The sequence below is a fragment of the Cupriavidus sp. GW822-FHT02D05 genome, assembly GCF_058802485.1.
On the sequence record NZ_JBXAOE010000020.1, the window covers coordinates 1 to 54,801 of the forward strand.

The window sequence follows — 54,801 nt, forward strand, 5'->3', positions numbered from 1 at the left end:
CTCGGCGACCCGTTCCGCCGCGACGCGCTGGCCAAGCCCGTGCGCATGCTCGACAAGTACAAGGACTACGTTTGAGCGCTGAGCAGACAAGCACGTGACCATCCCTTGCCCGGACATGCCGGGCAGGGGATGATCCGGACCCGGCGGCAGGCGGCGCATGCGATACGCGCCGCCTGCCGCAACCCGCTCCGGTGTCATCGAGCGCGGCCACGGCCCCCGGCGGCGAGCCATTCGCCAACCTACGAACTACTATATAAGCCGTGGCGCGTGACCCCTGGGCAGAGCAGGAGACAAGCAAAGTGATTCACCATCAGCAGCAGCAATCCAGCGGCCTGAAGCACGGGCTGAAACAGCGCCACATGACCATGATCGCGCTGGGCGGCGTCATTGGCGCAGGCCTTTTCGTCGGCAGTGGCGTCGTCATCAAGTCTGCCGGCCCGGCGGCTGTCATTTCCTTTCTCATCACCGGCTTGCTGGTGGTGCTCGTCATGCGCATGCTGGGCGAAATGGCGTGCGCGCTGCCCACCGTGGGCTCTTTCTACGAATACGCCCGCGAAGCCTGGAGCGACCGCCCGGCCATGGGCGAGCTGGCCGGGTTCCTGACCGGCTGGATGTACTGGTATTTCTGGGTGATCGTGGTCGCGCTGGAGGCCGTGGCCGGGGCCAGCCTGGTGCAGTTCTGGCTCCCGGACGTTCCCGCGTGGAGCATCAGCCTGGTGCTGCTGGTGATGCTCACGCTCACCAACCTGATCTCGGTGAAGTCCTTTGGCGAATTCGAGTTCTGGTTCGCCTCGATCAAGGTGGCTGCCATTGTCGTGTTCCTGTTCCTGGCCGGGCTGTTCGTGCTCGGCATGTGGCCGGGCGCTACCGCCAGCGTGGCGCACCTCACCGTGCATGGCGGCTTTGCGCCTAACGGGATCATGCCGGTGTTGACAGGCGCGGTAGCGGCGACGGGGTTCTACTTCGGCGCCGAGATCGTCACCATCGCCGCGGCGGAAACCGCCGAGCCGCAAAAGGCGGTGGCCAGGGCCACCAGCTCGGTCATCACCCGCGTGCTGGTGTTCTATGTGGGCTCGGTGCTGCTGGTGGTGTGCCTGGTGCCGTGGAACTCCGCCGGCATCGCCACGCCGTATGTCAGCGCGCTCAATGCCATGCGCATCCCGGCAGCTGCGCAGATCATGAACGCGGTCGTGCTCACCGCCGTGCTGTCGGCGCTGAACTCCGGGCTGTACGCCTCGTCGCGCATGCTGTTCGCGCTGACCAAGCGCGGCGATGCGCCCAAGGGGCTGGCCAGGCTGAGCCGCAACGGCGTGCCGGTCAGGGCCATCCTGTTCGCCACGCTGTTCGGCTACGGCGCGGTGGTGATGTCCTATGTATCGCCGGACAAGGTCTTTGCCTTCCTGGTCAACTCCTATGGCACCGTCGCCATCTTTGTCTACATCCTGATTGCCATCTCGCAGTTGCGCCTGCGCGCCCGCCTGGAGCGCGAGGCGCCGCACCGGCTCAAGGTGCGGATGTGGGCCTTCCCCTACCTGACCTGGGTCGCCATCGCTGGCATGGTCGGGATCGTCGTGGCCATGGCCTTTATCCCCGACCAGCGCACCCCGCTGCTACTCGGCGTGGCCAGCCTTGGCATCCTGGTGCTGGCGTACGCCGTGCGCCAGCAGCTCCGAAAGCACGCGGCCGCCGCGCCGCTGGGCGAGGTGCGGCGGGCTGACTGACACGCCCAGCGCCTGAACCGGCTTGCCGCGATGCGTGCCATCGCGGCCTCCCGCTGCCTCCCAACGCCTCCCAACGCCTTGCAGGCCGCCGCGGCCATCCTGCGCGCCGGCCCGCCCGCGCCTGCCCGGCCGTGTACCTGATGCACGGCATTCCGGGAGCGCACTGGCCCAAACGATTCATCGGATCTGGCCCTACAGCATTGCGCTTCACCTCTCTATGCTGCAGTCATAAGCCGCACAGGTCCGGCACCCGGATCACCGGCACCAACAAGGACATCAAGGAGACGCAAATGGCAAACCCCCAGGTAACCGCAGCCACCCTGCAAGCTTTCAGCGACGCGTGGAACCGCCACGATATCGAAGCGCTGATGGGCTTCATGGCCGAGGACTGCGTGTTCCACGCCGTGGCCGGCAGCGAACTGTTCGGCCGCAGCTTCGAAGGCCGCGCCGCCGTGCGCGAGGGCTTCCAGCTGGCCTGGCAGGCGTTTCCCGATGCAGCGTGGCTTGACGGCGAGCATTTCGTCGCTGGCGAGCGCGGCGTCAGCGAATCCACCTTCCGCGGCACCAAGGCGGACGGCACGCGCATCGAGGCGCGCATGGTGGACGTGTTCACCTTCCGCGACGGCAAGATCGCGGTGAAGAACGCGTACCGCAAGGATCGCCCGCCCGTTGCCGCCGCCGGCTCCGTCGCCGCCAACTGATTCCAGCCCCGCCAGAGGGCATTTGAGGATGACAAACATGGACGCCACCGCCGCAAGACTGATCCTGCCCGAAGGCCACGCCACCGCGCCTTCGAAGCCGTACGACCCGGCCTACGACCCGCTGGTCGCGCCCACGCCCGGCCAGGGCCGCGAGTACGCTCCCACCTACTGGATCGGCACGGCCGGCGAGCCGCCGCCCGACGATGGCCCGATCACGCACGATATCGACGTGGACGTGGCCATCATCGGCTCCGGCTTCACCGGGCTGACCTGCGCGATCTTCCTCGCGCAGGAGCACGGCATCAAGGCGACCGTGCTGGAGGCCAACCGCGTGAGCTGGGGCTGCAGCACGCGCAACGGCGGCCAGGCGCAATGCGCCTCGGGCCGGCTCAAGCGCTCGCAGTGGATCCAGCGCTACGGCCTGGACACCGCGCTGCGGCTGCATGAAGAAGTGTGCGACGGCATGGAGACCTTCAAGGGGCTGATCAAGGACATCGACTGCGAACCGCAGCCCGGTGGCCACCTCTACATCGCCCACCGCGCCAAGGTCATGCCCGCGCTGGAAAAGGAAGCCAAGGTGCTGCGCGACGTGTTCAAGTACGACGCGCGCATCCTGGATGCCGACACCGTCAAGCGCGAGTACGTCGACGACAAGGAAGCCGCCGGCGCCATGCATGAGCCCGAAGGCATCGGCATCCATGCCGGCAAGCTGGCCTTCGGCTACCTGCGCCGCGCGCGCGCGCTGGGCGCCAAGGTGCATCCCTCCAGCCCGGTGCTGAGCTGGGAGACGCGCGGTGGCGTGCATTACCTCAAGACGCCTGGCGGCATCGTGCGCGCCCGCGCGGTGGGCGTGGCCACCGGCGGCTATACCTCGCCGAGCCTGCACGCGCAGCTCAAGAACCGGCTGTTCCCGATCCTGTCGAACTCCATCGTCACGCGCGTGTTGACGCCCACGGAGCGCGAGGCGTGCAATTTCCGCACGACGCAGGTCATCACCGATACCCGCATCCTGCGGCACTACTACCGCCTGATGCCGGACGGCCGCCTGCAGATCGGCAGCCGCAGCGCCATCACCGGCAACGATGCGCCGCAGCATAAGTACAAGGACAAGCTCATTGCCGACCTGCACCGCAAGTTCCCTGCGCTCGAAGGCATCCAGATCGACTATTCTTGGTGGGGCTGGGTCGACGTGAGCCATGACATGATGCCGCGCATTTTCCAGCCGGACCCGGCCCAGACCATCTACTACGCAATGGGTTACGGCGGTAACGGCGTGATGTATTCCGCGCAGGCGGGCAAGCGCATGGCGGCGCTGATCGCGGGCAAGAGCGCGGGGCCGGAACTGCCGATCTTCCGCTCGGCGCTGCCGTTCCCGAATGTGCGCGAGATGGTGGAAGCGCAGGCGTTCGCGCCGTTCCGCCGCTTCGGGCAGTGGTTCCTGTATCGCTGGTATCACATGAAGGATGAAGTGATCTGAACCTGGAAGGCTGCAGGTTGAAGGTTGAAGGTTAATAAATGCGGGGTCCCCCAAGAACCGCTATCCCACTCAAGACGAGGAGCCAGGCATGGGCCGAGGCCATCAATCCGTACCCCCGCAGCCAGGCCGCCGCGGCGTGCTGCGCTCGCTCGGCGCACTCGGCGCCGGCGCCGCGCTGACCCACCCGGCGCTGCAAGCGCTGGCGGCCGCCGCCGATGCGCGCATCGAGATGCCGTTCGAGAACGGCGAGCGCGAACTGGTGGCCTTCCCCCAGAAGCGCCCGCTGATCCTGCTGACCAGCCGGCCGCCGCAGCTGGAGACCCCGTTTGGCGTGTTCAACGAGGGCCCGATCACGCCCAACGATGCCTTCTTCGTGCGTTACCACTGGAGCGGCATCCCCACCAGCATCGATCCGCAAACCTACCGGCTGCGCGTGGGCGGCAAGGTCAACGCCCCGCTGGAACTCTCTCTCGACGAGATCAAGCGCCTGGCCACCCCGGTGGACCTGGTGGCGGTCAACCAGTGCTCGGGCAACAGCCGGGGCTTTTTCTCGCCGCGCGCCAACGGCGGGCAACTCGGCAACGGCGCCATGGGCAATGCGCGCTGGACCGGCGTGCCCCTGAAAGCGCTGCTGGACAAGGCCGGCGTGCAAGCCGGCGCCATGCAGGTGAGCTTTGACGGCATGGACCGCCCGCCGCTGGAAGGCAGCCCGGACTTCGTCAAGGCACTGGCCATCGACCACGCGCTCGACGGCGAGGTCATGCTCGCCTGGGCCATGAACGGCGCGGACCTGCCCATGCTCAACGGCTATCCGCTGCGCCTGATCGTGCCGGGCTACTACGGCACCTACTGGGTCAAGCACCTGGCCGATATCCAGGTGCTGGACAAGCCGTTCGACGGGTTCTGGATGAACGCGGCCTATCGCATTCCCGACAATCCCTGCGCCTGCGTGGCGCCCGGCACGGCCCCCGCGCGCACGGTGCCGATCAACCGCTTCAATGTGCGCTCTTTCATCACCAGCGTGGCCGATGGCGCCAGGGTGCAGGCCGGGCGCCAGACCGTGCTGCGCGGCATCGCCTTCGACGGCGGCCATGGCGTTGACGAGGTGGCCCTGTCGACGGACGGCGGGCGCACCTGGCGCGCGGCGCAACTGGGCAAGGATCTGGGCCGCTACTCCTTCCGCGAATGGACGGCGGCGTTCACGCCGCCAAGGAAGGGCGAATACGAACTGAAGGTGCGCGCCAGCAACCGCATCGGCCAGAGCCAGCCGCTCACCGCGCTGTGGAACCCCGCCGGCTATATGCGCAACGTGGTGGAAACCACGCGCGTGGTGGCAGCATGAAGGAGGCCGCCATGCAACTCGCCAAGCCCTTGCGCCGCCACGGCGGGATAGTCGCCTTTGCCCTGTGCGCTGCCGGCATGGCGAGCGCCGCGCTAGCACTGGAAATCACGCTGCCGCCAGAGACCGCGCGCTACACGCCGAGCGACCTGCCCGGCTATCGCCTGGTGCAGCAGAACTGCATGACCTGCCACTCCGCGCAGTACGTGCTGACGCAACCGCCATCGTCGCCGCGCGGCTACTGGGAGGCGACGGTCAAGAAGATGAAGAAGCCTTTCGGCGCGCCGTTCGCGGATGAAGACATCCCCGCCATGGTCGACTACCTGACCAAGACCTATGGCGCGGAACGCACGGCCTACGCTGCCGCGCCCGCGGCGCCAGGCAGCGCGCCAGCGCCGGCTGCCTCAGCTTTGATCGCCGGCAGCCATGATCCCCAGGCCCTGCTCGCGGCCAATGGCTGCACCGCCTGCCACGCCGTCGACAAGAAGGTGGTGGGGCCCGCGTTCAAGGAGGTCGCGGCAAAGTACGCGAACCAGCCGGGCGCTGCGGCGCTGGTGGCGCAGAACATCCGCGCGGGCGGCGCGGGCAAGTGGGGGCAAGTGCCGATGCCGGCCTATGCCGCACTCTCCAAGGAAGACCTGCAAAGCCTGGCGGGGTGGATCCTCGGCCGCTGAGAAGCCGTGGCGCCGGACTGCGGGCAACCCGCATTTCCCCGGCGCGCGGCTTCGCCCATAATCTGCCGCACATGACAACGGCCCGGCGCACCTCCACAACGGCGTCCACGGCAATGGCCACAGCAACGGGAGCGGCATGGCAAGCGTAGGCAAGGCAAACACGTTCTGGAACCGGCTGCTGCAGCTTTCCTCCGATTCCGGCGTCAGCCTGCAGGCGCAGTTGCGCCAGCAGCTGGTGTCGGCCATTCTCGCCCGGCAGTTGCCGGAAGGCAGCGCCCTGCCCTCCAGCCGCGAGCTGGCGGCCACGCTGGGCATCGCCCGCAACACGGTGATCCTGGCTTTCCAGCAACTGGTCGAGGAGCGCTTCCTGGAGACCAAGCCGCGGCGCGGCTACTTCGTGGTGGAACAGTTGCCCAGCGCCGCCAGGCCTGGCTCAGCGCAGGCCCGGGCCATTGGCGCGGCCATCCCCGAGGACACAGGCGAAGGCCGCCCGGACTGGGACGCGCGGCTGCCGGACATGACCGGCAAACGTGCGATCGTCAAGCCCAGCGAGTGGCAAAACTATCCCTACCCCTTCATCTACGGCCAATTCGACCCCGCGCTGTTTCCCACCGCCGACTGGCGCGAATGCTCGCGCATGGCGCTGGCCGTGCTGGAGATCCGCGGCTGGGCGTCGGACCTGATCGACCGCGACGATCCACTGCTGATCGAGCAGTTGCAAAAGCACATCCTGCCGCGCCGGGGCGTGTGGGCCAACCCCGACGAGATCATGGTCACCATGGGCGCGCAAAACGCGCTCTACCTGCTGGCCGACCTGCTGATGCAAGGCGCACGGGTCGGGCTGGAAGAGCCGGGCTATAACGATGCGCGCCACATCTTCGGCATGCGCGCGCGCGAGGTCGTGCCGCTGGCGGTGGACGAGTCCGGCCTGTGCCCCGACGACGCGCTGGCCCAGTGCGACTACGCCTTCATCACGCCCAGCTACCAGTGCCCCACCACGGTCACCATGCCGCTGGAACGGCGCGAGACGCTGCTGCTCGAAGCCCGCCGCCACGACGTGGTGCTGATCGAGGACGACTACGACACCGAGAACCCCGCGCTGACCCAGCCCATCCCCGCGCTGAAAAGCCTGGACCGCGATGGCCGCGTGATCTACGTGGGCAGCCTGTCCAAATCCTTCGTGCCCGGCATCCGGCTCGGCTACATCGTCGCCCCTGCCGCCGTGATCCGCCAGGCGCGCGCGCTGCGCCGCTTCATGCTGCGCCATCCGCCCGCCAACAATCAGCGCGCCACGGCGCTGTTCATCTCGCTGGGCCACCACGACGCGCTGCTGCGGCGCGTGGCGCCCATCTTCCAGCGCCGCGCCGAGATCCTGCGCGACATGCTGGCGCGCCACCTGCCGCAGGCGCGCGCGCGCAACTCGCCCGGCGCGTCATCGTTCTGGGTGGAAGGCCCGCCCGGGCTCGACGCCCGCAAGCTGGCCGCGATCGCGCTCACGCACGGCGTCATCATCGAGCCGGGCGACGTGTTCTTTTCTACCGATGCGCCGTCGCCGCACTTGCGCATGGGCTATACGGCCATTGCGGAAGAGCGGATCGAGGAAGGAGTGAAGCTGCTGGGGCAGTTGATCGGGCAGGCGATGGTGCGGTGACGGCCCGGTGAAGGCGCACGGCGCGGCCGCGCACGCGATGCGTTGGTTTGCTCCGCCCTACCCGCCCTACCCGCCCTACCCGCCCTACCCGCCTTACTCGCCTTACTCGCCTTACTCGCCTTACTCGCCTTACTCGCCTTACTCGAATACCGGCCGGAAGAAACTACGCTCGTAGCTGACGATGCATTGCGTTTCCTGCGCGTAGCGGAACGCCGCCTGGCACGCCGGATCGTCGAAGGACTGGTTGCGATAGACCTCGTACAGCGCAAGGCTGGGGAAGGAGAACAAGGCCAGCGCCACGTTGTTGGCGCCTTCCGACGGCAGGAAGTAGCCATGATGCTGGCCGCCGAATTTCTCGACCAGCGGAATCCACAGCTTGCCGTAGTGCTCGAATTCCTTGACCTTGTTGGGGTCGACGATATAGCGCAGGTAGCAGGTGATCATGGTGGGGTGGTTGTCCTGGGTTGATTTTGCTTTGACGATGCGGCCTTCTCTTGCCTCAGCCGCCCGCCGCGCCGCCGCCAAACCCGATGACTTCCGACGCCAGCGCCCGGATCGGCCGGCCGAAGCTGGTGATGGCCGGCAGCGTGGCGTTGTGGTGGCGCCGGATCAGCTCGGCGCTGGCATGTGGCTTGTCGTGCGTGGTGTGCGCGTCGGCGGCGAGCGTGATCGAATAGCCAAGCCCGGCGGCGCGGCGCACGGTGGTGTCCACGCAGAACTCGGTGGCATAGCCGCAGATGACCAGGTGCTTCGCCCTGAGGCGGTCCAGCAGCGCGGCGAGTTCGGTATGCAGAAAGGAGTCGGGCGTGGTCTTGCGCACGCGGTGGTCGTCGGCCGTTACGACCAGCGTGCGCTCCAACTCCCAGCCTGGCGAGCCGAACGACAGCGCGCCGCCAGCCTGCTCGTGCTGCACGAACACCACCGGCACGCCGGCTGCGCGCGCCCGTGCCGCGAGGCCGTTGATGCGGCCGAGCACGGCATCGGCATCGCCCGGCCGTGGCGCGTCGTCGAACAGGCCACGTTGTACGTCAATCACGATCAGAGCGGTTTGCATCAAACGAAGGGCGGATGGCCGTTGGCAGGACAGCCGCCAGCATAAGCGACCCTCCGCGCGACCGCAACGCAATGCGCCGAAATCAATGCAAAGGCGGCGAGGCCAGCTTGACTCCACCATCCGCCGGCGTCCCGCGATCAAGCCGAATGGCCAGCAGCGCCACGGCCACTGCCGCTACCGGCACCAGTGCCGCCACCCAGGTCACGGCGCCAAGCCCTGGCCCGCGCGTGATGACCACCCCGCCCAGCCACGCCCCAATGGCATTGCCCAGGTTGAAGGCCGCGATATTGAAGCTCGAAGCCAGGCTCTGCCCTGCACCGCGGGCACGCTCCAGCACCCACATCTGCAGCGGCGCCACGGTTGCGAAGGCGGCCACGCCCAGCAGGCCGATGAAGATCACGGACAGCACCTTGCTGTGCAGGACAAAACTCATCAGCCCGAGCACCACGGCCAGCGCCAGCATGCTGCCAAGCACGGTGGCCTGCAGATGGCGGTCCGCCAGCTTGCCGCCAAGCAGGTTGCCGGCCACCAGGCCCACGCCGAAGACCAGCAGGATGGGCGAGACGGCGCTGTCGGCAAAGCCGGTGATCTGCGTCAGAATTGGCGCGATATACGTGAACACCGCAAACACGCCGGCATAGCCCAGCACCGTGGTCAGCAGCCCCAGCAGTACCGGCCGGCGCATCAGCGCGCGCAGGTCGCGGCGCAGGTCCGGGGCTTGCGGTGCTTCGCGTTCGGCCGGCACCGCCAAGGCAATCACCAGCACCGCCACCAAGCCGACGGCGGCCACCGCCCAGAAGCTGGCGCGCCAGCCGTAGGCCTGGCCGAGCCAGGTGCCGAACGGCACCCCGAGCACACTCGCCACCGTCAGCCCGGTGAACATCACGGCAATGGCAGAGGCGCGCTTGTGCGGCGCCACCAGCCCGGTGGCAACCACCGAGCCCACGCCAAAGAACGTGCCGTGCGCCAGCGCGGTGAGCACCCGCGCGGCCATCAACAGCGCATAGTTTGGCGCCAGCGCGCAGGCCGCGTTGCCGATGGTGAAGATCACCATCAGGCCAAGGAGCGCCGTCTTGCGCGGCCAGCGGGCGGTCAGCGCGGTCATGACCGGCGCGCCGGCCACCACGCCGAGCGCGTAGCCGGAAATCAGCAAGCCCGCCGCCGCGATGGAGACGCCGAGGTCGGTCCCGACCTCCAGCAGCAGGCCCATGATGATGAATTCTGTGACGCCGATGCCGAAGGCGCCGGCGGTCAAGGCATAGAGAGCGAGTGGCATAGGGAGTATGTGAAGCGGTATGCGGTATGCGGTATGCGGTATGCGGTATGGGTTACATGCAATCCAGGAAGCCGGAGCAGCATGCTGCGAAGTATGGGGACGGGGAGATTGGTGCGGTAGACTGCCCACACGAACAACATTTATGAATTGAATTCACAATGTCGAGGCTCGAAGTCAACCGCTCCGGCGAGATGGAAGTGTTCGTGCGGGTGGTGGAACAGGGCGGGTTCTCCGCCGCCGCGCGCGCGTTGCGCATGACGCCGTCGGCCGTGAGCAAGCTGGTGGCGCGGCTGGAGGCCCGGCTCGGCGCGCGACTGGTCAACCGCTCCACGCGCCGCATCGAGCTCACGGCGGAAGGCAGTGCCTTCTATGAACGCGCCGTGCGCGTGCTGGCGGACCTGGACGATGCCGAGCGCGGTGCCGCCGCCAGCGCCGTGCCCCACGGCCGCGTGCGCATCAATGCCAACGTGCCCTTTGGCGACCACTTCCTGCTGCCGCTGGTGCCGGAATTTTTGGCGCTGTATCCGGACATCCAGCTCGATATCGTGCTGACCGACCAGGTCATCGACCTGATGGAGGAACGCACCGACGTGGCGATCCGCGCCGGCGAGCTGAAGAGCTCGCAGCTGGTGGCCCGCAAGCTGGGCGAGACCCGCATGGTGGTGGTGGGCGCGCCCGCCTACCTGGCGCGCTGCGGCACGCCCCGCGTGCCCGCCGACCTGGCCGGGCACAACTGCCTGAAGCTAGGCTACGCGCGCGCGATCGAAGGCTGGCCGATGCTCGAAGGCGGGCAAGCCACCATGGTGGCGCCGCTGGGCAATGCCATGACCAGCAATGGCGACGCGCTGCGGCGGATCGTGGTCGGCGGGCTGGGGCTGGCCAGGATGGCCGTGTTCCAGGTCCGCGAGGACATCGCCGCCGGGCGGCTGGTGCCGCTGCTGGAAGCGTTCAACCCCGGCGACCTGGAGGCGGTGCATGCGGTATACCTGGGCCAGGGCCGCCACTTGCCGGCGCGGGTGCGGGCGCTGCTGGATTTCCTGGCGGAGCGGGTGGAGATGGGAACTTAGGGACGCGGATCCGCCGAGACGCCTGGCTTGCTACAAGCGCCGATCGCGCGTCTAATCATTTGGAGGCTGTTTCAAGATGAGGCGGCAGGAGGGCGATATGCGCTGCACGAATTGCGGCTACGCGAACCTCGCAGGCGCCAACTTCTGTGAGGCGTGCGGGGCGCGGCTTGCGCGCATGTGCCCGCAGTGCGGCGCGGAGGCCACCCCCATTGCCAAATTCTGCCGCGCCTGTGGCGTTCCGCTCATGGATTCCCCGTCAGGATCGCCTCTGCCTTCCGGGCCAGCAGTCCCGGCCCCTGTCCACTACACGCCTCCCCATCTGGCCGAGCGCATCCTGGCTGAGCAGGCGGCAATGGAGGCCCGGGGCGAAACGGCCGGTGAGCGCAAGACCATCACGGCCCTGTTCGCCGATATGGCGGGCTCGACGGCCTTGACCCAGGACCTGGACCCCGAGGAAACGCGCCGCCTCATCGACCCCGTGGTGACGCTGATGATGGAGGCCGTGCACCACTACGAAGGCTACGTGGCCAAGTTCCTCGGCGACGGCATCCTGGCGCTGTTCGGCGCCCCCATTGCCCACGAGGACCATGCCCTGCGGGCCCTGTACGCAGCCCTGCGCATGCAGGAAGCGATGCGCCGGCACAGTGACCAGGTCCGTCTGGAGCAAGGCATACCGCTTCAGATCCGGATCGGCATCCACACGGGCGAGGTCGTGGTGCGCTCGATTCGCAAGGATGACTTGCACACGGACTACGATCCGGTCGGGCATACGATCCACATCGCCTCGCGCATGGAAGGTATCGCCACGCCGGCGTCCATCCTCGTCAGCGAATCCACCCATAAGCTGACGGAGGGGTATTTCGAGTTCAAGGCCCTGGGCACCACACATGTCAAAGGCGTCCGGGATGCGCTGGCGGTCTATGAGGTGATGGGCCTCGGGGCAATGCGCACGCGCCTGCAAATCGCGGCGCACCGTGGCCTGGCCAGGTTTGTGGGGCGCCAGGCCGAATTGGAACAGTTGCACAACGCGCTGGCGCTGGCCAAGGCGGGCCGCGGGCAGGTCGTTGCGGTGGTTGGCGAGGCCGGGGTCGGAAAATCCCGGCTGTTCCATGAGTTCAAAGCGAGATCGCAGGCGGACTGCCTGGCGCTGGAGACCTTCTCGGTTTCGCACGGCAAGGCCTTCGCCTATCTACCGTTGATCGAGCTCTTGAAGAACTACTTTCAGATCACCGCACAGGACAGCGACCGAAGCTGCCGCGAGAAGGTGACCGGCAGGCTGCTCACGCTGGAGCGCTCCCTGGAAAGTCATCTGCCCTACTTGCTCTATCTGCTCGGGAGCATCGAACCCGGCTCGGCACTGCCGACCATGGACGCTTCGATCCGACGTCAACGCACCTTCGAAGCGATTGCTTGCCTGCTGGTCCGCGAGAGCCTGAATCAGCCCCTCGAGGTCATTTTCGAGGATCTGCAATGGCTGGACAGCGAAACCGAGGCCTTCCTCAATCTGCTTATCGACCATGTGCCGGGGGCAAGGATCATCCTGCTGGTCAATTACCGCCCGGAGTATTCCCATGACTGGGGCTCCAAAGACAACTACGCCCAGCTGAGCCTGCAGCCATTGGGCCCGACCGAAGCCCAGGGACTGCTCACCGCGCTGCTCGGTGATGATCGCAGCCTGGTGCCGCTGAAGCGACGCATCCTGGACAAGACCGAAGGCAATCCGTTTTTCATGGAGGAAGTGGTCCAGACTCTGGTCGAGGAGACCGCCTTGCTCGGCCAGCCCGGCTGCTACCGCATCGAGAAGGCGCCCGCCTTGCTGCACATCCCGACCACCGTCCAAGGCGTGCTCGCGGCCCGTATCGACCGGCTCCCGCTCGCCCAGAAAGAACTGCTGCAAACCCTGGCCGTAATCGGCAAGGAGTTTCCATTGAGTCTCATCCTGCACGTCACCAGCCTGGCCGAAGACAAGCTGCGCCCGCTTCTGGCCGACCTGCAGGCGGCGGATTTCATTTACGAGCGGCCCGCATTCCCGGAAATCGAGTACGCCTTCAAGCACGCCCTGACGCAGGAGGTTGCCGGCAATTCGCTGCTCACCGAGCGACGCAGCGCGCTGCATGAGAGTACGGGCCAGGCCATCGAGGCCCTCTTCCATGGTCGGCTGAAAGACTACTGCAGCGAGCTCGCGCACCACTACAGCCGTAGTGGCAATATTCCAAAGGCTGTTGCCTACCTCCACTGTGCCGGCCAGCAGGCCCTCCAGCGTTCGGCCCAGGCTGAAGCGATCCGGCACCTGAGTACCGCCATCGAACTGCTCAAGCGGATGCCGGACAACCCCGAACGCACGCGCCAGGAACTCACGCTGCTGCTCACCCTCGGCCCGGCCCTGATGGCCGCTCGCGGTCAGGCCTCCCCGGATGTGGAGGCAAACTACAAGCGCGCGCTGGCCTTGTGCGAGCAGGAGAGGCAAACACCATACGCCTTCTCGGCTCAGCTCGGACTGTGGGCGTTTTATCAGCTGCGTGCGCAGTACGAGATTGCACACCCCCTTGGGGAACGGTTGCTTGGCCTCGCCCTGGAAACGCAGAAGCCTAAGCAGCTTGCCGAGGCGCATCGCGCGATCGGCGCCACGGTGTTCCGCCTTGGCAAGCTGGACATGGCCCGCGACCATATAGAACAGGTGCTGGCATTGCAGCGCCCGGACCCGCCCGTGTATGACTTTCTCCTCGGATACGGGCGGGATCCGGCCGTCCACGCCACGAGCACATTGGGCTGGATCCTGTGGTACCTCGGCATGCCGGATCAGGCCCGCACGCGCAGCCAGGAGGCCCTGGCGATGGCCAGGACGCGCCCGGACGCCTTTAACCTCGCACTTTGCCTTGTCTTTGCGGCTGAAGTGCACCTGTGCCGCAGGGAGGTGCAACTGACCCGCGAGTACGCCGAGGCCGCCATCGCGGTCTCGTGCGAGCAGGGATTCCCGATCTACCTGGCGTGGGGAACCGTCCTGCTTGGCTGGGTGCTTGCCGAACAGGGGAATCATGCGGAGGGGATAGCCCAGATACAGCGGGGCCTGGCCGCCTATCAGGAGACCGGCGCAGCGCTGGGACAGCCAAATCTTCTGGCCCTGCTCGCGGATGCCTACGGAAAGGCGGGGCAAATCCATGCCGGACTAGCTGCGCTGGCCGAGGCGCAAGCCTTGGCAGAAGAGACGGGAGAGCGGCTTGACGAAGCGACGCTGTATCGCCTCAAGGGAGAACTGATACTCCGGCAGTCAAGCCTGGCACCCTTGTCGCCCACCGGCAGCGATGAAGCCGAAGCGTGCTTTCAGAAAGCGATCGCGGTCGCCCGCGACCAGGGTGCCCGGTCACTGGAACTGCAAGCCGTGCTGAGCCTGGCCGGCCTATGGCGCCGGCAAGGAAAGCTGAGCGCGGCGCGCCGTGCGCTGGCGGTAATCCATGGCAGCTTCCGCGAGGGCTCCGATACCGCAGACTGGCAAGAGGCCAAAGCCCTCCTGGATGATCTGACGCGGCAGGATGGCACGACCCCGGTGCCTTCTCCCGAATGACTCAGATGCAAACCCGCTTCCTGGCACTGTGGTCGCGTTCGGGCGGCACGCAGGCTGTCGAGGCCTATGCGGATCTTGCGCGCTGCTATGCCGAGCCGGCACGGCACTATCACACGCTCCACCATGTTCGCCGCTGCCTGCGCGATCTGGACTGGGCGCGCAGCGCGATTCCCGATACTGACGCCGTCGAGCTGGCGCTCTGGTGCCACGACGTCATCTATATTCCCGGGGCGCAAGACAATGAGCAACGCAGCGTTGAGTGGCTCCGCTACTGGGCCGGAGGCCGGATTGCCGCAACGGAGCGCATCGCCGGGATGATCCTGTGCACCTCACATGCCGGCATGGCCGCGAATCTGGCAGGCCAATTTACCGCCGACATCGACCTTGCCGTGCTGGGTTGTGCCCGCGCGCGCTTTCGCCAGAACGGCGCGCACTTGCGGGCCGAGCGTCCTGACCTGGATGAGGTTGCCTATGATTGCGCCGAACGGGCTTTCCTGCGCGCCCTGCTTGATCGCCCTCGCATCTATCACACCGATCTGTTCCATGCTCGCTATGAAGCGCGCGCACGCCGCAACCTGGCGTGGCGGCTTGCGCAGCCGGCGGCATCCGGGGCCTCGTCTTGCATCAAAGAAATTCCCCTCTGATATCGATGGTCGAACGCTGGCCAATGTGGTCGTAGTGCGCCTCCAGCCACGTCCCGGCCTCAGTCCTTCCCTTGTCACGCAGCGAACAAAGGAAGGCCCAGTCAGCGTTGTACTTGCTCGACACGCCCAGCGCGGCCATCGTCTCATCCGACCGGATCGAGTGGATCATCATCTCCTTCATTTCGCTCCGGTCGATCTTGCCTTGCTGGATCAGCGAAGTCACGAATGCGATGGCGCGCATCTCTCGGATGAGGGATGAGTTAAAGCTGACTTCGCTGACGCGATTGAGAATGTCCGCGGCCGTGGTCGGCACGCCACGGCGCACGATCGGGTTGATGTGCACGATCACGACGTCATGGGTATTGCAGTGATAAATCAGCGGGAAAATTGCCGGGTTGCCAACATAGCCGCCGTCCCAATAGTGCTGGCCATCGATGGCCACTGCCTGGAACAGCGTTGGCACACAGGCTGATGCCAGTACCGCGTCGATGCACAGGTCCTCGCCTGAAAAGATGCGTATCCTTCCGGTCTCGATATTGGTCGCGCACAGGTAAAGATGAATGGGGCAGCGCTGGCGCAACGCTTCGAAATCTACCTGCTTCGCCAACACATCCCGCAGCGGGTTCATGTTGTTGGGATTGAACTGGTATGGCGACAGGAGACGCAGAACGATGTCGGCCATCGCATACAGCGGAGAATGGTCCAGGCCCAGGGTGTGTGTCCCCTTGATCCACGGCACCCAGCGCAATGGACTGTATCGTTCAGCCGATTGGGCGATAGCGAGCCAGAAGTCATGCAGCGCCTGGCGCGCGCCGTCGCGCCCTCCCTGCAACAGCCCGTAAGCCAGCACGGCGGCATTCATGGCGCCCGCACTCGTCGCGCTGACGCCCTCGATGCCGAGTCGCCCGTCCTCGAGCAGCCGGTCGAGGACCCCCCATGTAAACGCGCCATGCATGCCACCGCCCTGCAATGCAAGGGCCACAGCTTTCTGTTCCCCATTCTGTTCCCCATTGTCAGGACTCATGCGATGCTCCCCTTCCATCCCTGACAAGCCGGCGATAGCGGTGGCTGGATAAGCGCCCACGGTCCGTCGTCAAGTATTGGTTTGGCCACGTCCTTTGCGCGCGAAGCAACGCAAAGGCTAACAAAAGATATTTGAAGTTAACACCTTGATGCGCATTTTGTTAGGGCTTCTTAGCACTTGGTTCCCGGAGGAGGGAAAGGACTGCTGCGCCGGATACGCTGGCGTCGCGCCGCTTTCAGGTTGGGAACGGACAAGCTGCGCCAATGCGCGAGGCAATCCCGGCGCGTTACCGGTTACCGGTCACAGCTCATCGGCCGCCTGCAGCCCCTTCTCCACCATATCCAGCAACCGCTGCCCGATCTGGTGTGCCTGCCCTGGCGACATCGCCACCATGCGCAGCGGCCCGTCGATGACCAGCATCGACAAGCCATGCACGGCGGACCACGCGAGGTATTCGGCGCCGGGACGGCGCGCGGCGGACAGCACGCCGGCCTCCATCATCCGGTCCAGCGCCGCGCCGAGCAGTTGGTAGGGGTTGAGGCCGCTGTCGCCCGCCTTGTCAGGGACCGGCACGCCTTCCAGTTCGTCCGGCACCGAGAATGCCGTGCGGAACAGGCCGGGCTCGGCGAGCGCGAACTGCATGTAGCCGGTGCCGACCGCGCGCAGGCTGGCGCGCGCGAAGTCCGCGGGTGCCGCGCTGGCGTCCAGCGCGGCGAGTTGAGCCTCGATGGCCTGCGCCAGCGACGCCAGCGCAGCGGCGCGTACCGCCTGCAGCAAGTCCTGGCGGCCGGCGAAGTGGCGGTAGGCGGCATTGGGCACGACCCCGGCGCGCCGGGTGGCCTCGCGCAACACGACCGCATCCGGGCCACCATCGCGCGCCAGCTCCATGCCGGCTTCCAGCAACGCGCGGCGCAGGTCGCCGTGCCGGTAGGTGCTGCGTAGCGCTGGGGTGGTGGCTGCCGCCGCATCCGCGGGAACGGCGGGAACGGCAGTGCCGCCGGCGTCGGCCGAATCCGTTGGGCTCGCGATGCGCGTGGTGCGCGGGATACTTGAAGAGCGCTTTGCGCCGGTCATTTCCTCACCATGTGGACAGCGTCCATTTTCTTTACTATTGTAGTGGACAGTGTACACAATGATTGACCGGATCGTCGCCATGACCCTGCGGCCCCCCGTCGCTCAAGGAGCAAGGATGGCAAACTCCACATCGTCCCCCTCGTCGCCCTCGCCCTCGTCCTCTTCGCACCTTGCCAGCGAAGCCGAAGTGCGTGCCCTGGTCGACACCTGGGTCAACGCCATGCGCGCGAAAGACGCCGTTGCCATGATGCGCAACTATGCTGAAGACGTGGTCATCTTCGATGTGGCGCCGCCCGCGCACTTGCGGACCCTGGGTGCGCGCCACCATTTGTTTTCGCAAGATCGCTGGCCGATGGCTGGTAGTGCATGAGCACGCATCGATGCCGGTGAGTTTCAACCCCTGACGCGTTTCAACCCTGGAAGTGGAAAGGAGACAAGATGCTAGTCCAACCCTATCTGTTCTTTGAAGGCCGTTGCGAGGAGGCGGCTGAGTTCTACAAGCGCGCCGTCGGCGCCGAGGTGGTCATGATGATGCGCTTCAAGGAGGCGCCTCCGCCGGAGTCTCCCCCGCCCGAAGGCGCTTGCGCGCCCGCGGCCGGCACCGAAGAGAAGATCATGCACATGTCCATGCGCATCGGCGAGACCACGGTGATGATGTCCGATGGCCGGTGCACGGGCAAGCCCGATTTCCAGGGCTTCTCGCTGTCCGTGACCGTGCCCGATGTGGCCAGCGCCGACCGCGTGTTCAACGCCCTGGCCGAGGGCGGCCAGGTGATGATGCCACTGGGCAAGACCTTCTATTCGCCACGCTTTGGCATGACGGCCGACCGCTTCGGCTTGATGTGGATGGTCATCGTCCTGGAGTCCTGAGCCGCGCTGCATCAGACTGAGCCAAGCCACGCCGGTCATTCCGGCGTGGCTTTTTTCATTGCTCGTTATGCTGCATATTGTGTCTTTTATTGGCCTGGCCAACGCCGGCTACTACGCCATCGAATCCCTGCGCATCGAGAAAGGCTACCGCGCCTGGAGCTGCGAGCTGACCACCGACATCAACCCCTTCGAGGCGGGGCTATCCTTCGCCTGCAAGCTCGACAAGCCGATCCCGTTCCGTGGCCGCGAGGCACTGCTGAAGCGGCGGCGGCGCGGTGCGCCCGGCGGGCTTTGTCACCTCGGCGGCCTTCGGGCATACGCTCGGTTGCCCGGTGGGCTTGGCGCTGCTGCAGAGCCGGCCCACGGGGGAGCGATAACTAGCGATAACGGTAAGGCTCAGCCTTGCTTGCCGTCGGGGCCGGACGTGGCCGTTGCCTGGTTGGACTTCAGTGCGCAAGGCGTCTGCGCTTGCTGCTTTGCCTGCGCCTGCTTCTGGGCGCGCGCGCGTTCGATAACGCTCCAGTCGGGACCGGCAAAGGCGGGCAGCGAGGCAGCGAGGGTCGTGACGCTCAGCAGCGCCAGCACGATGGTTTTCATGATTTGTCTTGAGACAGAATTGGCAATGGCAATGACATTGCGTGGAGGATCTTGATATTTGCATACTTGCCGGTCCGGCCGTGGGTGGAGGGGTCCCGGGGCCGGACCGGCAGCGCTGTATCAGGCGCTGGCCTGGCGGTTGTCAGCCGCGCCATGCGCCGGCGGGGCCGACACGCCGGTCAGGTCGCGCCCGGCGAGGTTCAGTGCCGCAGCTGCGCTGCCGTGCGCGCCGTCCGTGAACGGGTCGCGACGGTCGCCAACGCGAGCGCCATCGGTGAAGGGATCGCGGCGGTCGCCAACGCGGGCACCGTCGGTGAAGGGGTCGCGCTTGCCATTGTGGAGTGCGTAGCCGTACTTGTCGCCGGCGTTGGTGCTATCTTTCGGACCCGTTGCACCGGCTTGCGTTGCGGCCAGGAGGCAGACGCCGAAGGCGGCTGCGGAAACAAGGGTCGTGAAGCGCTTCTTATTCATGATTGCTGCTTAATTCCAGATTGGGCGGCACTTTCCACTGGGTGTGGAGCGGGATAGGCGGATTCTTGCGTCCCGCATGTCGTCTGTTTCGCCTTTTGATCTGCACCGCGTGTTCGATGCGTTCGATGCGTTCGATGCGTTCGATGCGTTCGATGCGTTCGATGCGTTCGATGCGTTGAGCAGCGCGGTACAAGCACACAGTGTAGCCACGGCGAATCATTCCTGGGATGAATTAAACGTCTCACTTCCAGTCGAATTTTTCACAACACAAAACCGCACGAGCCGCGCGTGTACGGTGATGGATCGCGCCATGGCCGCATCGGCGCATGCAAAACCCGACTGGCCCGCGCGACTTTAAATCATGTTGTCCGCGCGTATGGCATGGGTACACTCTGCACGCCCTTCCCCTGGCCCCAGACTGCCATCACAAGAAACAGAACACTCCCGGCCGCCCCCGAATGACAGACTCTCCTCGCCCTGCACCGCTCCAGCGGCCCTCCCCTGAAGACATCCGCAAGCGCATCTACGCCATCGTTGCCGCATCCTCCGGCAACCTGGTCGAGTGGTTCGACTTCTACGTCTACGCGTTCTGCGCCATCTACTTCGCCCCCTCGTTCTTCCCCAAGTCCGACCCCACTGCGCAACTGCTGAATACCGCCGGCGTTTTCGCCGCGGGCTTCCTGATGCGGCCGATCGGCGGCTGGCTGTTCGGGCGGATTGCGGACCGCCACGGACGCAAGAACTCGATGCTGATCTCGGTGCTGATGATGTGCTTCGGCTCGCTGCTGATCGCTTGCCTGCCCACCTACGGCGCCATCGGCAACTGGGCGCCCGCGCTGCTGTTGCTGGCGCGGCTGCTGCAAGGCTTGTCGGTCGGCGGGGAATATGGCACCACGGCCACGTACATGAGCGAGATCGCGCTCAAGGGGCGGCGCGGGTTCTTCTCATCGTTCCAGTACGTCACGCTGATCGGTGGCCAGTTGCTGGCCGTGCTGGTGGTGGTGGTGCTTCAGCAACTGCTGGATGAGGCGCAGCTGCGGAGCTGGGGCTGGCGCGTTCCGTTTGTGATCGGCGCGCTCACCGCCGTGGTGGCACTGGCATTGCGCCGCACGCTGCGCGAAACGTCATCCGCGGCTACGCGCGGCAACAAGGAGGCAGGCAGCCTCGCCGCGCTGTTCCGGCATCACAAGGCGGCGTTCCTTACCGTACTGGGCTATACCGCCGGTGGCTCGCTGATCTTCTACACGTTCACCACGTATATGCAGAAGTACCTGGTGAACTCCGCCGGCATGTCCATCAAGACGGCAAGCACGGTGATGACCGGCAGCCTCTTTGTCTATATGTGCATGCAGCCGCTGTTTGGCGCATTGTCCGATCGCATTGGCCGGCGCAGCAATATGCTTGCCTTTGGCGCGCTGGGGACGGTTGCCACCGTGCCGCTCCTGAGCGCCCTGCAGATTGTCTCCAGGCCGCTCGCGGCCTTCGTGCTGATCTCGATCGCACTGGCAATCGTGAGTCTCTACACATCGATCAGCGGCATCGTGAAGGCGGAGATGTTTCCCCCGGAAGTGCGCGCATTGGGCGTGGGGCTTGCGTACGCGATCTCCAATGCGATCTTTGGCGGCTCGGCCGAGTACGTGGCGCTGGCGCTGAAGTCAGCCGGCCATCAATCGGTGTTCTACTGGTATGTGACGGCGATGATGGCGCTGGCGTTCGGGGTCAGCCTGCGCCTGCCGCGCCAGGCCAGGCACCTGCGCCACGAGTATTGAGGCGCCAGGGCCATACACCGGGCTTCGGTCAGGCGGCGCGATCCCAGGCCTGCAGCTGTTCGGCCGTGGCACCGGCGCCGCCGCAGACGATGACCAGCACGTCGCTCGCCGCCGTCACCGCGGCAGGCTTGCGCTCCAGCGCGGCCAGCGCCGCGCCGCATGCCGGCTCCACCACGATCCGGTGCTCGGCCAAAAAGCGCAGGCACGCGCCCACCGCTTCCTTGTCCGTGACCACCTCGCTGACGATCGGATGCAGTTTTGACCACTCGAGCGATTTGGCGCAAGGGCTCTTGGCACCCAGCGAGGTCGCGATGCTCGTGATGGCGGGCAGCTCGACCTGCGCGCCGGCCGCCAGCGAAGCGGCGTAGGAATCCGCGCCAACGGTCTCGGCCGCGATGACGGGCACATCGTGCCAGCCATTGCGTTCCAGCCCGGCCAGCACGCCGCACAGCAAGCCGCCCCCGCCTACCGATAGCAGCACCGCGCCCGGCTTGACGCCGGCGGCGGCCACCTCGTCGATCATCGTCGCGTGGCCTTCCCACAGCAGGGGATCGTCAAACGGGTGGATAAACGCATACTCCGGGCGCATCAGCGAAAGCGCGTGATCGTTGGCCTCGCTCCATGCGCGTCCGTGCACGACCAGATCGGCGCCTTCGGCCGCGATACGCTCTCGCGCCGCGGCCGAGGTGGTCTCGGGCACGACGACGGTCACCGGCACGCCAAGCAGCCGCCCGCTGTAGGCGACGGCAATGCCCGCATTACCGCCCGACGAGCACACGAAGCGTTTTGCGCCCCACTCCTTGTAGGTCTGGCATGCATGGCCGACGCCGCGCGCCTTGAACGAGCCCGGGGGCTGCAAGGCCTCCATCTTGAACCACACCGAGCGCCCCAGCCGTGCCGAGTAGGACGTGGATCGCAGCAGCGGGGTGACGATGTGCAGGCTCACGGGCAGGGCTTTTTCAGCATGGGGCATGGTGGCGCTTCTTGGTTCTGGCATGAAGAACCTTGAATGTTAGAAGCCTGCCGCCTATGCGGTCAAATGCCTATCAATCCCGAAAGCTATACTTACAAGGCATAGCAATATTCAGAGGGCAACTGGCAGAGTATGCGAAACATCGAAACGCGGCACTTGCGCTACTTCATCGCCGTCGCGGAAGAAGGCAGCATCATCGCGGCATCCCGGGCGCTGAACATCACGCAGCCGGCCTTGTCGCGGCAGATCCAGGATCTGGAGGGGGTGATCGGCGCCCCGTTGTTCGAGCGGCATGCCAAGGGCGTGCAACTCACCGATGCCGGCACCAGCTTGCTGCACGACGCGAAGCAGTCGCTGCTGCAGCTGGAACAGGCACGCGACCGGGCCTATCGCATTGCACAGGGCCAGACCGGCTCCTTTTCGCTCGGCATCATGCCCAGCTACCTGGCCTCGCCGGTGACGCTGGCGATTCTTGCGCACTTCCGGGAGCACAACCCGGAGATCCTGCTCTCCATCGAGCCGCTGTTGTCATTGCAGCAGGCACAGGCAATCCGCGGCGAAGAGCTGGACGGCGGCATCATGGCCTGGCGCACGCCGGACGATGCCAGCCTGAGCGGCATCGCCCTGTACCGGGAGCGCTTTGTGCTGGCCGTGCCGGCGCAGCATGTCTCGCCGGCGAAGCGCGCGCGGCGGCTGGCCGACATCGCCGGCGAACGCTTTGTGTGGTTCAACCGCGAGAAGTCGAGCGCGCAGCACAGCCTGCTGATTGCGGCGTGCGCCAAGGCCGGGTTCACGCCGCATATCGTCCAGATCGGCACCGACACGCCAACCATCCTGGGGCTGGTCGCCGCCGGCATGGGCTGCGCGCTGGTGCCCGCCAGCTCACAACTGCACGCGCCGCCCACCATCGCCTTCATCGCGCTGGCCGACCTGACCGATGGTGTCGATATCGAGTTCGTATATTCGGCAGCGCACCGCTCGCCACGCGTGCAACGCTTTATCGAATCGGTCCGGCATGTCACCGGCACCAAGGCAAAACACGCACGCGGCAAGCCATAGGGCCGCAGCCACTCAGTGTGCCTCGCTGATCCTGTGCTCTGCCTACCCCGGAGGAATACAGATCGTAAAAACCTCCAGGCTCTCTCGGCAACCATACGCCGGTGACTCCAGGTGTCCGGCACCACCTGCTGCGTGTCGCACATGGCTTGCGAGATTTGCGCGCCCCCAGGAAGAATCAGAACTTGCCTGCGTCCATTCTGCTTCTGCGCAAGCGGGTATGGCACGTAGCCGCTTCCTTCCTCTAGCGGAATCATGCGGTAATACGAAGGCTTGCGATTTTCATCAAGCAGTCATACACGAACGGAAGAGGAATCGGCGATGACACGTGACCCGTCGATGCTATCCACCGCACGTAACATGGCCAACAACACTTGGTGGAGACGATCCCAAACGCCGGGCTTCTGCCACGCGTGCAGCAGTCGCCAGCAACTCATTCCGGAGCCACAAGTGGCTTGGCTCACCGCACAAGCTGTTTCAGTCCTGCAACAGCTTGGTGCAGTAACTGACGAAATAGGCACGCCGCAAACGCTAGCGGTCTGCTGGTTTGACCTGTCTCCGGCGGGGGGGGGGGGCGCTGTAAAAAAAGGAATCCCCCGAGGCTGTTATTCGGGGGAGATGCTTGATTCGCGGCGGTGAACGCTGAGCGCTGACGACGTGTTCTTTTGCGGACCCTTCTGCCGTTGCTTACATGCTGTCCTCAACCAGCCCATCGCGGTTGGTGATTCTCGCGCCATCGGTGAATACGTCTCGTCTATCTGTGACTCTCGCCCCATCTGAATAGACATCAAACTTTGTGCTCATCCCCCCATCTGAGTATGGGTCTCGCGGCCCCAACACACTGGCGCCGTCGGTGTAGACATCTCGCGCCCCGATGCCGGCATAGGCTACGCCGGCGCCAAGCGCCGCACCCGCCGCAGCGAGCAGTAAGACTGTTTTTACCATTTCTTTCACCTCCTTTTCAGGTGGTTGCAAGAACACCGAAACGCATTCCTTTTCGCTCCAGTGCCGCCACTTTGTACGACTCCAATGTATGCGCTGAAGGCAAGCGCATGAATAAGGTCTTCTTCCGAAAAGGGCCTAGGGGATTGCCCTATTGGGCACGGCAGCCATGGTCAACGATGTCACGCAGCCGCGTACATTGCTGCATGGCGAGGGGAGCGATCCGTTCGCCCATGCGCAACTGCATGTGCTATCTGTCCTGAGCAATCTGCGGGTGATACGACGTCGACCGCATCCGGGTGCCAAGGGCCAACTGCGCCTGGATTCTGGCCGAGGACCCGAAACCCGGCACGACAATGCTCGCGCTCATACGGAATCTGGCGTCCAACCCGGGCTGTATCTCATCGAATCCATCGGCTACGCTTACCGCACAGGAGAGTTCTGACGTAGATTCATAGGGTGAATTCAACGGATCGTCCCAGCACTTCGCCTAGCACCGATTCGGGGCAAACTCGTGATTTGCCACAGGTGCATCGGACACCAACTTTCGCAAGCGTATTGTCACTGCGGCTAACGAGAAAACGGCTGGATGTGGCAGGGACTGTCCCCAGAATTTGAAGCGAACCATGGTCATCATTCCGAGCAACTCGAGGCTTAGCCTCTTCGTTCACACCGGATTTGTCGCATTGGCGTACTACGCAGGTGCAAAGCTGGGACTTGCTTATGCGGTAGTGGGCGGTGCGGTGTCCCTGGTGTGGCCTTCCAGCGGCATCGCCCTCGTTGCGCTGCTCGTTATGGGCTTCGCCGTTGCCCCCGGCATTGCCATTGGTTCCATTTTGGCCAACATGTCGGCGGGGGTGCCCCTGCCAGTGGCCGCGGTGATTGGCCTGGGCGCGACGACTGCAGCCTTGACGGCTGCATTATTGTTAAAGCGGGTAGCCCGATTCCAGAACACCCTGGACCGCATCAAGGATGTGTTAGCTTTCATCATCCTGGCTGCGACTGTCAGCACGGCAGTGAGTGCGCTGATCGGTGCGACCGCCCTCTTTGGAGGGGGCTTGGTGTCAGTCGCCGAGTACGGAGCGGCCTTTGTGAAATGGTGGCTCGGTGACATGATGGGGGTGCTCGTGGTGGCCCCGCCGCTGCTCAGCTTGTTCACGTATCCGAGCCCTATCCGCTCCGCAAAGCAGGCCGTGGAAGCGTGCGGACTGACCGTTGCGATCTTCTGGGTGAGTTACGTCATTTTCGGCGCCACCGAACTTGCCGGGCACAGCTACTATCCGGCAGCCCTGGCGATTTTTCCGTTCATTATCTGGGCGGCTCTGCGCTTCGATCACTTGGGCACCAGCCTCCTAACCTTGCTGGCCTCAATCGTGGCCATCTGGGGCACCACGAACGGCACCGGTCCCTTTGCCGCTGAATCCCCGGTGGATAGCCTCGTGAGATGGTGCGCCTTCGCGAATGTCGTGGCAGTAACCGGACTGCTGCTGGTGGCGGCACATGCTCAGGAAAAGCGCATCCATAGCCTCCTGCTGGCATCCCATGTCGAGTTGGAACGACGCGTGCAAGAGCGAACCCAGGACTTGCAGCTAGCAAACCATGAACTGAAGCAGGAGATGGCGCGACGTCGTCTATTGGAAGCAGAACTGATCCGATTCGGCGATCAGCAGCAAAGACTCATCGGCCGAGAACTGCATGACGGCCTCGGGCAGCACCTCACCAGCTTGGGCTTCTATTGCGCCACCTTGAATCAAGAACTACAGAAGCATAGCCACCCAGCCGCCGCGAAGGCGGCTACCATCGTCGAATTGGTGAAGCAGGCGTCCTTGATGACCCGCAAGATTGCCCATGGCCTGGACCCGGTCGCCATGGAATCTGGTGGCCTCACGGTCGCCTTGCAAGGGCTGGCGCAGACGACCCGCGCGCTGAATGGCATAGGCTGCACGCTCCGCATCGAGTCAAATGTGGACTTACTGGATCCGCCGATGCAGATTAACCTTTACCGTGCGGCACAGGAAGCCGTCAATAACGCGCTGAAATATAGCCAGGGCCGCCACATTTGGATCGACCTGGAGCGCGACGGCGGCATGCAGAGGCTTTCCATCAGTGACGACGGGATGGGGGTCGATCTGGAACAAATGGAGCGTGCTTCGGGACTGGGACTTCACAGCCTGCGCCACCGGGCGAGCCTCCTGGGCGGCTCTTGCATGGTCACCCGCAATGCTTTGGGCGGCACCACGGTTGCCATCAGCTATCCGATACCAGAGAGTCCGGGACATGAAGCCATCTAGCCCGGGCCACGCGACTCAGATCCTGATCGTGGATGACCACCCCATCGTCCGGGAGGGGTTAACACACTTGCTGAATCTGCATGAGGATCTGCACGTCTGCTGTGCGGCCGGCAGTGCCGAAGATGCCCTGGCGGTGATGGCCTGCCAGCCTGATATGGCCATTGTGGACCTCAGTCTGCACTCGAACTCCGGTCTGGATCTTGTCAAGACGCTCCGGCAACACTATCCAAAGCTGGCAATCCTCATCCTCAGCATGCATGACGAAACCCTGTTTGCCGAACGCGCGCTGCGGGCCGGAGCAAACGGGTACCTGATGAAACTCGAGGCCACAGAGCAGATTATGAACGCCATCCGCGAGGTGCTGGCGGGCAATATCTACCTGAGCGCCGCAATGCATGAAAAGCTGGCGCGGACTCTGACGGTTCCCCAGAAGATTCCGGCGGGCTCAATCGCGAGCCTTTCGGAACGGGAGTTCGAGGTCCTGCACCTGATCGGACTCGGCTTCAGCACCCGCGAGATCGCCGAGAAACTGAGTCGGAGCGTCAAGACCATCGAGGCACATCAGGCCAACATTAAGGAAAAGCTGGATATTCCTAGCGGCAAGGAGCTGATGCGCTTCGCCATTCAGTGGATCGAGGGCCAGTAAGGCGGAGTCCGCCGCACCGAATAAGCCCCCCCCGGAGACCTTTAAGCATTTTTTTCAGGAGGACGATCACTTCGGTAACGGCGCCGATGGCAGGTGCTGCGCCAATGTCTAACAAATATCAGGCCAGATGGACGAAACGAAGCAAGGCACGTGTGCGTCTCCCTCTCGAACGTGTCCGGTGTGGGGTTCAAACCTGCCGTTGAACTTCTGACGGCTCGACCGGTTGAATCCGCAGTCGGGAAACGTCATTCGCTATTGGCTGTCAACTGACCGTGCCTCGGTCGAAAGCGGTCGCCGGATTGGGCGGCTGCATCGGCCAATACCCAACATTCCTGGCGGGCAGAATTGCCTATAATTTGCATTCCCCAGCGGCTATAAATAAAAGGCTTGACGCGCAAGAGGGGGCACCATGACAGACGAGTTTCGCGCCGCATTCGATCAGGCGTATTCGCGGGCCCTCGCTTTTCATGACTCCCGCGCGTCCCGACACCCCGCGGCGACAGCTAGCTTCGAAGAATTGTGGGCGGCGTTGTACGTACCAACGCCGGAAGAAGGGGTGACAGCTACCGAAGTCATCAAGCAACTGGCCGCAGGGGTAGATGCCGGCCTCATGGGGGCGGCAGGGCCTCGGTTCTTTGCAAAGGTCATGGGAGGCTCTCATCCAGTCGGCGTTGCGGTCGATTGGATGACAAGTATGTGGGGGCAGAACAGTGGGAGCTACCACGGGTCCCCCGCAGGTGCCGTCGCCGAGCAAGTCGCGTCAGCATGGCTTCTGGATTTGCTAGCGCTACCCACGGACTGCTCGATAGGCTTCACGACGGGTGCGACGATGGCAAGTTTCGTTTGCCTCGCTGCGGCGAGGAGCAAAGTATTGCACCTGGCGGGCTGGAATGCCGACGCAGATGGCTTGTTCGGCGCGCCGCCGGTCGATGTATGCATCGGCAACGATGCGCATGCCGCGATCTTTGCCGTGTTGCGCTATCTGGGACTTGGCCACGATCGTGTCATGCGAATCCCGACGGATGATGCAGGCCGCATGTTGGTTCCCGCCCTGTCCAGTGCGTTGGCATTGTGCGGCGGGCCGCTCATCGTCATCGCGCAGGCCGGTCAAATCAACACAGGTGCATTCGATCCGTTCAATGAAATTGCGGACGTCGTTCATCGCTATGGTGGATGGCTTCACGTCGACGGTGCGTTTGGCTTGTGGGCGCGCGCGTGCCCGGCGTTAGCCCAGTTGACCGCGGGCGTTGAGCAAGCGGACTCCTGGGCGACCGATGGCCACAAGTGGCTTCAGACACCCTACGATTGTGGGTACGCGATCGTCCGGGACTCGGATGCCCATCGGCGCGCGATGGCGTACGAAGCGAGCTATCTGCCGACAGCAGGCGGGGAATGCAGGGAGCCCTTTCACTACGTACCCGAACTTTCAAGACGTGCGCGCGGCTTCGCGACCTGGGCACTTATCCGCGCGTTCGGACGGCGTGGCATTGCAGCAATGATCGAACGGCACTGTCTTTTCGCCAGACGCATGGCGAAGCGCCTGACATCCGAAGCCGGTGTGTCGGTACTCAATCAGGTGGAGCTGAATCAGTTTGTCGTACAGTTCGGCGTGGGGGAGCCACTTGAGCGCCGTGATCATTTGACGAGGGCCACCATCGAAAACATCCAGGCTGCAGGGACTTGCTACGTTGCCGAGGCTACCTGGCATGATCGTCTTGTGATGCGCTTCTCTGTCATTTCCTGGGCGACGACCGAAGAGGATATCGATCGTTCCGCCGATTCGATCATAGCGTGCTGGCGACAAGTCAGTTCAACGTTCAGATGCTCACGGAAAACGCTATGACGACATTCATTGCCAAACGTCACGGCATCGTATGGCTGGTGAGCATTCTGCTGCCAGTGATGTTGTCATGCTCTGTGGCGGAAAAGTCCAGCTCGTTGAGACAGCAACTCATTGGTGGCTGGACGTTGGTGTCGGTCAGGAGTATTGACGCAGACAAGCCATCGGAGCCTTACGGCCCTGCACCAGAGGGATACTTAACTATTGGTGGCAACGGGCGGAACCCGGAAAATCGTATGGAAACGCGCTGACTGAGCTATGTTCGGGTAAAAGTTCCAGCAAATGAAGGATTCCGCTAAGCATCCCGAGCACTCGACAGAGCAGATTCTGCGGAGAGTACGCATTTCCGTGCCGCAGACAAGAGGAGGGTAGTCTTTGTCAAACCCTATTCCATCGGGGCACGCTCTGCCACCTTCGGGCTGTTCTGCCAGCCGCCGCCCAGCGCCAGGAACAGGTTGATCTGGTTGAGGGCCACCTGGCTGTCCGACGCCGCCAGTGCTGCCTCGGCCCCGGCAAGCGTGCGGTCGGCATCCAGGCTGGACAAATACGGCACGCGGCCGGACTGGTACAGCAGCCGGTGCTGGCGTGCAACTTCATTGGCATCGTCGCGCGCCACGCGCAAGGACTGGTTGCGCTCCAGCTCGCGCGTGTAGGCGCTTAGCGCACTCTGCGTCTCCTCCAGCGCCTTGAGCACCACGCCGTCGAAGCGGGCGAGTGCCGCGTCCGCGCCAGCCTCCATGCCGTGGATGCGCGGGCGCACGCCATTGGTGGGCAGGTTCCAGGTGATCAGCGGGCCCATGCCCCAATGCGCGGTCGGGCCGGTGCCGAGATCGCTCAGGATGCCGCTCAGGCCGGCCGACGCACCGATGCGGACCGAGGGATAGAGATCGGCGGTGGCCACGCCAATCTTCGCCGTGGCCGCTGCCAGCTCGCGCTCCGCCTGGCGGATATCGGGGCGGCGCTTGAGCAGCGCGGCACCGTCGCCAACGGGCATCGCCTGGCGCAGCGTCGGCTCCTCATGACATTCGGATACGGCTTGCGGCAACGCTGCCGGCGGCTGGCCCAGCATGACGGCGAGCCGGTAGGCCGCGCCCTCCTTCTGCGCCTTGAAACGCGGCAATGCCGCGCGCAAGGTCTCGGCCTGCGCGCGGGCGCGCAGCATGTCGGCAGGCTGGCCACGGCCGGCGGCTACCATCTTGCCGGCGATCTCCACGCCGCGCGTCTGCAGCGCGAGCTGCTGCTGCGCCACCGCCAGCTCGTGCGTGGCGGCGCAACCCTGCACATAGGCGCGCACGGTTTGCGCGACCACGCTCACGCGCGCCATGTCCAGCGCGGCCTGGCTTGCCTGCGCGCTGGCCAGCGCGGCCTCGTCGGCGCGGGCCAGCTTGCCGAAGAAGTCCACCAGATACGACACCGAGAAGCCGACATCGCCCAGGTTGAAGACCGGCACCTTCTCCTTGAGCAGGAAGCTCTCGCCCGCGATCTGCGCGCGTTCGGCCTTGGCGGAGAAGGCCGCCTGCGGCAGGTTCTCCGCTTCCACCTCGTGATAGGCCGCCAGCGCCCGGCGCAGGTTGGCGGCGGCCACGCGCAGGCTGGTATTGGCGCTGAGCGCCTGCTGCACCAGTGCATCGAGCTTGGGGTCGTCGTACAGGCGCCACCAGTCGTCCGGGACCGGCGCCGCCGAGACGGCCGGGCCATCCGTGCCGAGCAAGGGGCCGTTGGCCTCTGGCGCACGCACGGCCGCCTGCTCCGGCACGTGGTAGTCAGGGCCCACGGTGGTGCAGGCGAACAGCAACGGGGCCAGTGCTGGCAGCAGGGCAAGGCTGAGCTTGCTCATTGCGCGCCCTCCTCCGTGGTCTCGTCGCGCAGCACGGCGATGGTCTTGCGCGGCTGGGCCACGGAGACCGTCGCCGTGCGGCCCGACACCAGCCGCACATCCGCCGGCACGTCGTCCAGCGCGATGCGCACCGGCACACGCTGCGCCAGCCGCACCCAGTTGAACGTGGGGTTCACATTGGGCAACAGGTTGGCGCCATTGCTGCGGTCGCGGTCCTCGATGCCGGCGGCGATGCTCTGCACATGGCCGTGCAGGATCGTGCGCTCGCCCATGATGCGCACGGAGACCGGGTTGCCGATGCGGATGCCCCCCAGCTTGGTTTCCTCGAAATAGCCTTCGACGTGGAAGGAGTTCAGGTCGACCATCGACAATACCGGCCGGCCCGTAGCCACGTAGTCGCCCAGGCGCGGCAGGCGGTCGTTGAGAAAACCATCCACCGGGCTGGCCACCCGGGTCCGGGCGAGGTTGAGCCTGGCCAGCGCCACCGCCGCCTCCGCTTGCGCCAGCGCCGCCTCGCCCTGCTGCACCCGCGCCTGCCCTTCTTCCACCACCTCGGTGGCAACCACCTCGGACAAGGCGTGGCTGCGGATGGCCTCCCGGCGCGCCTGCGCCAGCGTGGCGCGCTGCGCGGCGGCACTCGCCATGGCCTGCTGCAACGCCAGCTGGTAGCGGTCCTGGTCGATCACGAACAGCACCTGCCCGCGCCGCACGCGCTGGTTGTCCTTGACGAGTATCTGCGTCACCAGCCCCGAGACATCCGGCGCAACCTGCACCACGTCGGCCCGCACGTGGCCGTCGCGCGTCCATGGCGCCACGGTGTAGTAATCCCACAGATGCTTGCCGACAAAGAGCGCGGCCACGGTGGCCAGCAGCGTCAACATCACGGGGACCAGCAAACGGAACTTGAATTTCATGATTGCGGCCAGCGGGCCATGGCGGCCACGCCACCCAGCACGATGACGTAAAGAGCCAGATTAAAAAGCGACCGGTGCCAGACCAGCCGGTAAAAGCCTGCGCGCGCAAGGGCCGCACGCAGGCAGGCGGTGATGACGAAGGTGAGGAGCATCAACGCCAGCAAGCCGGGCACGAAGACGCCGTAGAGATCGATTTCCGCGCTTAGCATCGGGGCTCCGCGCGTAACGGGATTGGCACGGCCCGCGACAACTGCACCTGCGGCGCCGCGGCTTGCGGCAGTGCCTGCGTCTGCGTCGGATACAGCGTGACCCGCAACGCAATCAGCGCGCCCAGCGCACTGCGCGCATGCTCGCCGGGACTTTGCGACGCGCCGCTTTGCATGGCCACCTCGCGCAGCGCCTTGTCGATCCGCTCGGATAGCGCATCCGGCGGCGCCATCGCGTGGCCGGCCTTCAGGCGCGCGCGGAAATGCAAGGCAACCGCGTTGAGCACCCTGGCCACGGCGCGGCGCGCGGCCGGGCGCTGCCCGGGCAGGCTGCGCTGCAGCGCCAGCGCGCCAAACCCGACCTGCAACTCGGCAAAGCCATCCGAAGCCATCTTGTCATCGCTGGCCGCAAGTCGTGGCACCAGTTGGCTGAGCCGGTCCAGCATGCGGCCGCCGAGCCGGGCGTGTTCGTCCGGCTCGCGCCGCGTGGCGGCTTGCGCCAGGTCCTTCCAGCTCGCGCGGATCAGCCGGTGCGCCGCCACGCGCGCGCCGAACGGCCGCGTCGCCATGGCCCACAAAGGCGCGAACAGCATGCCGCCAATGCTGGCCAGGCTGCCGTTGAAGGTGGTCAGGAAATTCGTGTCGTAGACGCTCTGCACATTGGCGAACGACGCCGTATTGACCGACAGCAGCATGGCGATCAGGTTGAAGCCGGGCCGCGATATCAGCATGCCGATGCCCATGTAGGGCAACGCCAGCATACCCACCAGGGTTTCGAAGTTGTGCGCGTTCGGCACCACCAGGAACAGGTAGAACGACGATACGGCGAAGCAAAATCCGCTCCAGCGCAAGAACGAATGCGCGACCGGCCGGGGCTCCTCGATGGTGGCAAAGAAGCAGCAGGCGATGGACGCCACCGCGACCGATCCCGCGCCGTCCTCCCATCCCGAGGCGATCCAAAGCATGCCCGCGCAAAACACCGCCAGGCTGGTGGAGCAGGCATAGAACAGCAGCATGGCGTGATCGTGGTGATGCGCCCGGTCCGCGCGCTCGGCGCCGCGCCCAAGCGCGCGCACGGAGGGCGCGGCGGCGCTGGCCGCCTGGTCGCCAATGCCATGCTGCAGGGCGTGGCAGTCTTCGCAAAGCGCGGCCAGCGTGCGCAGCTGATCGTTGGCGGTGGCGACCAGCCCGCCATGCCAGCCCGGCGCGCGCGCATAGTCCGCCCACGGGAGCGCTTCCGGTTCCAGCGCGGGCGCGGGGCCGTCGAAGCCCGCGCGAATCCACGCAGACATGGCGGCCATATGGCGCGCCAGGCTATCGGGTATGCCCTCGGCGTGGCGCCGCAATGCCTGCAGCACGCCGGCCAGCGAGGACAGCACGGGCAGCAGCATCGTCATCCGCTCGCGCAAGGCGCGGGCGTGGCGCAGCGTGTGCGCGCTTTCCGTGTCGTAGGAGAGCTGGGTGATGAGCTGGTCCAGCGCGAGGATGTCGGCGGCCAGCCGGTGGCGGCTGCCGTGGCGCGTGGCATTGGCATCAGGATCGGCGGACAACATGTCGGTGGCCCACAATGCCGCGTCGGCCAGCCAGGTGGCGGAGCGGGCGCGCAGCGCGGGCGCTACCTTGGCCGGGAAGACGATGGCGCCCACCATGCCGGCGCACAGGATGCCGATGACGATCTCCTCGATGCGCGCCACGGCGATGTCGAAGACTTGCGCCGGCTCGCTGACCGCCGGCAGCGCCACGATCGGCAGCGTATAGGCGGCCAGCAGGAAGACATAGCTGCGCGGCGTGCGCTGCAGCAGCGAGAAATAGAGCAAGCCTCCCGTCCACAGGGCGATCGCGGCCATCAGCAACACCGGCGCATTGACCAGCAACGGCACCGTGACCACCGCGGCCGTCGCGCCAAGCACCGTGCCCGCCACGCGATAAGCGGCCTTGGAGCGGGTGGCGCCGGTCAGCGGGTGAGAAACAAAATAGACGGTTGCCATGGCCCAGTAAGGGCGGGGCAAACCCAGCGCGAGCGCGATATAGAGCGCTAGCATCGAGGCGGCAAACGCCTTCAGTGAAAAGAGCCACTGTCGTGCGCTGGGCCAGCTAGCCATGACGCGAATATCCATTGGAAAGAGCGTAGGCCCGAAGTGTAGCCAACTGGCAGACATTCCTCACATGATTTAAAATTGCAAATCACATTCGATTTTTTCATGGGAAAGGAAGCACCCAATGCCCATCGACATCCGCGCCCTGCGCTACTTCGTTGAAACCGTTCGCCTGAAAAGCTTCACCCAGGCGGCGACGTCCCTGTTCGTCACGCAATCCACCATCAGCAAGATGGTGCGGCAACTGGAAGACGAGATCGGCCAGCCACTGCTGATCCGCGAAGGCAAGCAGGTGCGGCTGACCGACGTGGGGCGCGTGGTCTATGAGCGCGGGCAGGAAGCGCTTGGCGTGGTGCACCGGCTTACGCTGGAAGTGGCCGATCTCTCGTCGCTAGGCCGTGGCCAGCTGACCGTGGGGATTCCGCCCATGGCCAACCTGTTCTTCTCGCCGGCCGTCAGCGCTTTCCGCCAGCGCTATCCCAACCTGGAGCTCAGCCTGGCCGAACACGGCGGCCATATGGTGGAGCAGCAAGTGGCCAGTGGCGAACTCGAAGTCGGCGCCACCGTACTGCCCCGGGACAGCGGCCTGGAACTGGCCACGCGCGAGTTCGCCAAATACCCGATCTGGGTCGCGGGCCCCCGCAAGGCCAGCTGGGCCAAGGGCAAGACCGTTACCCTGGCCGCGCTGCGCGACGAGCCCCTGCTGATGCTGACCGAAGACTTCTCCCTGACCCGCAAACTTCGGCAGGCCTTTCTCGACGCCAGGCTTGAGCCCCGCATCGTGGCGCAAAGCGGGCACTGGGACTTCCTCGCCTCGATGGCCGCGGCCGGGCTGGGCACCACCTTCCTGCCGCAACCGCTGCTGGACAAGCTCGATATCCGCGACAAGCTCGCCGTGGCACGGCTGACGGAGCCGGCCATGGACTGGGCGCTCGCCCATATCTGGTCGCCGGGCCACTACCTGTCGCATGCGGCGCGGGCGTGGTTTTCGGTTTGCGAGGAAGTGCTGGGGGCGTAAGCGCGGACCGGCGCGTTTGCCGCCAGTGCGGATGCGCCTCGTCAGAAATCCAGCTGGGCGGCAGCAATGCCAAGGGCGGCAGCAATCTTTCCGCGCGACGCCTTGCGCAGTTTGTCACTGCGCTCCTGCTGCGCGTATGCCGGTTGCGAGATGCCAAGACGCTCGGCAACCTCGGCCTGGGTCAAGCCCAGGTGTTCCCGCCAGGCCCGGGCGGGGCTCGCATCGCCGACGGTGCGCGTAACCACATCATGCGGCACAAGATTGCGCTCGCTCGTGTGGCTGGCCACATACTCTGCGTAGGGGATCACCACAAAGGCGGGATTCCCATCCGGCCCATTGATCACTTGGACGTTGGTAGGTGCGTTCATCGCGTTTCCTCACTTCCTGAATTTCGACGATCTTGATGCCGCCGTCCCAATCGAACAGAACCCGGTAGTTGCCGACCCGAAGCCTGTACCCGTAGTCGTGCTTCGCCAGGGCCTTCACGTTCTGACAATCCGGCATTGCGGCCAGATCGCCAACGGCATCCACCACAGTCCGTTGATGCTGGCGGTCCAGCTTACGGAGTTGCCAGGCTGCTTTCAGGGTCCAGTTGATCGAGTTCATGGGTACAAATTATAAGTCAATTATAAGTTTCCAGAAACAAACTCAAGCTCTCATTGAAAGAGCGCGATCATGTGCGCCTTAAGCACCGCTCCCTTGGGCCCATTTTTGGCGCACCGCTACCTCGAAAATTCCTCAAATACCACTTGCCGCAACCATTGGTTGGCCGGCTCCCGATTGTTCCTGGCGTGCCAGAGCACGTTGATCACGATATCGGGGATCTTCACCGGGCACGGCGCCGTCTCCAGCCCGAAGGGCTTTAACGTGCGCTCGGCATAGGCCTGCGGCACCACCGCGATCAGCTCGGTCGTCTGCAGGATATGGCCCACCGCCACGAAGTGCGGGACGTGCAGGCGGACCTGGCGCGGCACGCCGGCGCGCTGGATCACTTCGTCCACCATGCTGTGCCCGGTGCCTGCCGCGACGATGGCTACGTGCTCGGCACTGCTGAATGACTTGAGGGTCATGCCCTCGCGGGCCAGCGGATGGCCCTGGCGGAACAGGCAGACGTAGCGCTGGCGGAACAGCCGCCGCTGGAAGAAGCCGGCCTTGAGGTCGGGCATGAAGCCGATCGCCAGGTCGACGCGGCCGCTTTCCATTTCCTCGCGCAAGTTCACCGTGTGGTTGCGCACCGTGCTGATGGTCACGCCGGGCGCCACCTCGGACAGCCGTTTCATCAGGTCGGGCAGGAAATAGATCTCACCGATATCCGTCATGGCGATGGTGAAGCCGCGCGCGCTGGTGGCCGGCTCGAACACGGACTGCGCATTGAGCGTGTTGTGGATGGCGCCGAGCGCGTAGCCGATCGGCTCCGCCAGGTTCTCCGCGAACGGCGTGGGCACCATGCCCTTGGAGGTCCGCAGGAACAGCTCGTCGCCCAGCAGCTTGCGCAGACGATTGAGCGCGTTGCTGATGGCCGGCTGCGAAGTGCCTAGCGTTTCGGCCACGGCGGACACCCGCCTCAGGCGCAGCAGTTCATTGAACACGACCAGCAGGTTCAGGTCGATCTCCCGCAACTCCATCCCAGCCCCCTTTATCACTCACAGTGATATGACGTATCACCTTCCTTCTATTTATTAATTCTACCTTCGGCGCCAACATACGCCCATCGGCAAACGGATGCCAAGAAGAACTAGCTGGAGACGCCCCCATGGAAGTATCCATCCACCCATTGGACAGGACGCTGCACGCGCAAGCCGGCGACAACCTGCTGGACGTGCTGCGGGCCAACCAGGTGCCCATCTCATATAGCTGCATGGCGGGGCGCTGCGGCACCTGCCGCTGCAAGGTCCTGGCCGGCCGCACCCAGGCGAGCGGCCCCGAGGATTCGCGCGCGCCCATGGCCGCCGGCCAGTCGGTGCTGGCGTGCCAGACCACGCTGGTGGAGAGCTGCGCGATCGAGATCCCGGAACTCGACGAGGTCGTGGTGCATCCCGCCAGGATCCTCAAGGGCACCGTGACCGCCCTGGACGACCTGACCCATGACATCAAGCGGGTCCGCGTGGCAATTCCCAAGCCGCTCGACTTCTCGCCGGGACAGTACGCCACGCTGCAGTTCACGCCGCGCCATATCCGGCCTTATTCGATGGCGGTGGCGCACGGCGCCGACGAGCTCGAATTCCATATCCGGCTGGTGCCCGACGGGCGCGTGACGTCCTATGTGGCGTCGGAACTCAAGGTTGGCGACGCCATCCGCGTTGCCGGCCCGCTGGGCACGGCGTACCTGCGGCGCAAGTTCGACGGGCCCGTGATCTGCATCGCGGGCGGCACCGGGCTAGCCCCGATCCTGTCGATCCTGCGCGGCATGCTCGACGGCGGCATGCGCAACGAGGTGCACGTCTACTTTGGTGTTCGCACGCATGCCGACCTCTATGGCCTGGAATGGCTGCGCGAGCTGCAGGCGCGCCATGCGGCAATGCATGTGCACGTGGTGGTGGCATCGGCCGGCGACGGCAACGGCTACCGGGGCGGCGTGGTGACCAAGGCGGTGGCCGACGACTGGGCAAACATGCAGGGCTGGCGCGCCTACCTGGCGGGCGCCCCGGTCATGGTCGACGCCGCCTCCATCCTGCTCCGCCAAAGAGGCATGGACCCCGACCACATCCATGCCGACGCTTTCCACGCCAGCGGCGTCTGACCCGTTGAGCCCCACATCACGAACATCGCGGAGACAAACCATGCGCGAGCAAGCTGTTGTATTCAAGAAAAAAGAATGGAAGGACGAAGGCTCCAGCCGGATCCCCTTCTGGGCCTATACCGATGACGACGTCTACCGGCAGGAGCTGGAGCGCTTCTTCTACTCCGGCCACTGGTGCTACATCGGGCTGGAAGCGGAAATCCCGAACGCCGGCGACTTCAAGCGCACCGTCATCGGCGAGCGCTCGGTCATTGCCAGCCGCGCGGCGGATGGCAATATCTACGTGGTGGAGAACGTATGCGCGCATCGCGGCGTGCAGTTCTGCCGCGAGCGCTCCGGCAACCGCAAGGACTTCACCTGCCCCTATCACCAGTGGAACTATGACCTCAAGGGCAACCTGGTCGGCGTGCCGTTCCGGCGCGGTGTCAAGCTCGACGGCAAAGTCAATGGCGGCATGCCTGCCGACTTCGACCCGAAGGCACACGGCCTGACCAAGCTCAAGGTGGCGCGCCGCAACGGCGTGATCTTCGCCTCGTTCGACCATGAGGTGCCGGCACTGGAGGACTATCTCGGCCCGACCATCCTGGCCTACTTCGACCGTGTCTTCGACGGCCGCAAGCTGACCATCCTCGGCTATAGCCGCCAGCAGATTCCCGGCAACTGGAAGCTGATGCAGGAGAACATCAAAGACCCGTATCACCCGGGATTGCTGCACACGTGGTTCGTGACCTTCGGGCTCTGGCGCGCCGACAACAAGTCGGCGCTCAAGATGGACGAGCATTTCCGCCACGCCGCGATGATCTCCACGCGCGGCCAGGGCGGCAAGGGCGATGTCACCAGCGGCGTGTCCAGCTTCAAGGAGCAGATGAGCCTGCATGACGACCGCTTCCTCGACGTGGTGCAGGAACCCTGGTGGGGAGAGCCCACGGCGGTGATGATGACGCTGTTCCCCAGCGTGATCATCCAGCAGCAGGTCAACTCGGTGTCGACGCGGCATATCCAGCCCACCGGCCACGGCTCGTTCAACTTCGTGTGGACGCACTTCGGCTTCGAGGGCGACGATGCCGACATGACCCGGCGCCGGCTGCGCCAGGCCAACCTGTTCGGCCCGGCCGGCTTTGTCTCGGCCGACGACGGCGAGGTGATCGAGTTCTCCCAGCAAGGCTTCGAGCAAAAGCCGTTCCACCGGACGGTGGCGGAACTCGGCGGGCGCGAGATCGGCGACACGGACCACATGGTGACCGAGACGCTGATCCGCGGGATGTACAACTACTGGCGCCGCGTGATGGAGGCCTGAGACATGCTCGACTTTGAAACCTACTCGCAAGTGCTGGCGCTGTATGCGGATTACGCTGCGGCGCTTGACAACAATGAATGGGAGAAGTGGCCGGACTTTTTCACCGAGGCGTGCGTCTACAAGTTGCAACCGCGCGAGAACTACGATGGCGGCTTTCCGCTTGCCACGCTTTCCTTCGAGAGCCGCGGCATGCTCAAGGACCGCATCTACGGGGCGACCGAAACCATCTTCCATGATCCTTACTATCAGCGGCATGTGGTCGGCATCCCGCGAATCCTGAAGGCCGATGCGGAGCGGATCGACGCCGAGGCCAGCTACGCCGTCTTTCGCATCAAGCCGGATGGGCAATCCACCGTGTACAACGTGGGCCGCTATATAGATGTGATCCGGCGCACCGGGGAGGGCTTGAAGTTCGAGTCCCGGCTATGTGTATTCGATAGCGAAATGATCGCCAATTCCATCATTTATCCGATTTGAGGTGTGCCATGTCGAAGCAGTGGATTCAAGTGATACAGCTGGTCGCAATTCCCAAGGATGATGTCGTGGCAGTCAATGCGGGGGGCAGGGAGATCGCCCTGTATAGCGTGGACGGCGAAGTCTACGCTACGGACAACGCTTGCAGCCACGGCAACGCGCGCCTGTGCGATGGCTTTCTCGATGGGCACGAAATCGAATGCCCGCTGCATCAGGGCAAGTTCGATGTGCGCACCGGGCGGGCGATGTGTGAGCCGCTGACTAGTGATATTGAGGTGTTTGATGTGAGGGTTGAGAATGGGGAGGTGTTTGTGGAGGTATAGAGGGTGTTGCTGTTTTTTTGAGCGGTGTTGGCATTTTGCGCCCAAGGTGCCTTACGACATTGCCCTGCTGGGGGTGTCGCTGTTTACTTCGTCGGCGTTGGTTTAAGCACCCAAGTGCCATACGACATCCCCCTGCGGGGGCTGCCGGTCACTCTTCTTTGCGTCGGTGTATAGACCGGGGACATAGGTGACAGGTGTGCGAGGACATGGTTGACACTTTCGGGCCACGACGCTGCCAATTTCCGGGATGCGTGGTGCGGCCCCCGGTAGCGGAATCCGTGCCCATTCGCCAATCTGCCGTTACCGGCGCGAAGCACCACGACACTGCGCCCGCCAATGGTTTCGTGGTGGGGCGGGCGCGGTGGTCAAGGTCTCGGGATTGTCAAAGCGGTGCCACCGCGCCCGCGACGAATGGCATCGCTTGCAAATTCGTGACGGCTGCGCCTTCACTCCACCACGATCGACGCGCTCTTGATCAGTGCCTGGCTCCTGCCCAGTTCGTCGCGGATGAGACGGGCCGTCTCTTCGCCATTGCCGTTCTTCACGACAAAGCCCTGCGCGGCGAACAGCTCCCGCGCCTTGGGCGCGGCCAGCGCCTTGACCAGCGCCTGCCGTAGCCGGGCGGCGACGTCCTTGGGCAACCCGGCGGGACCGACCAGCGCGATCCAGGCATCGTAGGCATAGTCCTTGACGCCCGATTCCGCCAGGGTCGGCACCGCCGGCAGGCTGTCGAGCCGCGCCGGCGTGCTGACCGCCAGCGCTCGCAGCTTGCCGGCCTTGATCTGCGGCAGGGCTGACGGCGTGGCCAGGAACGCAGCGTTGATCTGTCCGCCGAGCACATCGGTCATCAACGTGTTCACGCCCTTGTAGGGTACGTGCAGCATATCGATGCCGGCCTTCGATTTAAGCAGCTCTCCCGCCAGATGCAGCACGCTGCCTTTGCCTGACGAGCCGTAGCTCAGGCTGCCCGGATGCGCCCGCGCCGCCGCGAGCAGTTCCTGCACGGTCTTGTACGGCGAGCCCGCGCCCACCACCAGCACCAGCGGGGTGGTGCCGATCAGCCCTACGGCAGTGATGTCCTTCACGCTGTCATAGGGAATATTGCGGTACAGGCCCGGGTTGATGGCATGGTTGGACGACACCACCGCAAGCGTGTAGCCGTCCGCAGCGGCGGATACGAGTTGCCGCGTGCCGGGGATGCCCGCCGCACCGGGAAGGTTCTCCACGTAGAACGGTTGCCCGAGGTCCTGGCCCATGCCCTCGGCCACCACGCGCGCCACCACGTCGGCGGTGGAGCCCGGCGAGTTGGGCACGATCAGGCGCACGGTCTTGGCGGGATACTTGTCCGCAGCGTGCGCTGCATGTACGGCGTGCGCGCCGATGACGGGGAATGCGATGGCGGCGACGGCAAGCAGCCGCCCCGCCGCGCGCAGGACGCGCGAGGTATTGGGGAACATCGTTGTCTCCTGTGGATGGCTGCCGGGATCTGTCGCCCGGCTATGGATGCCGCCGCGCCCCCGCTTGCGCGCGGACGCCGGGGTGTGCTGCTAGGGTGCGGGGGCGGCGCGGCTTGCCTGCAATTGCCCGAATGTGCTGATCTGCCCCGCCAGCGCGCTCGCGGCCACCGTATAAGGACTGGCCAGCCAGACCTGGCCCGGCCCCGAGCGGCCGGGGAAATTGCGGTTGATGGCGCTGATGGTGACCTGCTCGCTGGTGGTGGAAGCACCCGGCCCGCAGTTGGCGCACGAGCCGCATCCCGGCATGACCAGCGTGGCGCCGGCGGCAGCGAAGGTGTCCATATAGCCGCGCGCTTCGCAGTAGGCCTTCACGCCGAGGGTGCCGAACTGCAGGAACAGCTGGGTGCGGGGCGACACCTTGAGGCCATGCTCCAGGCCCCAGCGCAGCACCTCGTGGTAGTAGTCGAAATCCTCCCGCTTGCCTGCGGTGCAGGACCCACCGTAGGCAATGTCCACCGGCACCGGCGCATCCAGCGTGTTGGCCGCGATGCCATTGCCGGGGTCTCCGGGGCGCGCCACCATGGGCGCGATGACGCCGGCGTCGATGCGGATCACGTCGCGGTAGGTTGCGCCTGCGTCGCTGCGCATCCAGTCCTCGATCGCAAAATCGACGCCTCGCCGCGCCTTCAGGAAGGCCACGGTCTTGTCGTCTGGCTCGACGATGCCGGTGAAGCCGCCCAGCTCGGCGACCATATTGGTCAGCGTGGCGCGCTCGTCGATTGACAAGGCGCGCACCGTGCTGCCGGCATACTCGAACACCACGCCGATGGCGCCGCCCGAGCGGATTGCTTCCATCTGCAGCAGGTAGAGCACGATGTCCTTGGCCGTCACGCCCTCGGCCAGCTCGCCCTCCACCTCCACGCGCAGGGTTTCCGGCACCTTGCAGCGCACGTAGCCCGTGACCCAGCTATTGGCGACATCGGTGGCGCCCGCGCCGAACGCCAGGCAGCCGAGCGCGCCGGAATGCGGCGTGTGCGAATCGGTGCCCACCACCACCTGCCCCGGCAGCGCGTATTGCTCGGCCATCAGCGCATGGCAAATGCCTTCCGAGCCCGGTGTTTCGCCCGCAAGCGCGTGATGCGAGCGCACCGGGTAGTCGTGCGCAAAACGGCTATGTCCCTGCATCAGGTTGGCCACCCCTGGCAACAAGCCGTCGCGCACATGCGGGAAGCTCTGGGCCGCCAGCACCAGGTGATCCTGGAACGCGATGATGTGATCCGGCTCGTGCAACGTTGCCGGCTTGCCGAACGCGCGGTGCATCAGGTGCGCGCACATGCCGGTGAAGTAATCGTGCGAGAAGCGCCAGTCCGCCGCCACGAACACGCCCTGGCCGCGCTCAGCGCTCGGCGTGCCAGGGAGCAGATGGCGGGCGATGATCTTTTCCACCAAGGTGCGCGGTGCGGCATTGCCGGTTGCCTCATTTGCCTCCGTGCCCTGCGCGCCCTCGCCCGCCGCCGGCCAGCTTGCCGCGCGGCTATAGGCCAGCAGGCCGCCGGCACGGATCACCTGCTGGGTCAGCGCATCGCGCCCGGTCAGGAAGGCCTCGATGGGAATCGCCTCGCCCGCCAGCACGCGGTCGAGCACGGTGAAATCCGTGGTGGTCAGGATGCCGATGTTGTCGCAGTTCTGCTGGTAGATGCGCTCGAAGCTCTCCGCCACGATCAGGCGGATGCCGGCCGACAGCTCCGCCAGCGGGCTGGACTCGCGCGAGGAGCCCTTGCCATAGCGCTTGCCCGCCACCGTGACGGCAAAGCCGCCGTTGCGGATGGCATCGCGGCCGATCGGCTGCTCGCCCCCCGCCTGGAACCCCACGTAGGGGAATTGCCCCAGACGCTCATCGTAGGTAAGCATGATCGTGACGGGCGTGATCTCATCGGTGGAGATGTTGTCGCGCAGCGGGCCGGCCTCGGCCCGGGTCATCGGCTTGCCGTCGAGCTGGGCGCGCACGCAGGCGGGGTCTTGCGACAGGTACAGCACGCGGCCATCGAAGCGGATGGTGGCTTCCATTGCGGGGTTTCTCGTTGTGGTGATCCCACTATATGGTTTGGCGCCGCCGGGGCAAAGTGCGCAGTCGGCATGGCAGGCATCTCGGTTTGCGACGGCTGGCTATTTGCCCACGCTCGCTTCGCTTTGCCCACCTTATTCGCACCTTACTCCCACCTTGTTCCTATTCCCGGCAAAGAAAGCCGACCAAGGCCAAGGCACTCGCCGAGAGATGCTCCCGGGAGTGAAACACCACCACCAGTTGCCGTGTCGCCCAGGGGTCCGATAGCGGCCGCGCCACCACGTCCAGGGTGTTCAGGTAAAGCTCGCCCACCTGCCTCGGCACGACAGCAATCCCTAGCCCGACGTGCACCATGCGGCACAAGGCATCCAGGCTCGCCACCCGGATCTTGATCTTGAGCGCCTCGTTCAAGCGCGCCGCCTGCTCCGCCAGCAGGCGGCTCAACGCACTCTCATCGCGCAGCGCGACGAAGGTCTCGCCCAGCAAGTCCGCAAAGCTCACCTGCTGCGCCGATGCCAGCGCATGCCCGCGCGGCACCAGCACGCAAAGCTGGTCCTCCCGGTAAGGCAGCGAGACAAATTGCTCCACGCCCTGGATCGCATTGCAGATGCCGAAGTCCGCGCTGCGCTCGCCCACCATGCGCAGCACCTCGGGGCTGTGCTGCTCCTCCAGTTCGATGCCGATATCGGGATACACGCGCCCAAAGGCAGCCAGGTCCTCAGGCAGGAACTGCACGATGGCGCCAAGGTTGCACACCAGGCGCACGTTGCCGCGCGCGCCGGAGGTAAAACGCGACAGTTCCGCGCCGAGCGCCTCGATATTGCCAATGATGGCCAGCGCATGCCGCAGCACCGTCTCGCCCACCGCCGTCACCGTGATGCCGCGCGGATGCCGCTCGATCACCGGCAAGCCGATCAGCGCCTCGATTTCGGCAATGCGGCGGCTGACCGCCGACGGCGCAATGAATTCGCGCTCGGCGGCGCGGGCAATGTTCTGTTCCTGGCAAACGGCAACGAACAGCCGCAGCGAGGTCAGGTCGAGTTTTCTGAGCAGGTTGTCCATGGCAGCGATGCTACAACGATCAGGCATTGCAGGCGACGGCGGACGGCGATCGCAGGCGTGGCACGCCGGCGCGACGTGGATTTGTGCTCCGCACAATGCGCTACCTCAATGTCACCCCAAACGGAATGACACGACCGTGATAAGCATTATTCAGCCCGCCCTGTTGCTACCGCACCCCTGACGGCGCAGAATCCGCGCCCCGGCGTGCACTTCCACGCCTAGAATAAAACCTTGCATTGCCCCACAGATCACCAGCCCAGTCTTGCGTCGTAATCCGCGCCGGTGCCGTACTTCGTGCCCGCGCCCTCATGCACGGAGACCTCGATTGCCGCTGCCCCCCGCCTTCCGGTTTCTCCCGTCTCGTTCGCCCGGCCGCCCAGGCCGGACGCATCAGGCCGCGTATCTCGCCCGGACGCCGCTGCGGCGGCATCCGCGCATTCTCAAGGAAAATCCATGGCTAACTTCAGCCCAACGCGCCGCACTTTCCTGAAAGCCAGCGTCGTGGCCGGGGTGTCGGTGTATATCGCACCGATCGGCGGCAAGGCCTTCGCAGCCCTGTTCGAAGAAAAAATCCTGACCCCGGTCCAGTGGGACCCCAAGACCGGCGCCCCCAGGTTCCGCATCGACGGCATGGCCAAGGTCACCGGCGACAAGGTCTTCGCGCGCGATATCCGCTCGCGCGACATGCCGCACTGGCCCAAGGCGCAATCGCATGCCTTCATCCTGCGCGCCACCAGGGCGGACCGCAGCTATGCGGGCTTCGACCTGGCGCTGCTGGGTGACGATCTCAAGCCCGACCGCGTGGTCACCGCCGCCGACCTGGCGCGCGACGGCGTGGCCTTTCCCGCCTTCTACGGCGAGGACATGCTGCTGCCGGAAGGCAAGACGCCGGCCTATCTCGGCCACGCCGTGGCCATCCTGATCTATCACGACTTCGCCCGCTTCCGCTTTGCCAAGGACAAGCTCAAGTTCCACGACGAGATCATCCGCTACGGCGCCGAGACCGGCCCGCTGGAGCGCGATCCGTGGGGCACGTTCCGCTTTGTGCGGGTGGGCGGCGAGACGCCGTTCGACGACGACGTGTTCTCCAGCCTGAAAAACGCGCCGCTGTTCCCCAGCATGATGCGCAAGCACGAGCCGGTCTGGCCCGATGGCAAGGACCACGGCCAGCTTGGCGAGCAAGGCATGTTCCATGCCGGGCAGATCCGCCAGCAGCTGGACCAGCCGCCGGCTGACTGGCTGGTGCTGGAGCGCGAGTACAACACGCAGTCCATCGACACCGCCGCGCTGGAACCGGACAACGCCAACTGCTGGTACGACGCCAGCACCCAGGCGCTGCACATGGTGGTGCCGACCCAGTCGCCCATCGAAGTCGGCGACAGCACGGCGGAGATGATGGCCAAGGCCAAAGGCGCGTTCCCGGTCAGGCAGGTGTTTGTCCATCCCTGCTACACCGTGGGCTACGGCTCCAAGGATCACTACAACTTCCCCTTCTACGGCCTAGTGACGGCGCTCTACGCCGACGGCAAGCCGGTGCGGCTGGCCAACGACCGCTATGAGCAGTTCCAGACCTCGATCAAGCGCCACGCCTTCAAGATGCGCTACCGCATTGCGGTGGACAAGAACACCGGGCTGTTCCAGTCGTTCCAGGGCGACTTCGAGGCCAACGGTGGCGGACGCGCCAACTTCTCGCCGTCCGTGGCGATGGTGGGCGCCACCGCGGCGCAGTCGATCTATTACTTCCCGAAGAATGACCTGACCGCGGTGGCGATCGCCACGCGCGCCATCGACGCGGGCTCCGCGCGCGGCTACGGCACGCTGCAGAGCATGGCGGCGACCGAGATGATGGTCGACGAGTTCGCCGAGCAGTTGAAGCTCGACCCGATCGAGTTCCGCCTGAAAAACGCGCTGCGCTCTGGCATGAAGAACACGCAGGGCGCGATCCCTGCCGGCGCGATTCGCGTGGATGAGGTGCTGCAGGCGGCCAAGGCCCATCCGCTGTGGACCAACCGCGCGAAGCGCAAAGCGGATTTTGAAGCCAGCCATCCCGGCCGGCGCTACGGCGTGGGCTTTGCCTGCGTGCAGAAGGACTTCGGCACCGGCGCCGAGGCCTCGTTCGCCAAGGTGGAGATGCGCGCGGACGGCACCATCGCGCTGCATCACTGCGGCGCGGAGATCGGCACCGGCATGTCCACCTCGCAAGCGGTGGCCGTGGCGCGCTGGCTGGGCAAGCCCGCCACCGAGGTGCGCGTGGCGCTCACCGACTGGCCCGACCTGCCCGTCACCGCCACCGGCGATCCCTACATCATGAGCCAGGCCGACCAGGACAAGCTGTCGGCCAACCCACGCTGGTCGCCGGCGTATGCGTCGCCATCGAGTGCGACCAACTCGGCCTACTACTTCACCCACAGCACCCGTGAAGCCGCCCGCGTGGTCTTCATGCACGGGCTGTGGCCGGCGGCCATGGCAATCTGGAGCCAGGGCTTTGGCGGCGGCCAGGCGGCCTCGCTGGTGGTGCGCGTGGAGGACGCGCGCTGGGTCGAAGGCAAGCTCACCGCCGGCGGCCTGCAAGCCCTGCCCTACGAGCAACTGGCCAAGAAGGCGCACGAGCTCGGCCTGGTCACGGGCGCCACGGTGCACGTGTTCAATCGCTGGCAATGGACCGAAGCCGACTTCGACGTCGACGGCACGGCCACCCGGCTGCCCATCGACGGGCTGTCGGTGCGCTACGGCGACGGCGCCGACGCCGCGCGCAAGGCGCGCATGACCACCAGCGGCGGCTACCAGGTGCTGGACCGCAAGAAGGTCTACATCGCGCCGACCCAGCGCAACAACGCCAGCGTGACCTACTACAGCGCGGTGGGCACGCTGGTGGAGCTGTCCGTGCATGCGGCCAGCGGCAAGGTGGAAATCCTCAGCCATCACTCCATCATGGAATGCGGCTCGCAATTGTCGCCGGCGCTGGTGTCCGGGCAATTGCAGGGCGGCCTCGCCATGGGCATCGGCCATGCGCTGCACGAGTTCCTGCCGCTGTACGAGGACGGGCCCGGCAACGGCACCTGGAACTTCAACCGCTACGCGTTGCCGCGCGCCAGCGACGTGGCCGTATGGACGCAAACCGGGACGGTCCTGCCGCCCGTATCCGAAACCGATCCGCCCAAGGGCATCGCCGAAGTGGTGATGATTCCGGTGGTGGGCGCCATCGTCAACGGCATCGCGCATGCCATCGGCCATCGCTTCACCGCCCTGCCGGTCAGCGCCGAAAAGATTCAGGAGATCCTGGCATGAGCCTCGCCACCCAACCGCTTTCCCTCAATATCAACGGCAAGGACGTTGGCCCCATCGATGTGCCGGAAGGCCTGATGATGATCGACTTCCTGCACGAGTACCTTGCGCTCACCGGGTCGCGCCTGGGCTGCGGCCAGGGTATCTGCCACGCCTGCGTGGTGATCCACGACAAGGCCGACGGCACCAGCGAGGAAGTGCGCGCCTGCATCACCGGCGCGCATTACTTCCAGGGCAAGAAGGTGCGCACGGTGGAGGGCCACGCCAAGCGCAACGACAAGGGCGAGGTGGTGGAGCTTTCGCCCGTGCAGCAGAAGTTCCTGGAGCACTTCAGCTTCCAGTGCGGCTACTGTACGCCCGGCTTCGTCAACGGCGCGACCATCCTGGTGGAGCGCCTGAAGCGCCAGCCGGTGGCCAGAGGCAAGGTGGATGAGACCATCACCGCGGCGCTCAACGACCATATCTGCCGCTGCACCGGCTATGTGCGCTACTTCGAAGCCGTCAAGGACGTGGTGGTCAACACCCCGGGCCTGGTAAAGGAAGACAAGTGATGATGAGTATGATGAGCCAGCCCGACTTCCTCCGACACGCGCGCACCACGCTGGCGACCCTGGCCACGCTGGGCGCGGCCCTGCTGGCTGGCTGCGGCGACCACGGCGCCCCGATCGACACTGCCGCCGACCAGCAGCCCGCCGCCAGGCTCTCGCCCGCCGACCAGATCGCGCGCGGGCGCTACCTGGTACGCGCCGCCGATTGCGCCGCCTGCCATACCAGCGCCCAGGGTGCGCCGTTTGCCGGCGGGGTGGAACTGGCCTCGCCGTTCGGCACCTTCTACGGCACCAACATCACGCCGGACAAGGACCACGGCATCGGCAAGTGGAGCGCCGACGATTTCTACAAGGCGCTGCATGATGGCGTCACGCCGGACAAGCACCTCTACCCGGCCATGCCGTATACCTCGTACCGCGGCCTGTCGCGCGGCGACGCCGATGCGATGTACGCCTACCTGATGCAGCTAAAGCCAGCCGCCGTGGCCAACCGGCCGCACGACCTGAGCTTCCCGTACAACATGCGCGTGGCGCTGGTCGGCTGGAACCTGCTGTTCCTGAAAGACCAGCTGCCCGATGCCTCCACCGGCCAGACCTCGGCCTGGCAGCGCGGCCGCTACCTGTCCAACGCGCTGGGCCACTGCGCCGAATGCCACACGCCGCGCGCCATGTTCGGCCGCCTGGACGCAGCCAAGCCACTGGCCGGCGCAGCGCTCGGCCGCGTGGCCGCGCCGGACATCACGCCGGCGGGCCTGGCCGCGCGGGGCTGGACGGGCGCCGACCTGCAGACCTTCTTCGCCACCGGCATGGCGCCGCAAGGCTCGGCTTACGGCGAGATGTTCCCCGTGGTCCATCTCAGCAGCCAGTACCTGAACAAGGCCGACCTTGCCGCCATGTCGACCTACCTGCTTGGCGACCAGCCGCCACGGCCCCAGCCACTCAAGCCGGCCAACGCGGATGCGGCCCAGTTCAAGCCCGGCCGCCAGCAATACCTGGCCGTCTGCGCCGGCTGCCACGGCCGCGAGGGCGAGGGCAAGCCGCACGTGGCGGTGGCGATGCTGGGCAACTCCACCGTGCGCAACGCCGACCCGCACAACCTGATCGTATCCATGCTCGACGGCATCGAAGCGCAGAAATTCCCCGGGCTGGAGAGCATGCAGGACATGCCGGGCTTTGCCTCGCGCCTGAGCGATACGGAACTGGCCGACCTGGCTAACTACCTGCGGGCAAGCTATGGCGGACAGCCCGGCGACGTGAGCGCGGACAAGGTGAAGGCGCTACGCGCGGAAGCGGGCAAGGGCCATTGAGGGAGGGCGCCGGCGCGGACGTGCCGGCGCGCTGCCCGGTTCACGGGACGTTGCACTCCGAAGGACTGGGCCTCAGGAAGGCTGACGGGCGCTCAGGCACCGTCGAGGAAAGGATTGCGCTGGCCCAGGCGCGTCCCGAGCGCATCGGGAGCCAGGCTCATGCTGGCGGCGTCCATTGCCGGGCTGGGGCTGCGGGCCAGCGTCGGGTCGACCGGTGCGCTCGCCATGCCCGGCTGAACCGGCTGTTCGGCGCTTTGCGCATAAGGGTCGCGTGCGGCCGGCAGCGTCGCCTGGGCCGACGGCGCTGCCGCCGGCATGGCTTGCACAGGCTGCACGGATGGCACCGGCTGGGCGGATTGCATAGGCTGGGGGGATTGCATCGGCTGAGTCATCGGCATCGGCTGGGCCGGCTGGATGGGCTGGGCCTGCTGCGCGAACAGCGGGTAGGACGCGATCATCGCGCCAGCCATCAACAGGGATTTCGCCAGATGTTGCTTCATTCGTGTACCTCCTAAAAACGCCTTCAGGCATGGGAAGGACCACTGTAGCGCCGAGGCACCTGACAATTTGTTTGATTTTGCAACAGTCATTTACCAGCGTTGCCATCGACGCCGAGGCGCGTTATCCGCGCGCGCCCGTTGTGCACCCCATCCTCTGCGGCGCGAGCCTTGCAAGCTTCGCGTCAATTCCGACGCCGCCTGCGGTATAGTCCTCGCGTTCAATTTCGGCGGAGAGCTAGCATGGCTGAGAAAAAGGTTCGGGTGTCGCATATCGGTGTTCCCGGCAACCTGAGTGTCTTGAAACTCAAATCGTATCTGCGGACTGCCTTTGCCGATCTGGCGCAAACGGAGAAATCGGAGAGTGAGGCGGAGATCCTGCTGGTCAAGGTGCTTGTTCCCCGCCCGCTCGGCTTGCGTGCCGGGGAGAAGCTATTTGACAAGGTGCTGCAGGGCATCGTCGACAAGGATTCCCGTGTTGCCCGCGTCTCGGTTGAGTTCGTCGATGGTGAAGTTACGCAGCAGACCATTGACGCCAGCATGGCGAGGATCCAGAAGGAACTGGATGAGTTCGGGCACGTCTTGCACGAACGTTCAGAGGATGCGAGCGGGGATTGATCTACGCCGCGCGTCGGCGGTCCCCTTGTCGCGGGATGGCGTCCCTTCCTACGCGCTCAATTCGTAGTCGTCGACCCCGACCACGGTCCGAAGCGTATCGGCGTAGGCCTTGCGTAGATCGCGTGCTTCCTCGGTCTGATCGAACTGCCTGGCAGCTTCGGCAATCAGCCCGGGAAAGGCATCGCGTTGCGCCACATCCCGGAACGTGAACACACGGCATTGCACCGCGCTTTTGGCGCGCGGATTGGCTTGGGTCAGGCTAAGCACCTCAAGGAAGGCACCATCGGCAAAGGCAACCTCGTCGATGGGCTCCACCACATCCCGCAAGTATTCCTGGTAGGCCAGTTCCTGGCCGGGCAACACCTCGAATCTAAATACGCGGATGCATCCTGCATGCTGTGCAATCCAGTTTGAAATCATGGAATCTCTCAAAAGTTGTGCCGCATGCCGATCTGGACAGTGCGTGCCGTTGGGTTACCCGGTCCGACAGTGCCGCCGGCGTACAAGCCACCGCCAAGGGAGTACTGTGATCCGTTCTTATTGAGAATGCGCCCTGCCGCCGCGAACAGGACAGTGCGCTTTGATAACGCGTAGTGGCCGCCGATAGCAATGAGATTGGTGCTTCTGTTTGCCACGCCTTGCGTACGGTCCTTGACCAGCACGAACTGGGCGATGAGCGTGGTGTGCGCACCGACGCCGTACTTCACGCCGAAGGGAAACATGTCGTAGACCTGCTCCGGGCCCTTTGTTGCCGGCGTGTTCGCCTGGCTATTCCAGTCGCGGTGCCAGCCTGTGAACAGCTTCACCGGCCCCACCGTGTAGTTTCCCCCGATGGTGAAGGCCTGCAGCCTTCCCGTGTCGGTCGCGTTGCGCTGTGTCACGAAGCCGATGTTGAAGTCGACGACCTCGTTCTTCTGCCGCGTGGACACGCCCCACATCCGCCCGGCCCGCTGGTTCCCCGTGACCTCTCCCGGCGCGTACATCACGTAAGTGACACCGGGCCAGCGATCCGGGGACGTCCATAGGATGGAATTGTCGACCCGGCCGAGCGTTGCACGCGCCACACCGGCGGGAATGATGGCCGGCAGGCCGCCGGCCAGCCCCGCGTTGAACGCATCGATGTTCCAGAACATCCGGTTCTCGGGAGAGTACTGGCGACCGAACGTGAGCCGGCCCGCCTGCTCGCTGGCAAGCCCCATGTAGATCTGGCGTCCGAACAGCCTCCCGCCTTGCTGGGACATCCCGTCGTCTGCCCCAAAGCCGCTCTCCAGCCAGTAAACGGCGCTCAGGCCCGGCGCGATGCGCTCGTCCCCCTTGATGCCGAAACGTGAGCCCCAGTCGCTGCCGCTCTGCAGGCGGGTCAGCGTTCCCAGTCCTTGCTTCGAGATATCGAGCGCCATATCCACGACACCAAAGACCGTTGATTCGGCCTTTGCGTCCCAGGTGCAGACCGAGATGCTCAGCCCCGTCACTGCAGCCAATGCTGCGGTATTTGTCTTCATGGATTTCAAACCGTTAGGCAATGCGAGGACCACACCCTCGTCTTGAACGAGTGCGGGAAGAATTGGCACGCTTGATTGGAACGCTTGAGGTGCGCCGGCGCGGCCTGCTGTATTACAAACCGAGGGCCGTCGGCCCCGGAATCCGTCGGTGCTTGAGCGCCGGAATGGCTTCGCGGACGCTGCGCAAACGGTCCTGGCTCATTTCGCCGATGACAACGCCTTCGCCCTGGGGCAGGCTGGCAACCACGTCTCCCCACGGGTCGATCAACATGCTGTGGCCAAACGTCTGCCGCTGATTGGCGTGCGTCCCGCCTTGCGCGGCAGCCAGCACATAACACTGGTTCTCGATCGCGCGCGCGCGGAGCAGGACCTCCCAATGCGCACGGCCGGTGGTTTGCGTGAATGCCGACGGCACGAGGATGAGATCCACCTGCTGCATGGCCCGGTAGAGCTCCGGAAAGCGCAGGTCATAGCAAATGGATAGCCCCACGCGGCCGAACTCCGTCTGCGCCGTGACCATTTCGGTGCCCGCAACCATCGTCCGGCTCTCGTCGATGTCGCGAGTGCCATCCAGGTAGCTGAAGAGATGCAACTTGTCGTAGCGCGCCTTGACCTCTCCCGTGGGCCCGAACAACAATGTCGTGTTGGTAACCTTTGGCGCTTGCGTGGTAGCCAGCGGGAGCGAGCCACCCGCGATCCATACGCCGTGCTGCCTTGCCTTGGCGGCCAGGCAAGCCTGGATTGGCCCTTCGCCAAACGCCTCGGCAATCGCGAACTTGTCGGTCTCGTGAAGACCGATCTGGCAGAAGTACTCAGGCAACAGGACAAGCGTGGCACCGCCGTGCACGGCTTCATCGATCAGGTTCTCCGCAACGGCAAGGTTGTCCGCCAGGCTCGGCGAAGACACCATCTGAATGGCAGCGATTTTCATTTTCCGGCTCTGCGCTTCAGTCCATTTCCGCATGTGACGTGGCGACGATCTTTCGCCAGGTCAGGGCATCGCGCTGGATCGTCTCCGCGAATTTCGCGGGGCCATCGCCAACCGGCTCGGCAATCTGCCTGGCGAAGGCATCGCGCACCTCCGGCCGCGCAAGTACCTCCTTCACGCTCTGGCTGACCTTGGACACCACCTGGGCCGGCGTTCCACTGGGGGCGCAAATGCCTACCCACCCCGTAAAGCTCAGCTCGCCCAGGCCTTGCTCGGCCAGTGTGGGCACCGCGGGAAGCTGCGGCGAGCGCTTGGCCGTCCCTATCGCGAGGCCCTTGACGCGGCCGGATTCAACGAAAGGCAACGCGGAGATGACGCTATCCATCATCAAGCTGACGCGGCCGGCGGTAAGGTCCGTATAGGCGGGCGTCGAGCCCTTGTAAGGCACGTGCTGCATGTCCAGGTTGTTCCGCATTTTCATGGCCACTGCGGCGAGATGCGGCGTCGTCCCGTTGCCGCCGGATGCGAAGTTGTACTTGCCGGGCTCGCGCCTGGCCAGGTTGATGAATTCCTTGAGGCTGTTGGCGGGAATTTGAGGGGCTGCCACCCAGATGGTCGGCGTATTGACGATGTGGCTCACCGGGACCAGGTCCTTGATCCCATAGGACAGCTTTGGGTATAGCGCCGTAGCGACCGCCAGGTTCCCGGTGGAGCAAAGCAGCAAGGTGTAGCCATCCGGCGGCGCCTTGGCGACGAATCCCGCACCGATCGTGCCACCGGCACCGGGCCGGTTGTCGATGACGAGGGACTGCCCGAGCGCCGTACTCATCGCGGCGGAGATCAGGCGCGCGACCACGTCGTTTCCTCCCCCCGCGGGAAATGGCACAACGAGCGTCACGGGCTTGGCCGGCCACTCGGCCGACACGGCAAGGGTTGGCGCCGCACAGCACAGCGCAGCGAGACTGGCGACGGCGAGGCGGGACAATTGGGGCATGCGGCATCTCGATGACATGAGTGTGATGAAGCAACACACTTGACGAGTGAGATCGTGCCGTAAGCCGGTGCGCTGGTAAATCAAATAAAAATTACGCTCAGACAAAGAAATTTTGGCTTCCTCTTCCCCCCGCTGCCACGATGAGGTCCACGGAGCGATCCACCAGCATCTCCACGGCCTTTTGACTGTGTGTCTGCCGAAACAGCAAGCGGATGCCGGGCGCCGTTTCCGCCAGGCGGCCAACGAGGCGGCGCGCGACGGCGATCTCGTAGTCATCCGATAGCCCGATGGAGATCGTCCTTTCGTGAAAGACGTTGCCGCCAGGCGCCACCATCGAAAGGCTCTTGCGGCAGTGGTTCAGCGCTTCACCGACCACGGGCTTCGATTCTTGCGCGCGCGCCCTGGGGCGCATGCCACGGCCGGCTCTCTCGCACAGCGGGTCCCCATAGACGCGACGCAGGCGGCCGATCGCCGCGCTCACTGCGGACTGCGTCAGGCCCAACCGGATCGCGGCGCGGCTGGCGCCGCCCTCTTCGTAGAGCGCTTCGAAGACCTTCAGCAGGTTGAGGTCCATCGTCTCGATATTTACGGCATTCATATCAGATACATCCATATCCATCTTGATTCAAGATGGCGTGGGCGTGAACATAGCGCAACCCGCTTCCCGGAGCCACACCTCATGCCCGCTGCCATCGGCGCCGCCCTCCAGATTGGTTCCTCCCCCTCGGGAGAGGCCGAAACCCTGGCCCGGATCCTGGCGTCCGAGGACAAGATCCTCGCATCCGGCGCAAGCGTCGTCGTCATGCCGGAGGCACTCCTGGGCGGGTATCCCAAAGGCGAGATCTTCGGTACGCGGCTGGGCTATCGCCTGCCCGAGGGCCGCGACGCATTCGCCAGCTACTTCGAAAACGCCA

General features: G+C 65.2%; 54 protein-coding genes and 3 pseudogenes (1 of these 57 only partly in view). 31 read left to right on the forward strand and 26 right to left on the reverse strand.

What is annotated here, in order from left to right:
- Positions 1-359: 359 nt before the first annotated feature.
- The 6 genes from AC1RQK_RS25055 to pdxR all read left to right on the forward strand — a co-directional run bounded on the left by AC1RQK_RS25055 (position 360) and on the right by pdxR (position 7,563).
- The gene (locus AC1RQK_RS25055) at positions 360-1,721 is read left to right on the forward strand and encodes an amino acid permease (protein WP_416053301.1); all 1,362 of its coding nucleotides are present in this window, start codon (positions 360-362) and stop codon (positions 1,719-1,721) included.
- A 290-nt stretch (positions 1,722-2,011) separates the two neighbouring features.
- Entirely contained in the window at positions 2,012-2,422 is a 411-nt protein-coding gene (locus AC1RQK_RS25060; RefSeq protein ID WP_492811694.1) for a nuclear transport factor 2 family protein, read from the forward strand.
- A 37-nt stretch (positions 2,423-2,459) separates the two neighbouring features.
- On the forward strand, positions 2,460-3,899 hold the full coding sequence (locus tag AC1RQK_RS25065; protein ID WP_043356390.1) for an NAD(P)/FAD-dependent oxidoreductase: 1,440 nt from the start codon (positions 2,460-2,462) through the stop codon (positions 3,897-3,899).
- Between the two features lie 88 nt (positions 3,900-3,987).
- Entirely contained in the window at positions 3,988-5,241 is a 1,254-nt protein-coding gene (sorA, locus tag AC1RQK_RS25070; protein WP_492811696.1) for a SorA family sulfite dehydrogenase catalytic subunit, read from the forward strand.
- An 11-nt stretch (positions 5,242-5,252) separates the two neighbouring features.
- Positions 5,253-5,912 carry a SorB family sulfite dehydrogenase c-type cytochrome subunit gene (gene sorB, locus AC1RQK_RS25075; protein WP_492811698.1) on the forward strand — a complete coding sequence of 220 codons (660 nt, stop codon included), beginning with the start codon at positions 5,253-5,255 and terminating at the stop codon, positions 5,910-5,912.
- 136 nt (positions 5,913-6,048) lie between these two features.
- Positions 6,049-7,563, forward strand: a complete 1,515-nt coding sequence (gene pdxR / locus AC1RQK_RS25080) for a MocR-like pyridoxine biosynthesis transcription factor PdxR (protein ID WP_492811700.1) — start codon at positions 6,049-6,051, stop codon at positions 7,561-7,563.
- A gap of 138 nt (positions 7,564-7,701) precedes the next feature.
- On the opposite strand, the gene AC1RQK_RS25085 is transcribed toward pdxR, so the two are convergent.
- From AC1RQK_RS25085 to AC1RQK_RS25095, 3 genes are all read right to left on the reverse strand, one after another.
- Entirely contained in the window at positions 7,702-8,007 is a 306-nt protein-coding gene (locus tag AC1RQK_RS25085) for an NIPSNAP family protein (protein WP_492811702.1), read from the reverse strand.
- A gap of 55 nt (positions 8,008-8,062) precedes the next feature.
- Positions 8,063-8,617: a cysteine hydrolase family protein gene (locus AC1RQK_RS25090; protein WP_492371730.1), complete on the reverse strand. Its 555-nt coding sequence runs from the start codon at positions 8,615-8,617 to the stop codon at positions 8,063-8,065.
- Positions 8,618-8,699: 82 nt separating this feature from the next.
- Positions 8,700-9,893 (reverse strand): MFS transporter, encoded by a 1,194-nt coding sequence (locus AC1RQK_RS25095; protein WP_492371731.1) that lies wholly within the window; start codon positions 9,891-9,893, stop codon positions 8,700-8,702.
- Between the two features lie 158 nt (positions 9,894-10,051).
- Here AC1RQK_RS25095 and AC1RQK_RS25100 point away from each other — a divergent pair, with 158 nt between their 5' ends.
- The 3 genes from AC1RQK_RS25100 (at position 10,052) to AC1RQK_RS25110 (ending at position 15,166) form a co-directional block, all read left to right on the forward strand.
- Positions 10,052-10,960: a LysR family transcriptional regulator gene (locus AC1RQK_RS25100; protein ID WP_174424649.1), complete on the forward strand. Its 909-nt coding sequence runs from the start codon at positions 10,052-10,054 to the stop codon at positions 10,958-10,960.
- 97 nt (positions 10,961-11,057) lie between these two features.
- Positions 11,058-14,522 (forward strand): adenylate/guanylate cyclase domain-containing protein, encoded by a 3,465-nt coding sequence (locus AC1RQK_RS25105; RefSeq protein ID WP_492811705.1) that lies wholly within the window; start codon positions 11,058-11,060, stop codon positions 14,520-14,522.
- Positions 14,519-15,166 carry an HD domain-containing protein gene (locus AC1RQK_RS25110; RefSeq protein ID WP_492371733.1) on the forward strand — a complete coding sequence of 216 codons (648 nt, stop codon included), beginning with the start codon at positions 14,519-14,521 and terminating at the stop codon, positions 15,164-15,166. The genes AC1RQK_RS25105 and AC1RQK_RS25110 overlap by 4 nt, the downstream gene beginning before the upstream one ends.
- Here the strand turns inward: AC1RQK_RS25110 and AC1RQK_RS25115 are convergent.
- Together AC1RQK_RS25115 and AC1RQK_RS25120 are read right to left on the reverse strand one after the other, a co-directional pair.
- On the reverse strand, positions 15,147-16,190 hold the full coding sequence (locus AC1RQK_RS25115; RefSeq protein WP_492371734.1) for a patatin-like phospholipase family protein: 1,044 nt from the start codon (positions 16,188-16,190) through the stop codon (positions 15,147-15,149). The two genes, AC1RQK_RS25110 and AC1RQK_RS25115, sit on opposite strands and share 20 nt — an antisense overlap.
- A 300-nt stretch (positions 16,191-16,490) precedes the next feature.
- Positions 16,491-17,264: a TetR/AcrR family transcriptional regulator gene (locus AC1RQK_RS25120; RefSeq protein ID WP_492371735.1), complete on the reverse strand. Its 774-nt coding sequence runs from the start codon at positions 17,262-17,264 to the stop codon at positions 16,491-16,493.
- Positions 17,265-17,379: 115 nt separating this feature from the next.
- On the opposite strand from AC1RQK_RS25120, the gene AC1RQK_RS25125 reads away from it, so the two are divergent.
- The 4 genes and pseudogenes from AC1RQK_RS25125 to AC1RQK_RS25140 form a co-directional block, all read left to right on the forward strand.
- Positions 17,380-17,634, forward strand: a complete 255-nt coding sequence (locus tag AC1RQK_RS25125; RefSeq protein WP_492371851.1) for a hypothetical protein — start codon at positions 17,380-17,382, stop codon at positions 17,632-17,634.
- Positions 17,606-17,668, forward strand: coding sequence for a hypothetical protein (locus AC1RQK_RS25130; RefSeq protein WP_370565984.1), 63 nt, complete (start codon positions 17,606-17,608; stop codon positions 17,666-17,668). The genes AC1RQK_RS25125 and AC1RQK_RS25130 overlap by 29 nt, the downstream gene beginning before the upstream one ends.
- Positions 17,669-17,702: 34 nt before the next feature.
- Positions 17,703-18,134 carry a VOC family protein gene (locus AC1RQK_RS25135; protein WP_492371736.1) on the forward strand — a complete coding sequence of 144 codons (432 nt, stop codon included), beginning with the start codon at positions 17,703-17,705 and terminating at the stop codon, positions 18,132-18,134.
- Between the two features lie 91 nt (positions 18,135-18,225).
- Positions 18,226-18,487: pseudogene (locus tag AC1RQK_RS25140) on the forward strand (glycine cleavage T C-terminal barrel domain-containing protein); the annotation flags it as partial.
- Between the two features lie 43 nt (positions 18,488-18,530).
- Here the strand turns inward: AC1RQK_RS25140 and AC1RQK_RS25145 are convergent.
- Both AC1RQK_RS25145 and AC1RQK_RS25150 read right to left on the reverse strand, forming a co-directional pair.
- Positions 18,531-18,731, reverse strand: coding sequence for a hypothetical protein (locus tag AC1RQK_RS25145; RefSeq protein ID WP_492371737.1), 201 nt, complete (start codon positions 18,729-18,731; stop codon positions 18,531-18,533).
- Positions 18,732-18,851: 120 nt separating this feature from the next.
- Positions 18,852-19,202: a hypothetical protein gene (locus AC1RQK_RS25150; protein WP_492371738.1), complete on the reverse strand. Its 351-nt coding sequence runs from the start codon at positions 19,200-19,202 to the stop codon at positions 18,852-18,854.
- Positions 19,203-19,278: 76 nt separating this feature from the next.
- Between AC1RQK_RS25150 and AC1RQK_RS25155 the strand changes: the two genes are divergently transcribed.
- Positions 19,279-19,560, forward strand: coding sequence for a hypothetical protein (locus AC1RQK_RS25155; protein WP_492811709.1), 282 nt, complete (start codon positions 19,279-19,281; stop codon positions 19,558-19,560).
- Positions 19,561-19,660: 100 nt separating this feature from the next.
- Positions 19,661-20,971, forward strand: coding sequence for an MFS family transporter (locus tag AC1RQK_RS25160; protein ID WP_492811711.1), 1,311 nt, complete (start codon positions 19,661-19,663; stop codon positions 20,969-20,971).
- A gap of 28 nt (positions 20,972-20,999) precedes the next feature.
- Here the strand turns inward: AC1RQK_RS25160 and AC1RQK_RS25165 are convergent, their stop codons facing one another.
- Positions 21,000-21,917 carry a pyridoxal-phosphate dependent enzyme gene (locus AC1RQK_RS25165; RefSeq protein ID WP_492371845.1) on the reverse strand — a complete coding sequence of 306 codons (918 nt, stop codon included), beginning with the start codon at positions 21,915-21,917 and terminating at the stop codon, positions 21,000-21,002.
- A gap of 159 nt (positions 21,918-22,076) precedes the next feature.
- Between AC1RQK_RS25165 and AC1RQK_RS25170 the strand changes: the two genes are divergently transcribed.
- Positions 22,077-23,003, forward strand: coding sequence for a LysR family transcriptional regulator (locus AC1RQK_RS25170; protein ID WP_492371741.1), 927 nt, complete (start codon positions 22,077-22,079; stop codon positions 23,001-23,003).
- Positions 23,004-23,299: 296 nt separating this feature from the next.
- Here the strand turns inward: AC1RQK_RS25170 and AC1RQK_RS25175 are convergent.
- Together AC1RQK_RS25175 and AC1RQK_RS25180 are read right to left on the reverse strand one after the other, a co-directional pair.
- Positions 23,300-23,449: pseudogene (locus AC1RQK_RS25175) on the reverse strand (IS5/IS1182 family transposase); the annotation flags it as partial.
- A 238-nt stretch (positions 23,450-23,687) separates the two neighbouring features.
- Entirely contained in the window at positions 23,688-23,981 is a 294-nt protein-coding gene (locus tag AC1RQK_RS25180; RefSeq protein ID WP_492371742.1) for a hypothetical protein, read from the reverse strand.
- A 130-nt stretch (positions 23,982-24,111) separates the two neighbouring features.
- Between AC1RQK_RS25180 and AC1RQK_RS25185 the strand changes: the two genes are divergently transcribed.
- The 5 genes from AC1RQK_RS25185 to AC1RQK_RS25205 all read left to right on the forward strand — a co-directional run bounded on the left by AC1RQK_RS25185 (position 24,112) and on the right by AC1RQK_RS25205 (position 28,970).
- Positions 24,112-24,387 (forward strand): hypothetical protein, encoded by a 276-nt coding sequence (locus AC1RQK_RS25185; protein WP_492371743.1) that lies wholly within the window; start codon positions 24,112-24,114, stop codon positions 24,385-24,387.
- A 181-nt stretch (positions 24,388-24,568) separates the two neighbouring features.
- Positions 24,569-26,233 (forward strand): MASE1 domain-containing protein, encoded by a 1,665-nt coding sequence (locus AC1RQK_RS25190; RefSeq protein ID WP_492371744.1) that lies wholly within the window; start codon positions 24,569-24,571, stop codon positions 26,231-26,233.
- Positions 26,220-26,879, forward strand: coding sequence for a response regulator (locus AC1RQK_RS25195; protein WP_492371745.1), 660 nt, complete (start codon positions 26,220-26,222; stop codon positions 26,877-26,879). The genes AC1RQK_RS25190 and AC1RQK_RS25195 overlap by 14 nt, the downstream gene beginning before the upstream one ends.
- 409 nt (positions 26,880-27,288) lie before the next feature.
- Positions 27,289-28,722 carry a pyridoxal phosphate-dependent decarboxylase family protein gene (locus AC1RQK_RS25200; RefSeq protein WP_492811715.1) on the forward strand — a complete coding sequence of 478 codons (1,434 nt, stop codon included), beginning with the start codon at positions 27,289-27,291 and terminating at the stop codon, positions 28,720-28,722.
- Positions 28,719-28,970, forward strand: coding sequence for a hypothetical protein (locus tag AC1RQK_RS25205; RefSeq protein WP_492371747.1), 252 nt, complete (start codon positions 28,719-28,721; stop codon positions 28,968-28,970). Before AC1RQK_RS25200 ends, AC1RQK_RS25205 begins: the two co-directional genes overlap by 4 nt.
- Before the next feature lie 134 nt (positions 28,971-29,104).
- Here the strand turns inward: AC1RQK_RS25205 and AC1RQK_RS25210 are convergent, their stop codons facing one another.
- Genes AC1RQK_RS25210 through AC1RQK_RS25225 form a run of 4 tightly spaced genes read right to left on the reverse strand, consistent with a single transcriptional unit; the run spans position 29,105 to position 33,778 of the window.
- On the reverse strand, positions 29,105-30,556 hold the full coding sequence (locus AC1RQK_RS25210) for an efflux transporter outer membrane subunit (protein ID WP_492811717.1): 1,452 nt from the start codon (positions 30,554-30,556) through the stop codon (positions 29,105-29,107).
- Entirely contained in the window at positions 30,553-31,470 is a 918-nt protein-coding gene (locus AC1RQK_RS25215) for an efflux RND transporter periplasmic adaptor subunit (protein WP_492371749.1), read from the reverse strand. The genes AC1RQK_RS25210 and AC1RQK_RS25215 overlap by 4 nt, the downstream gene beginning before the upstream one ends.
- Entirely contained in the window at positions 31,467-31,679 is a 213-nt protein-coding gene (locus AC1RQK_RS25220; protein WP_492371750.1) for a DUF1656 domain-containing protein, read from the reverse strand. Before AC1RQK_RS25220 ends, AC1RQK_RS25215 begins: the two co-directional genes overlap by 4 nt.
- Positions 31,673-33,778: an FUSC family protein gene (locus AC1RQK_RS25225; RefSeq protein WP_492811719.1), complete on the reverse strand. Its 2,106-nt coding sequence runs from the start codon at positions 33,776-33,778 to the stop codon at positions 31,673-31,675. Before AC1RQK_RS25225 ends, AC1RQK_RS25220 begins: the two co-directional genes overlap by 7 nt.
- Positions 33,779-33,896: 118 nt before the next feature.
- Here AC1RQK_RS25225 and AC1RQK_RS25230 point away from each other — a divergent pair, with 118 nt between their 5' ends.
- Complete coding sequence (locus tag AC1RQK_RS25230) at positions 33,897-34,790, forward strand: LysR family transcriptional regulator (RefSeq protein WP_492811721.1); 894 nt, start codon at positions 33,897-33,899, stop codon at positions 34,788-34,790.
- A gap of 41 nt (positions 34,791-34,831) precedes the next feature.
- On the opposite strand, the gene AC1RQK_RS25235 is transcribed toward AC1RQK_RS25230, so the two are convergent.
- From AC1RQK_RS25235 to AC1RQK_RS25245, 3 genes and pseudogenes are all read right to left on the reverse strand, one after another.
- A complete protein-coding gene (locus AC1RQK_RS25235) occupies positions 34,832-35,158 on the reverse strand; it encodes a helix-turn-helix domain-containing protein (protein ID WP_492811723.1) in 327 nt (108 codons plus the stop codon).
- Positions 35,142-35,396: pseudogene (locus AC1RQK_RS25240) on the reverse strand (type II toxin-antitoxin system RelE family toxin); the annotation flags it as partial. The pseudogene AC1RQK_RS25240 and the gene AC1RQK_RS25235, both read right to left, overlap by 17 nt.
- Before the next feature lie 116 nt (positions 35,397-35,512).
- Complete coding sequence (locus tag AC1RQK_RS25245) at positions 35,513-36,415, reverse strand: LysR family transcriptional regulator (protein WP_492811725.1); 903 nt, start codon at positions 36,413-36,415, stop codon at positions 35,513-35,515.
- Positions 36,416-36,543: 128 nt separating this feature from the next.
- On the opposite strand from AC1RQK_RS25245, the gene AC1RQK_RS25250 reads away from it, so the two are divergent.
- The 4 genes from AC1RQK_RS25250 to AC1RQK_RS25265 are packed head-to-tail and all read left to right on the forward strand — an operon-like array spanning position 36,544 to position 39,624.
- Positions 36,544-37,530 (forward strand): 2Fe-2S iron-sulfur cluster-binding protein, encoded by a 987-nt coding sequence (locus AC1RQK_RS25250; RefSeq protein WP_492811727.1) that lies wholly within the window; start codon positions 36,544-36,546, stop codon positions 37,528-37,530.
- 40 nt (positions 37,531-37,570) lie between these two features.
- Positions 37,571-38,827: an aromatic ring-hydroxylating dioxygenase subunit alpha gene (locus AC1RQK_RS25255; RefSeq protein ID WP_492811729.1), complete on the forward strand. Its 1,257-nt coding sequence runs from the start codon at positions 37,571-37,573 to the stop codon at positions 38,825-38,827.
- 3 nt (positions 38,828-38,830) lie between these two features.
- Positions 38,831-39,304 carry an aromatic-ring-hydroxylating dioxygenase subunit beta gene (locus tag AC1RQK_RS25260; RefSeq protein WP_492811731.1) on the forward strand — a complete coding sequence of 158 codons (474 nt, stop codon included), beginning with the start codon at positions 38,831-38,833 and terminating at the stop codon, positions 39,302-39,304.
- 8 nt (positions 39,305-39,312) lie between these two features.
- Entirely contained in the window at positions 39,313-39,624 is a 312-nt protein-coding gene (locus tag AC1RQK_RS25265) for a non-heme iron oxygenase ferredoxin subunit (RefSeq protein WP_492371756.1), read from the forward strand.
- A 446-nt stretch (positions 39,625-40,070) separates the two neighbouring features.
- Here AC1RQK_RS25265 and AC1RQK_RS25270 read toward each other — a convergent pair whose 3' ends face one another.
- The 3 genes from AC1RQK_RS25270 to AC1RQK_RS25280 all read right to left on the reverse strand — a co-directional run bounded on the left by AC1RQK_RS25270 (position 40,071) and on the right by AC1RQK_RS25280 (position 44,208).
- Positions 40,071-41,081, reverse strand: coding sequence for a Bug family tripartite tricarboxylate transporter substrate binding protein (locus tag AC1RQK_RS25270; protein ID WP_492811733.1), 1,011 nt, complete (start codon positions 41,079-41,081; stop codon positions 40,071-40,073).
- A gap of 90 nt (positions 41,082-41,171) precedes the next feature.
- Positions 41,172-43,148, reverse strand: coding sequence for an aconitase family protein (locus tag AC1RQK_RS25275; protein ID WP_492811735.1), 1,977 nt, complete (start codon positions 43,146-43,148; stop codon positions 41,172-41,174).
- A 160-nt stretch (positions 43,149-43,308) separates the two neighbouring features.
- Positions 43,309-44,208: a LysR family transcriptional regulator gene (locus tag AC1RQK_RS25280; protein WP_492371759.1), complete on the reverse strand. Its 900-nt coding sequence runs from the start codon at positions 44,206-44,208 to the stop codon at positions 43,309-43,311.
- 453 nt (positions 44,209-44,661) lie between these two features.
- Between AC1RQK_RS25280 and AC1RQK_RS25285 the strand changes: the two genes are divergently transcribed.
- Genes AC1RQK_RS25285 through AC1RQK_RS25295 form a run of 3 tightly spaced genes read left to right on the forward strand, consistent with a single transcriptional unit; the run spans position 44,662 to position 49,348 of the window.
- Positions 44,662-47,496, forward strand: coding sequence for a xanthine dehydrogenase family protein molybdopterin-binding subunit (locus AC1RQK_RS25285; protein ID WP_492811737.1), 2,835 nt, complete (start codon positions 44,662-44,664; stop codon positions 47,494-47,496).
- Positions 47,493-48,044, forward strand: a complete 552-nt coding sequence (locus AC1RQK_RS25290) for a (2Fe-2S)-binding protein (RefSeq protein WP_150985035.1) — start codon at positions 47,493-47,495, stop codon at positions 48,042-48,044. Before AC1RQK_RS25285 ends, AC1RQK_RS25290 begins: the two co-directional genes overlap by 4 nt.
- Positions 48,045-48,052: 8 nt before the next feature.
- Positions 48,053-49,348, forward strand: coding sequence for a c-type cytochrome (locus tag AC1RQK_RS25295; RefSeq protein ID WP_492811837.1), 1,296 nt, complete (start codon positions 48,053-48,055; stop codon positions 49,346-49,348).
- A 92-nt stretch (positions 49,349-49,440) separates the two neighbouring features.
- Here AC1RQK_RS25295 and AC1RQK_RS25300 read toward each other — a convergent pair whose 3' ends face one another.
- Entirely contained in the window at positions 49,441-49,848 is a 408-nt protein-coding gene (locus AC1RQK_RS25300) for a hypothetical protein (RefSeq protein WP_492371761.1), read from the reverse strand.
- 240 nt (positions 49,849-50,088) lie between these two features.
- On the opposite strand from AC1RQK_RS25300, the gene AC1RQK_RS25305 reads away from it, so the two are divergent.
- On the forward strand, positions 50,089-50,463 hold the full coding sequence (locus AC1RQK_RS25305) for a hypothetical protein (protein ID WP_492811739.1): 375 nt from the start codon (positions 50,089-50,091) through the stop codon (positions 50,461-50,463).
- Between the two features lie 48 nt (positions 50,464-50,511).
- Here the strand turns inward: AC1RQK_RS25305 and AC1RQK_RS25310 are convergent, their stop codons facing one another.
- The 5 genes from AC1RQK_RS25310 to AC1RQK_RS25330 form a co-directional block, all read right to left on the reverse strand.
- Complete coding sequence (locus AC1RQK_RS25310) at positions 50,512-50,883, reverse strand: hypothetical protein (RefSeq protein WP_492371763.1); 372 nt, start codon at positions 50,881-50,883, stop codon at positions 50,512-50,514.
- A gap of 8 nt (positions 50,884-50,891) precedes the next feature.
- Complete coding sequence (locus AC1RQK_RS25315; RefSeq protein WP_492811741.1) at positions 50,892-51,965, reverse strand: porin; 1,074 nt, start codon at positions 51,963-51,965, stop codon at positions 50,892-50,894.
- Between the two features lie 112 nt (positions 51,966-52,077).
- Entirely contained in the window at positions 52,078-52,896 is an 819-nt protein-coding gene (locus tag AC1RQK_RS25320; protein ID WP_492371765.1) for a carbon-nitrogen hydrolase family protein, read from the reverse strand.
- Between the two features lie 16 nt (positions 52,897-52,912).
- A complete protein-coding gene (locus AC1RQK_RS25325; RefSeq protein ID WP_492811744.1) occupies positions 52,913-53,887 on the reverse strand; it encodes a Bug family tripartite tricarboxylate transporter substrate binding protein in 975 nt (324 codons plus the stop codon).
- 97 nt (positions 53,888-53,984) lie between these two features.
- Positions 53,985-54,506 (reverse strand): LysR family transcriptional regulator, encoded by a 522-nt coding sequence (locus tag AC1RQK_RS25330; protein WP_492811746.1) that lies wholly within the window; start codon positions 54,504-54,506, stop codon positions 53,985-53,987.
- Positions 54,507-54,566: 60 nt separating this feature from the next.
- Between AC1RQK_RS25330 and AC1RQK_RS25335 the strand changes: the two genes are divergently transcribed.
- Positions 54,567-54,801: the 5' end (the start) of a nitrilase-related carbon-nitrogen hydrolase gene (locus tag AC1RQK_RS25335; RefSeq protein ID WP_492811748.1), read on the forward strand. Its footprint extends 539 nt past the window's final position; the window shows 235 of its 774 coding nt (coding positions 1-235); its start codon is at positions 54,567-54,569; its stop codon lies off the right edge, out of view.

Coding starts and splice junctions, on each gene's coding strand:
- AC1RQK_RS25055 (WP_416053301.1), top strand. CDS start 360: ATGACCATGATCGCGCTGGGCGGCGTCATTGGCGCAGGCCTTTTCGTC.
- AC1RQK_RS25060 (WP_492811694.1), top strand. CDS start 2,012: ATGGCAAACCCCCAGGTAACCGCAGCCACCCTGCAAGCTTTCAGCGAC.
- AC1RQK_RS25065 (WP_043356390.1), top strand. CDS start 2,460: ATGGACGCCACCGCCGCAAGACTGATCCTGCCCGAAGGCCACGCCACC.
- sorA (WP_492811696.1), top strand. CDS start 3,988: ATGGGCCGAGGCCATCAATCCGTACCCCCGCAGCCAGGCCGCCGCGGC.
- sorB (WP_492811698.1), top strand. CDS start 5,253: ATGCAACTCGCCAAGCCCTTGCGCCGCCACGGCGGGATAGTCGCCTTT.
- pdxR (WP_492811700.1), top strand. CDS start 6,049: ATGGCAAGCGTAGGCAAGGCAAACACGTTCTGGAACCGGCTGCTGCAG.
- AC1RQK_RS25085 (WP_492811702.1), bottom strand. CDS start 8,007: ATGATCACCTGCTACCTGCGCTATATCGTCGACCCCAACAAGGTCAAG.
- AC1RQK_RS25090 (WP_492371730.1), bottom strand. CDS start 8,617: ATGCAAACCGCTCTGATCGTGATTGACGTACAACGTGGCCTGTTCGAC.
- AC1RQK_RS25095 (WP_492371731.1), bottom strand. CDS start 9,893: ATGCCACTCGCTCTCTATGCCTTGACCGCCGGCGCCTTCGGCATCGGC.
- AC1RQK_RS25100 (WP_174424649.1), top strand. CDS start 10,052: ATGTCGAGGCTCGAAGTCAACCGCTCCGGCGAGATGGAAGTGTTCGTG.
- AC1RQK_RS25105 (WP_492811705.1), top strand. CDS start 11,058: ATGCGCTGCACGAATTGCGGCTACGCGAACCTCGCAGGCGCCAACTTC.
- AC1RQK_RS25110 (WP_492371733.1), top strand. CDS start 14,519: ATGACTCAGATGCAAACCCGCTTCCTGGCACTGTGGTCGCGTTCGGGC.
- AC1RQK_RS25115 (WP_492371734.1), bottom strand. CDS start 16,190: ATGAGTCCTGACAATGGGGAACAGAATGGGGAACAGAAAGCTGTGGCC.
- AC1RQK_RS25120 (WP_492371735.1), bottom strand. CDS start 17,264: ATGACCGGCGCAAAGCGCTCTTCAAGTATCCCGCGCACCACGCGCATC.
- AC1RQK_RS25125 (WP_492371851.1), top strand. CDS start 17,380: ATGGCAAACTCCACATCGTCCCCCTCGTCGCCCTCGCCCTCGTCCTCT.
- AC1RQK_RS25135 (WP_492371736.1), top strand. CDS start 17,703: ATGCTAGTCCAACCCTATCTGTTCTTTGAAGGCCGTTGCGAGGAGGCG.
- AC1RQK_RS25145 (WP_492371737.1), bottom strand. CDS start 18,731: ATGAAAACCATCGTGCTGGCGCTGCTGAGCGTCACGACCCTCGCTGCC.
- AC1RQK_RS25150 (WP_492371738.1), bottom strand. CDS start 19,202: ATGAATAAGAAGCGCTTCACGACCCTTGTTTCCGCAGCCGCCTTCGGC.
- AC1RQK_RS25155 (WP_492811709.1), top strand. CDS start 19,279: ATGTCGTCTGTTTCGCCTTTTGATCTGCACCGCGTGTTCGATGCGTTC.
- AC1RQK_RS25160 (WP_492811711.1), top strand. CDS start 19,661: ATGACAGACTCTCCTCGCCCTGCACCGCTCCAGCGGCCCTCCCCTGAA.
- AC1RQK_RS25170 (WP_492371741.1), top strand. CDS start 22,077: ATGCGAAACATCGAAACGCGGCACTTGCGCTACTTCATCGCCGTCGCG.
- AC1RQK_RS25185 (WP_492371743.1), top strand. CDS start 24,112: ATGGTCAACGATGTCACGCAGCCGCGTACATTGCTGCATGGCGAGGGG.
- AC1RQK_RS25190 (WP_492371744.1), top strand. CDS start 24,569: ATGGTCATCATTCCGAGCAACTCGAGGCTTAGCCTCTTCGTTCACACC.
- AC1RQK_RS25195 (WP_492371745.1), top strand. CDS start 26,220: ATGAAGCCATCTAGCCCGGGCCACGCGACTCAGATCCTGATCGTGGAT.
- AC1RQK_RS25200 (WP_492811715.1), top strand. CDS start 27,289: ATGACAGACGAGTTTCGCGCCGCATTCGATCAGGCGTATTCGCGGGCC.
- AC1RQK_RS25205 (WP_492371747.1), top strand. CDS start 28,719: ATGACGACATTCATTGCCAAACGTCACGGCATCGTATGGCTGGTGAGC.
- AC1RQK_RS25210 (WP_492811717.1), bottom strand. CDS start 30,556: ATGAGCAAGCTCAGCCTTGCCCTGCTGCCAGCACTGGCCCCGTTGCTG.
- AC1RQK_RS25215 (WP_492371749.1), bottom strand. CDS start 31,470: ATGAAATTCAAGTTCCGTTTGCTGGTCCCCGTGATGTTGACGCTGCTG.
- AC1RQK_RS25220 (WP_492371750.1), bottom strand. CDS start 31,679: ATGCTAAGCGCGGAAATCGATCTCTACGGCGTCTTCGTGCCCGGCTTG.
- AC1RQK_RS25225 (WP_492811719.1), bottom strand. CDS start 33,778: ATGGCTAGCTGGCCCAGCGCACGACAGTGGCTCTTTTCACTGAAGGCG.
- AC1RQK_RS25230 (WP_492811721.1), top strand. CDS start 33,897: ATGCCCATCGACATCCGCGCCCTGCGCTACTTCGTTGAAACCGTTCGC.
- AC1RQK_RS25235 (WP_492811723.1), bottom strand. CDS start 35,158: ATGAACGCACCTACCAACGTCCAAGTGATCAATGGGCCGGATGGGAAT.
- AC1RQK_RS25245 (WP_492811725.1), bottom strand. CDS start 36,415: ATGGAGTTGCGGGAGATCGACCTGAACCTGCTGGTCGTGTTCAATGAA.
- AC1RQK_RS25250 (WP_492811727.1), top strand. CDS start 36,544: ATGGAAGTATCCATCCACCCATTGGACAGGACGCTGCACGCGCAAGCC.
- AC1RQK_RS25255 (WP_492811729.1), top strand. CDS start 37,571: ATGCGCGAGCAAGCTGTTGTATTCAAGAAAAAAGAATGGAAGGACGAA.
- AC1RQK_RS25260 (WP_492811731.1), top strand. CDS start 38,831: ATGCTCGACTTTGAAACCTACTCGCAAGTGCTGGCGCTGTATGCGGAT.
- AC1RQK_RS25265 (WP_492371756.1), top strand. CDS start 39,313: ATGTCGAAGCAGTGGATTCAAGTGATACAGCTGGTCGCAATTCCCAAG.
- AC1RQK_RS25270 (WP_492811733.1), bottom strand. CDS start 41,081: ATGTTCCCCAATACCTCGCGCGTCCTGCGCGCGGCGGGGCGGCTGCTT.
- AC1RQK_RS25275 (WP_492811735.1), bottom strand. CDS start 43,148: ATGGAAGCCACCATCCGCTTCGATGGCCGCGTGCTGTACCTGTCGCAA.
- AC1RQK_RS25280 (WP_492371759.1), bottom strand. CDS start 44,208: ATGGACAACCTGCTCAGAAAACTCGACCTGACCTCGCTGCGGCTGTTC.
- AC1RQK_RS25285 (WP_492811737.1), top strand. CDS start 44,662: ATGGCTAACTTCAGCCCAACGCGCCGCACTTTCCTGAAAGCCAGCGTC.
- AC1RQK_RS25290 (WP_150985035.1), top strand. CDS start 47,493: ATGAGCCTCGCCACCCAACCGCTTTCCCTCAATATCAACGGCAAGGAC.
- AC1RQK_RS25295 (WP_492811837.1), top strand. CDS start 48,053: ATGATGAGCCAGCCCGACTTCCTCCGACACGCGCGCACCACGCTGGCG.
- AC1RQK_RS25300 (WP_492371761.1), bottom strand. CDS start 49,848: ATGAAGCAACATCTGGCGAAATCCCTGTTGATGGCTGGCGCGATGATC.
- AC1RQK_RS25305 (WP_492811739.1), top strand. CDS start 50,089: ATGGCTGAGAAAAAGGTTCGGGTGTCGCATATCGGTGTTCCCGGCAAC.
- AC1RQK_RS25310 (WP_492371763.1), bottom strand. CDS start 50,883: ATGATTTCAAACTGGATTGCACAGCATGCAGGATGCATCCGCGTATTT.
- AC1RQK_RS25315 (WP_492811741.1), bottom strand. CDS start 51,965: ATGAAGACAAATACCGCAGCATTGGCTGCAGTGACGGGGCTGAGCATC.
- AC1RQK_RS25320 (WP_492371765.1), bottom strand. CDS start 52,896: ATGAAAATCGCTGCCATTCAGATGGTGTCTTCGCCGAGCCTGGCGGAC.
- AC1RQK_RS25325 (WP_492811744.1), bottom strand. CDS start 53,887: ATGCCCCAATTGTCCCGCCTCGCCGTCGCCAGTCTCGCTGCGCTGTGC.
- AC1RQK_RS25330 (WP_492811746.1), bottom strand. CDS start 54,506: ATGGATATGGATGTATCTGATATGAATGCCGTAAATATCGAGACGATG.